Here is a 57,671-nt window from a genome sequence, read left to right as displayed (position 1 = left end):
CGCGTGCCTGTCGCAGCAGGGCGTACCCATCGACATCGGCGTCGAGGTCCATCGACTTGATGCGCGCGGCGTAGGCGCTGCGGATCGCGCGGGCGTCGCCCGTCGCGTCGATGCCAAGCGCGGACCACGGAAAGTCGCTCACGGGCGCGGGCTCACAGCGGGCTGGCGCTGTCGATTTCGTCGAGGCGGGCGTTGAGGAAGCCGCGCGCGTCGGCGATGCGGCGCGGGTCCTGCGTGTCCAGCGCGCCGACGAACTCGGTGATCCAGTGGCCGATCGCCTGCCGCACTTCGCCGATGTGGTCCTCGTAGGCGCGTTCGGCGCGCGCCATCAGGGCGACGTGGCCGGCTTCCTCGCGCGGGTGGTGCTTGAGCCCGGCGAGCGCGGCGCGGCGCTTCTCGATGTCCTTCCTGTCCGGCCGGTCCTCCTCGTCAACGATGACGAGGTTGTGGCTCTGGCCGCTGGCGGGGACGTGGACGTCGACTTCCAGCAGGCCCGAACTGTCGTAGGAGAAGCGCACTTCCGCGCTGACTTCGCCCGCCGGACGCGGCGGCACCGGGACGACCAGCTGGCCCAGCTTGACGTTGCCCGAAACCTCGCGCGCCTCGCCTTGGTAGATGCCGAATTCGATCTGCTTCTGCCCGTCGCCCATGGTCGAGTAGCTGTTGACGCGGCTGACGGGTACGGGGGTGTTGCGCTCGATGATCGGCGAGAACAGCCCGCGCTGGAGGCCGCCGAAACGGTCCTGCTCGGCGATTTCGATGCCGAGCGTGAAGGGGCAGACGTCGGTGATGCGGATCTCGTCGAGCGCGGCATCGCGGCCGACGAGTCCGGCCTGGATCGACGCGCCCAGAGCGACCGCGTGGTCGGGATGGACCGAGGAATTGGGAAAGCGGCCGAACAGGCGGGTGATAGCCTTGCGCACCACCGGCATGCGCGTAGCTCCGCCGACCAGCACCACGTCGGACAATTCCGCCGCCTCGATCGCGCTGTCCCGCAGGGCGCGCACCACCGGCTCGCGCAGGCGGCGGACGAGCGGTTCGGCGGCGGCCTCGAACTCGGCCTCGGTGACCATGGTGGAGAGGCGGACCTCCTCCACCGTCAGCGCGAATTCCGCCTCGCTCGCGGTGCTGAGCGCACGGCGGCAGGTTTCGGCAGCGCGCTTGAGCACCGCGTCGCGGCGCTCGTCGGGCAGCTTCGCCAGCAGGCCCTCGGGATCGAGGCGCGGCTTTACGAAAGCAGCGAGCGCATCGTCGAAATCGTCGCCGCCGAGGCGATTGTCGCCCGCCGAGGCGCGGACTTCGACGATGCCGTCGAACATCTCGACCACCGACACGTCGAAGGTGCCGCCGCCGAGGTCGAACACCAGGAACGGCTCGCGGTCGCCCTTGTCCTGGAGGCCGAAGGCAAGCGCGGCGGCGGTCGGCTCGTTGATGAGGCGGCGCACGGTGAGGCCCGCCAGTTCGCCGGCGCGGCGGGTGGCCTTGCGCTGGCGGTCGTTGAAATAGGCCGGGACGGTGATGACCGCCTCGGTCGGCTTCTCGCCGGTCAAAGCCTCGACGTCGCGGACGAGCGCGCCCAGCACGATGGCGGAGACGTCCTCGGGCTTGTATTCCTTGCCGCCGAGGCGCGCGGTTCGCTGGGTGCCGATCAGGCGCTTGAAGCTGGTGGCGGTGTCCTGCGGGTGGACGGTCATGCGGTCGAGCGCGGGAGTGCCGATCCAGGTCTGCCCGTCCCTGGCGATGCTGACGGCGGAGGGGGTAAGCAGTTCGCCCAGCGCATTGGGCACCAGCTCCGCCTCGCCGCCGCGCCAGATGGCGACCGCGCTGTTGGTCGTGCCGAGGTCGATCCCGATCAGCATGGGGCCTGCGCCGAAATACCTGGAATCACGCTCGTCCTCGACTGTACTGGGCCTGGGCGCTGGAGTAGCGGGCGGACGGGTGCTTTGGGAAGCCCCGTCGTCCGCCGCGGGTTATGCCCGCGTGGTGCGGCGGACGATCAGGCTTGGAGGCATCGCGAGGCTGTCGGTGCTCTCGCCCTCGATGCGCGCCTTCAGGTTCTCGACCATGACACGGGCGCCCCCGGCGATCTCTTGGCGGATCGTGGTGAGCGGCGGCATGGTCTGCGCGGCCATCGGCAGGTCGTCGAAGCCGACCACCTGCGCGTCGTCGGGAACGGCGCGGCCGGTTTCGTAGAGCACACGCAGCGCCGACATGGCGATCAGGTCCGAGGCACAGACGAAGCCGTCGTAGTCGATGTCGGGCATGGCCAGCGCGGCCTTGATCTGGGGCCCCATCTCGGTCGTGGCGAGGTTGATGGGAATGTGGGCGAGCGGCAGCCCCGCCGCTTTCGCCGCGGAGGCCGCGCCGCGGTGGCGCATGTCGATCTCGATGCCGGTGGTGTCGCCCAGGAACGCGAGGCGTTTGGCGCCCGACGCGATCAGGTGCTCGGCGGCCAGGCGCCCGCCCATCTCGTTGTCGGTGCCGACCACGCAGTGGACCTGTCCCTCGCGGTAGTTGCCCCAGACGACCAGCGGGCGGTAGTTGGCCGCGACCTGGTCGATGATGCCGGACTGGTCCGACTGGCCGATCACCAGCACGCCGTCGACCATGCCCGAGCCGGTGATGCGCTCCAGCCAGTCCGAAGTTCCGTCGGGGATCGCGCGGCTGAGCATGAGGTCGTAGCCGCTCTCGGTCAGCTGGTCCGCCAGATGGCCGAGCAGGGTGAGGAAGAACGGGTCTGAGATGCTCTGGCGCTTCTCGTGGCCGAGCGGGATGACCACGCCGATGACTCCGGTGCGTCGCGAGCGTAGCTTGCTGGCCATCTGGTTGGGGCGAAAGCCGTAGTGCCGGGCAAGCGTCTGGATGCGCTCGCGCGTCTCGGCATTGACCAGCGCCTTGCCCGCCAGCGCGCGCGATACCGTACCCGCCGAGACCCCGGCGACGCGCGCCAGATCCGCCAGCGTGCGCACTTCCACGGCGGGCGTGGACGCGTCCGTGCCGCCGATAACCTCGTTGCTGTCGCCCGCCCCTGTCTCCATAAGGCGGGACCCTTAACACCCGGATCGCGCTGCCGGAAGTAACTTGTTCAGTTAGCTGCCGGGGCCCTGGAAGCCGGTCCACCGGCGCCGACGAACAGCGTCGCTGCGGCGCCCAGCAGCATCAGGATGCCCGCCAACACGAGCGCATTGCGCGGGTCGCCGCCGAGGATGGGGCCGTAGATCAGCGGCATCGTCAGGCTCTCCACCAGCATCGGGATGACGATGAACATGTTGAAGATGCCCATGTAGATGCCGTTACGCGCAGGCGGGATCGAATCGGCGAGCATCACGTAGGTGTTTCCCATCATGCCAGCCCAGCCCAGACCGATGCCGACCATCAGCATCGCGAGGTGCGGCAACGAGGTGGTCCAGGGGACCATCAGCATCGCCAGCCCCGCAGCCGCGAGACAGCCGACGTGGACATCGCGCGCTCCCAGTCGCCGCACGACCGGGATCAGCGCCAGCGCCGCCACGAAGGCGACCGCGTTGTAGACCGCGCCCAGTTGCTGCGCAGTCAGGGCGGCATCCCGGAAAGCCTCTGTCTTCACGTCTGCCGTGCCGCGGAGCGAGCGCGACAGGGCGAAGGCGATGTACTGCCAATAGACCATCATCGCGTACCACTGGCACAGCATGGCGAGCGCCAGCCTGCGCATCGGGCGAGGCATTTCGGCGATGGCGGAGCGAATGTCGCTCAAGGTCGCGCGCGGGGTGAGCGGGTCGGCGGCGATGGCTGCGCGCTCCTCGGGCGAGAGGGGCAGTTCGGGCACGCGGGTGATCGAATAGAGGATCGTCGAGATCGACAGCACCGCGCCGATGATGAAGGCCCAGCGCACGATCTCGGGGATGCCGCTCGGCCCCAGCAGATGCCGGTCGACCATGCTCGCCATCAGCGAGGGCGCGAGGTACGACAGGGTGTGCGCAAGGCCGGTGAAGGCGCTCTGCGTCAGGAAACCGACCGGGCGCTGGTCGGGCGCCAGTCGGTCGGCGACGTATGCCCGGTAGGGCTCCATGGTCACGTTGTTGCCCGCGTCGAGCAGCCACAGCAGGCTCGCCGCCATCCACAGCGCCGAGGAATTGGGCATCAGCAGCAGTGCCGCAGAACACAGCAGCGCTCCCACGAGGAAGTAGGGCGTGCGCCGCCCCATCCGCGCCAAGGTGCGATCACTCATCGCCCCGACCAGCGGCTGGATCAGCAATCCAGTCACCGGACCCGCCAGCCAGAGCAGAGGCATCACCGCCTCGCTCGCGCCTAGATAGGCGTAGATCGGTCCCATGTTCGCTTGCTGCAGCCCGAAGCTGAACTGCAAGCCGAAGAACCCGATGTTCATCTCGACGATGCGCAGCAATGAAAGTCTCGGCCGGGTGCCTTCGGGCATGGGCGTCTTTCGGATGGCTCAGGCGCTCACCGTTACCGACAAATTAAGTGAGTTGACAGGCCGGTATCCAAGATAATCGATTGCAGGCCCGCTACTTAGGAGGTGTCCTAAGGAGCTATCCTTAGGCTCCGACGGCGAGGTGATGTCTCGAGCCACGGGTCTTCAAAGGGTTGCGTGTTTTTCATTTACAACGATTTTCAAACGATTGTACGCCGTCGCTCGATGAACCCCGCCTTCGCGCTCTCCGAGTCTCCGCTTTCCCTGATCTGGTCGTCGGCGGACCTCGCCGGGTTGGCCGCCGGGGGCCTGCCGCGCGCGCCCGTTTTCGCGGCGGGAGACGTGCGGCCCGTCGCGCCCGATCTCGACGTCTGGGACGCCTGGCCGCTCGCCTGCGGGCGGGGCATGCCGGTGCGCTGGCGCGGCGGCGAATTGTGGTTCGCGCTCGCCGCGCCCGCGCTCGATGATCCCGAGGGCCGGCACGACCTTGCGCGTATTCATCATTTCCATCGCATCGAGGGCGACTTCGTCCACCTCGGACCGACGTTTGACGACGGATTCACGCCGGGCAGCCGCGAATGGTCCGGTTCAGCCCTTTACGAGGACGGACTGGTCACGCTTTACTTCACCGCTGCGGGCGCGCGCGGGGAGCCGGTCCCGACATTCCAGCAGCGCCTCTTGGCCGTGACCACGCTTCTCGCCGCCGACGAGGGCGCCGTGTTCACCGGCTGGTCCGAGCCGGTCGAACTGGCCGTACCGGCCGACGTCATCTACATGAGCCGCCACGATGCCAGTGGCCAGGTCGGCGAGATCAAGGCGTTCCGCGATCCCGCCACCTGGCGCACCGGGGAGGGCGGGCAATACCTGCTGTTCACCGCCTCCTCCGCCCGCCATCTGGGGCGCCACAACGGCGTCATCGGCTGCGCGCGGCGCAGGCTTGACGGGACCTTCGAGAAGCTCCCGCCGCTGGTGGATGCATCGGGCCTCAACAACGAGCTGGAGCGCCCGCACATCGTTGCGCACGGTGGGCTGCTCTACCTGTTCTGGTCCACCCAGGCGCGGGTATTCGCACCGGGCGTGGGTGCGCCGACCGGGCTCTACGGCGCCGTCGCCGAGCGGATCGAGGGACCGTGGGCCCTGCTCAACGGCCACGGCCTCGTCTTCGCCAATCCCGAGGCGGAGCCGTTCCAGGCCTACAGCTGGTGGGTGCTGCCCGACCTTTCGGTGACCAGCTTCATCGATTATTGGGGGATCGACGACGCGAAGGCGAGCGAGAAACCGGCCGGGCGGATGCATTTCGGCGGAACCTTCGCCCCCTTCCTGCAGTTGCGTCTCGATGGCGAGACCGCCACGCTGAAGGACGGGTGAGCGACATGCACAAGCTGGCGGGCATCGAACTGGGCGGCACCAAGACGGTGGTCGTGCTCGGGGCACCGGGCCGCATCGACGAGCGTCTCGAATTTCCCACCACCGAGCCGACCGAAACGCTCGACCGCGCGATCGACGCGATCCAGGGCTGGCGCGACGACAAGCCGGTCGACGCGGTGGGCATCGCCAGCTTCGGGCCGGTGCGCGTCTCCCGCGAAGCGTCGGACCACGGCTTCATGCTCGACACGCCCAAGCCCGGCTGGAGCGGGGCGGCGGTGTCCGGGCCGATTACGGCGGCCCTCGGCTGCCCGGTGGCGATCGACACCGACGTCAACGGCGCCGCACTTGCCGAGCATCGCTTCGGCGCCGGTCAGGGCTGCGAGAGCCTCGTCTACCTCACCATCGGAACCGGGGTGGGCGGCGGCGTGCTGATCGGCGGCGAGCCCGCGCACGGGTTGCTGCACCCCGAGATCGGCCACGTCCGCCTGCGCCGCGCGGCGGGGGACGAGTTCGACGGCGCCTGCCCCTTTCACGCGGACTGCATCGAGGGCCTCATCGCCGGTCCCGCGCTCGCCGCGCGGTTGGGCACGCATCCTTCGCGCGCCGAGGCCGACGACCCGGTGTGGGAGATGGCCGCGCACGACCTGGCAGAACTGTTCGCGATGCTGGTGCTGACCGTCTCGCCGCAGCGGATCATCGTGGGCGGCGGGGTTTCAGCGGGCCAGCCGCAGCTTCTGCCGATGGCTATCGCGCGCGTGCCGGCGCTCCTCGGCGGCTACCTGCGGGACTGCACCCGCGAGAAGCTGGCGGGCATGATCGTTCCGCCGCTGCTGGGCGACGACGCCGGGCCGATGGGCGCGCTCGTGCTCGCCGCCCGCGCGCTCGAGGATCGCACTGCTGCCGTCAGGATTGCCGCCGGCGTCTGAGCGCTTTACGCTCCTGCCACGCGGAGCAGACGCGGGGGAGAGCGAGCGATGACCAAGGCCGAAGCGGCGATCGACCCGGCGCGTCCGATCGTCGATCCGCATCTTCATTTCTGGCACATCCACTCTGGCCCCAACCCCGAGCCTCAGCGCTTCCTGTTCGACGAGGCGCTGGCGGCGATCGCGGCCAGCGGCCACGCGGTGACACATAGCGTCTACGTGGAATGCGGCCAGATGTACCGCGCCGACGGCCCGCCGGAACTGCGGTCGCTGGGCGAGACGGAGTTCGTGAACGGCATTGCCGCGATGAGCGCCAGCGGCGGCTACGGCCCCGCCCGCCTCGGCCACCGCATCGTCGGCAACGCGGACCTGTCGCTCGGCGCGCGGGTGCGCGATGTTCTCGAAGCTCACCTTGCCGTGGCAGGGACGCGTTTTCGCGGCGTCCGCATGGAAACCGCGTGGAGCGCGCAGCGCCTGTTCGGCTACCCCTGCGATCCCGCGCATAGGGGCGTCATGACGCGCCCGGCCTTCGTCGAGGGGGCGCAGGCCCTAGCGGCGCTGGATCTCAGTCTCGACGTCTGGTGCCTCCACACCCAGCTGGGAGAACTCGCCGCGCTGGCCGACGCGGTGCCCGGACTGACGATCGTGCTCGACCATCTCGGCACACCCGAGTGCGGCGGGACGTGGGCGGGGCGGCCGGACGAGGCGTTCGCGCAGTGGTCCGAGGCCATCCGCGACCTCGCGCTGCGCCCCAACGTCCGGGTGAAGCTGGGGGGCATGGGCATGAACGTGGCCGGCACGCTCACCGCCGATGACGGGCCGGGGACGAGCGAGGAGCTTGCACACGAATGGCGAGCGCGGGTGGAAACGGCGATCGCGGCCTTCACCCCGGCGCGTGCGATGTTCGAAAGCAACTTTCCGCCCGACCGCTGCGCGGCCAGCTACGGCGCGACATGGAATGCCTTCAAACGGCTCGCCGCCGGTTACTCCGAGGACGAGAAGGACCGCCTGTTCCGGGGCACTGCCGCGCAGGTTTATCGCATTTAAGCTCCCCAATCCGTTGGGGGGAGTGCGCTGTTAACGCCCGCTGTCCTGCGCGGCCTGCGCAGCCTCCGCCATGTCGGGCAGGGCGCAGGCCGCCAAATACTCGGCGCGCAAGGTGCGCACGAGGTCCGCCACCGGCGGCGCGTCGTGGATGAGCCCGATGCCCTGACCCCCGCTCCAGATGTCGCGCCAGGGTGTGCGGTCCGGTGGGAGGTGGTCGGTCGAGCGGCCCTCGGGGATGAACAGCGCATCCGGGTCGAGCCCCGCCTCCCGCAGCGAGGTCTTGAGCCACATCGCCGGTAGTCCGTTGACCCCGCGCGTGTAGATCACGTCCTCGACCCCGCCGGCCACCAGCATCGCCTTGTAGGCATCGGGAGCCCCGGCCTCGCGCGTGGCGATGAAGCGGGTACCCATGTAGGCGAGGTCGGCGCCCAGCAGCTCGGCCGCGCGGATCCCCGCGCCGGTGGTCACCGCCCCGGCCATGACGACGGTGCCGTCGAAGATGGCGCGGATCTGGGGGATGAAGGCGAGGTGGCTGATCGTCCCCGAGTGTCCGCCGCCGCCCGCGCCGATGGCGATCATGCCGTCGACGCCGGCCTGCGCGGCCTTCTCGGCGAAGCGCAGGTTAGTGACGTCGTGGAAGTGCAGCAGGCCATGGTCGCGGATCATCGGCCCGACCGCCACCGGATTGCCCACCGAGGTCACGACGATCCGTGCCCCGTGCGCTTTGGCGGCGGCGAGGTGTTCGCGGAACAGGGCGGTGTCCATGCTGGGTGCGAGATTGACGGCTAGCGGGCCGGGCAAGGCAGCGTGTCCTTCGCCCGCCCACGCGGCGAGCGCCTCGCCGACCTCCCTGAGCTGTGCGACGAAGCCCTCGAGATCGCGGCAGTGGTTGGCGGTGAGCGAGCCCACGATGCCAGCCTTGCAGCAGGCGGCCGCCAGCGCGGGCGTGGAACAGAGGAACATCGGCGCGCAGAATGCGGGCAGGGTGAGCCTGTCGCGGATCGATGCGGCGAGCGCCATGGCGGTCCTTTCCCCTCGCGGCGGATCTGCATCCGCTTGTCATCGGGGATAGTCACCTCGCATCGTTCAGTGCAATCATCCGATAGAGAACATCGCCGAGGCGAGTGCGCCAAAACAACTTGCGCGACCTTGAACTAATGTTGCGTGTCAAGGGTGTTGTGTTACAAGCGCGGCGAATCGATTTGACGAAGGCGCTGCCCTTCGGGTCGCACCAGCGGGCGCAGCATGAATATGACGGTCCCGTCCGATACCGGGTAAATTCCTCGGACGGATGGGTGCATATCGTTAGCGTGGGCCTATATGGTCACAGCGCCGCAGTCCCGACGCAGAAGCGGGATACGACCGAAAACATAAATCGACGATCGCGGAGAATGTATGAGCGCAGGCGAACTGTCCGTCCCCGGCAAGGCCCGGACCTCCAAGAAGCGGGGGGCGCAGGCGGCCACCGTGTTGCACGAGGCGATCGTCGAGCACCTGAAGGGGGCGCTGCTCCCCGGGGAGAGCGTCGTCTCCGGTGACAATGCCGATGCCTGGACCGACGAGGCCGCGCGCTTCCTGCTATCCGCCGCCCAGACCCGCACCGTGGGTGAGCCCACGGTCGAACTGGCCTCCGCCAGCGAGGAACGGCGCCTGCTGCGCATCGCGCTCGTCAACGACGACATGCCGTTCCTGGTCGACTCGGTCGCGGCGGCGGTGGCCGATGCGGGCCTCGTCATCGACCGGCTGGTCCACCCCGTCGTCCCTGTCCAGCGCGACGCCAAGGGCAAGCTGACCGGCCTGCCGGAAGATGCCGCCGAAGCTACGGGCCGCGAATCGATGATCTACATCGAGACCGCGCGCGTCGATGCCCGACAGCGCCGCGAACTGCTGCGCTCGCTCGAAACCACGCTGGCAGACGTGCGCGCGGCCGTCGCCGACTGGCCGCGCATGGTCGAGGCGATGCGCGCCGACGCCGAGCGGGTCGAGGACAAGGAAGGCGCCGAACTCCTGCGCTGGTTCGCGGGCGGAATGCTCACGCAGCTGGGGCACGTCACGCGCGGACGCGACGGCAGCCGGACCGACTGTCTCGGCGTCTGCCGGCTCGACAAGAACGACGTGCTTTCCGACGCCAGCTACGAGCGCGCCTTCGCGGCCTTCGACGCGCAGCTGGCGGCTGGTCCGGTCCATGCGCCGATGGCGATCAAGGCCAACCGCATCGCCACCGTCCACCGCCGCGTCCCGCTCGACCTGTTCCTGGTGCCGGTGATCGAGGGCGGCAAGGTGGCGGCGCTGTCGGTCCACGCGGGCATGTGGACCAGCGCCGCGCTCGCCGCCACGCCGGACCGCGTGCCGCGCCTGCGCGGGCAGCTTACCGCGTTCTCGCAGCGGCTGGAACTCGACCCCACCGGCCACACCGGAAAGGCGCTGGCGCATGCGCTGACCAGCCTGCCGCATGACCTCGTGATCGGGCTCGGCGAGGCCGACGTCGAGCGGCTGGCGATGACCATGACCGGCCTCGTCGACCGGCCGCGCCCGCGTGTGCTGATCGCGCGTTCGCCGCTGATGCGGCACATCTTCGCCTTCGTGTGGCTGCCGCGCGACATGCTCTCAACCCAGGTCCAGCGCCGTATCCAGGCGATGATCGAGGACGCGGCCGACGCTCCGACGCTCGACTGGAGCCTGCAGGTGGAGGCGGGCAACCTCGCCATGCTGCGCTACACGCTCGACGTGCGCGAGGGGAACCACGAGCCGTCCGAGGCCGATCTCGACCACGAATTGCAGGTCATGCTGCGCGGCTGGACCGAGGCGGTCGAGGTGGCGCTGGCGACCACGCTGGAGCCGGGGCGCGCCGCCGCCGTCGCCGGGCGCTACGCCGAGGCGTTCCCCATGGGCTACCGCAGCGACTACGGCGCCGCCGAAGCCGCGCTCGACATCACCCACATGCGCCGCATCGCCGTGGGCGAAGCCGCCGAAGCCGGCGCCAACCACCGCGACGTGCGCCTCTACTCGCGCGAGGGTGACGCGGCGGGCCAGCTGCGGCTCAAGGTCTATCAGGCCGAGGGCGGGTTGCCATTGTCCGATGCCGTCCCGGGGCTGGAGAACTTCGGTTTCCGCGTCCTCGCCGAAATCCCGACTCCGTTGGAGAAGGGGAAGCTGGGCACGATCCACGACTTCACGCTCGAGCTGGGCGCGGGCCGTCCCGCCCACGACGTGCTCGAACTGGCGCCGATGATCGAGGACGCCATGCGCTGCGTCCTCAACGGTGCGGCCGAGAACGACGCCTTCAACCGCCTCGTCCCGGGGCTGGGCCTCACCAGCACGCAGGCCAACTGGCTGCGCGCCTGGTATCGCTACTTGCGGCAGGCCGGCACGCACCTGGGCATTCCCACCGTGGTCGATGCCCTGCAGGGTGCGCCGGCAGTGACACGCGCGATCGTCGATCTGTTCCGCGCCATCCACGATCCCGCATTCGAGGGCGACCGTGCCGCCGCCCGCAAGGACGCCGAGGAGGCGATCCGCACCGGCCTCGCCGGCGTGAGCGCGCTCAACGACGACCGCCTGCTGCGCGGCTTCCGCGACATCGTGCTCGCCATGCTGCGCACCAATGCCTTCGCTCCGGCGGGCGCTGTGGCATTGGCCTTCAAGTTCGATTCCGCACTGGTTCCGGGCCTGCCCAAGCCGGTGCCGTGGCGTGAGATCTTCGTCTATTCGCCGCGCGTCGAGGGCATCCACCTGCGCGCCGGCCCGATCGCACGCGGCGGGCTTCGCTGGTCCGACCGCCGCGACGACTTCCGCGTCGAGATCCTCGGCCTGATGAAGGCGCAGCGCGTCAAGAACGCGGTGATCGTGCCGACCGGCGCCAAGGGCGGCTTCTATCCCAAGCAGCTTCCCGACCCCGCCCGAGACCGCGCCGCCTGGGCGGCCGAGGGCCAGGCCAGCTACGAGGTCTTCGTCGACACGCTGCTGTCGATCACCGACAACATCGTCGCCGACAAGGTGGTCCACCCCGAGGGCGTGACCGTGCTCGACGGCGAGGACCCGTACTTCGTCGTCGCCGCCGACAAGGGTACAGCCAAGTTCTCCGACGTCGCCAACGGCATCGCCGAACGCCGCCAGTTCTGGCTCGACGACGCCTTCGCCAGCGGCGGCTCGAACGGCTACGACCACAAGGCGATGGGCATCACGGCGAAGGGCGCGTGGCTGTCGGTGCAGCGCCACTTCCTCGAACTCGGCGTCGACGTGCAGGTCGATCCGGTGCGCGTCGTCGGCTGCGGCGACATGTCGGGCGACGTGTTCGGCAACGGCATGCTGCTGTCGAAGTCGCTCAAACTGGTAGCCGCCTTCGACCACCGCCACATCTTCCTCGACCCCGATCCGGACCAGGCGAAGAGCTGGGAGGAACGCCAGCGGCTGGTCGACCTGCCGGTCTCCAGCTGGGACGACTACGACAAGGCACTGATTTCCAAGGGCGGCGGCGTGTTCCCGCGCAAGCTCAAGTCGATCCCGCTGAGCGATGAGATCCGCGCGGCGCTCGGCATCGACGCGAAGGAGATCGACCCGGACTCGCTCATCACCGCGATCCTCAGCGCGCCGGTCGACCTGCTGTGGTTCGGCGGCATCGGCACCTACGTCAAGGCCTCGGCCGAGAACAACGTCCAGGTCGGCGATCCCACCAACGACGCGCTGCGCATCAGCGGTAACGAAGTGCGCGCGCGCGTCATCGGCGAAGGTGCGAACCTTGGCGTCACGCAGGCCGGGCGCATCGAGTTTGCCGAAAAAGGCAGTGACGGACGCGGCGGGCGCATCAACGCCGACTTCATCGACAATTCGGCGGGCGTCGACTGCTCGGACAACGAGGTCAACATCAAGATCGCGCTCGCCGCCGCCCGGCGCGCAGGCAAGCTGACCGAGCCGGGCCGCGTCGAACTGCTGCGCTCGATGACCGACGACGTCGCCGCGCTGGTGCTCGAGGACAACCGGCTCCAGGCGCTCGCGCTTTCGATCGCCGAGCGCGGGGGGGCGCAGGTCATGCCCTCGCAGATCCGCCTGATCGAGACGATGGAGGAGGGCGGCCACCTTGACCGCCGGACCGAGGGACTGGCCGACAACGACGTGCTGGCGCGCCGCGCGCAGGACGGGCGGGGGCTGACCCGGCCCGAACTGGCGGTGCTGCTTTCCAGCGGCAAGCTGGTGCTGCAGGCGGCGATCGAGGACAGCGACCTGCCCTCCGATCCCAGCCTCACCGACATGCTCATCGATGCCTTCCCCGAGGCGATGCAGAAGAAATACGCGCGCTTCATCAAGGGCCACCGCCTGGCGCGCGAGATCATCGCCACCAAGCTCGCCAACCGCATCGTCAACCGCCTCGGCATCGTCACGCCGTTCGAACTGGCCGAGGAGGAAGGCGCGCATCTCGCGCAGATCGCTGCCGCCTTCGCGCTGGCGGACCGGCTGTTCGGGCTCGACGCGCTTTGGGAGCGGCTCGAGGTCGCGCCCATGGCCGAGCCCGCGCGCGTGGCGCTGTTCGACATGGTCGCAAATGCCGTGCGCGGCCACATGGCCGACCTGCTGCGCGCCGGCGCGGGCCGCATCGCCCCGTCCGAACTCGCCGCGAAGCTGGAGAAGGGCATCGCCGCGCTCTCGACCGATACGGTCGAACTGCTGGGCGAGCGGACCCTGGCGCACTCGCGCAAGCTGCGCGCCGGTCTCACCGAACTCGGTGCTCCCGATGACGTCGCGGCCGAAGTGGGCAACCTGTTCGACCTCGACGGCGCTGTGGGCATCGCCGCGCTGGCGGCCGAGACGGGCATCGCCCCGCGCCGGCTGGTCAATGCCTTCACCCGCGTCGGGGCTGGCCTCGGCCTCGACTGGGCGCAGGCGAGCGCGGCGATGATGAGCCCGTCGGACCCGTGGGAGCGCCTGCTCGTCGCCGGCCTCGCGCGCGATTTCCAGCAGATGCGCCTCGACTTCCTGCGCGGCATCGCCCGCACCAAGGCCGGCAAGAACGATCCGCTCGCGGCGACCGAGGCATGGGGCCGCGAACACATGAGCGCGATCAACGCCTTCCGCGCCATCGTCCACCGCGCCGAGCACGCGGTTGCGGTGACCCCGGCGATGCTGGCGCAGATCGCCAGTCAGGCGCGCAACCTGCTGGGGCGGTGACGTGACGTGCCGTCCCCGGCCCGGCCGGGGACGGCGCCTCAATCCAGTGGCACTGCGCGTTGTTCCTTCACCGTCTCCAGCACGATGATCGACTTCACATCGCGCACCCCGGGGATGCGCAGCAGCGTCCGCAGCGTGATCTGCGAGAGGTGCTCGACGTTGCGCGCCATCACCCGCACCAGATAGTCCATGTCGCCGGTCACCGCATGGCAGGCGATGACGTGCGGGTTATCGGCGATGGCCTGCTCGAAGCGCGCGATGTTCTCGTCGATATGCGCGACGAGGTTGATGAGCACGTAGGCTTCCAGCTCGAAGCCGAGCTTGCGGGGGTCAAGCACCGGCGCGTAGCCCCGGATCACGCCTTCGTCCTCCAGCCGCTTGATCCGGCGGCTGACCGGCGTGGCCGACAGCGCGACGCGCTCGGCCACCTGCGCGACGGGCATGCGCGCGTCCTCCTGCAGAGCGGCGATGATCCCGCGGTCAAATTCGTCCAGCTGCACGGATTGCCTCATTCGGGTCGGTGAATTGGTGAATTCCGCCAATAGCAGCTTTCACACCTGCCACAATCGCACGGAACTGACGATCCGGCTGTGGTATTCTCCTCCCATGAAGAAGCCTGCCACGCAGACCTCCAGCAGCGACCTCAGGGGCGAGTACGAAGGCGCAGCCGACGACTACACCGTCGCGCAGGACTGGCACGCCTACACCCCCGAAATGCACGACCGCTGGCGCCGCCTCTTCGCGCGCCAGTCCGCGCTGGTCCGCACCCACGCCTGCGCCTCGTTCCGCGAAGGGCTCGCCCGGCTCGACTGTGCCGACGGCATCCCCCGCTTCGAGGACGCCAATGTCATTCTAGGTGCGGCCACGGGATGGCAGCTGGTCACGGTGCCCGGCTTCATTCCCGACGCGGTGTTCTTCGACCACCTCGCCCACCGCCGCTTCCCGGTGACCCGCTGGCTGCGCGAGGAGCACGAGCTGGACTACCTCGTCGAGCCCGACGTGTTCCACGACTTCTTCGGCCACGTTCCGATGCTGCTCGACCCCGCGATCGCTGATTTCCTAGAGCTTTACGGCAAGGCCGGGGAACGGGCGATGGCCATGGACGCGCTCGACATGCTGGCGCGCATCTACTGGTACACGATCGAGTTCGGGCTGGTGCGCGAGGGCGGCGAGCTCAAGGTGTTCGGCGCCGGCATCATCTCCTCCGCGGGCGAGACGCGTTATTCGATAGAGGACGGCGAGGTCCTGCGCCTGCCGTTCGACCCGGTGCGCGTCATGCGCACGGGTTACATGATCGACAGTTTCCAGAAGACTTACTTCGTCCTCGAAAGCCTGCCGCAGCTGATCGAGGCGCTCGTCGGGCTCGATTTCGGGCCCGTCTACCAAACCTGGCGCAACCATGCGCCGCTGCCCGCCGGCCAGACACTGCCGGGCGAGATACCTATGACCGGAGCACGCGCATGACCGACCTTTTCGACAATCCCATCGGCCTCGACGGTTTCGAGTTCGTGGAATTTTCCGCCCCGGAAAAGGGCGTGCTCGAGCCGGTCTTCACCGCCATGGGCTTTACCCTGATCGCTCGCCACCGCTCCAAGGACGTGGAACTGTGGCGTCAGGGCTCGATCAACTTCATCACCAACTACGAGCCCGGCAGTCCGGCGTGGTTCTTCAGCCGCGAGCATGGCCCCTCGGCCTGCGGCATGGGTTTCCGCGTCCGTGACGCGCGCGCTGCCTATGCCGAACTGCTCGCCCGCTCGGCCGAGCCGGTGCAGGTCGCGACCGGCCCGATGGAACTGCACCTCCCGGGTATCCGCGGCATCGGCAACTCGATCATCTATTTGATCGACCGCTACGAGCGAGACGGCGACGGAGCGCTGTCGATCTACGACATCGACTTCGAATACCTGCCGGGCGTCGATCGCCACCCCGTCGGCGCCGGCTTCGAACTGATCGACCACCTGACCCACAACGTCTACGGCGGCCGCATGGCCTACTGGGCGGACTACTACGAGAAGCTCTTCAACTTCCGCGAGATCCGCTACTTCGACATCAAGGGCGAATACACCGGCCTCACCTCCAAGGCGCTGACCGCGCCGGACGGCAAGATCCGCATCCCGCTCAACGAGGAAGCCGACGGCGGCAAGGGCCAGATCGACGAGTTCCTGCGCGCCTTCAACGGTGAGGGGATCCAGCACATCGCCCTCATCTGCGACGACCTCGTTGCCGCCTGGGACCGGCTGAAAGCGCTGGGCGTGCCGTTCATGACCGCGCCGCCCGAGACTTACTACGAGATGCTGGACGAGCGCCTGCCGGGCCACGGCGAGCCCGCCGATGAGCTCAAGGCTCGCGGCATCCTGCTCGACGGGACGACGGGTGAGGGGCAGCCGCGCCTCCTCCTCCAGATCTTCGCCGAAGCCAAGGTCGGACCGGTGTTCTTCGAATTCATCCAGCGCAAGGGCGACGACGGCTTCGGCAACGGCAACTTCAAGGCGCTGTTCGAGAGCATGGAGCGCGACCAGGTCCGCCGCGGCGTGCTCAAGGTCGAGCCGAAAGAGTCCGAACCGGCGGAGTGAGGGCCCGGGTCCGGTCGGGACGCGGCACACGCGCCTTGATCAGGAGACCGGCCTGTCCGAACTCCAGCCGTCGAGGGCGACGCGCCACTTGCCGTCCTTGCCCTTGCGGAACACGTTGATGCCCTTGCCGACGTCGGTGATGACCGTGCCGGTGACCTTGTCGGTGTCGGCGACCTTGTAGGTGTAGCGTTCGAAGGCCCAGTCGCCCGCGACGGTGAAGCCCAGCGACGTCTTCTCCCACTTCGTCCGGTAAGTGGCGAGATAGCTCCTGACCCACTCGCCCACCGCCGCCTTGCCGACCACCTCCGGGGCGCCGGGTGCCTGATAAACCACGTCGTCGGTGAGGTCTGCCAGCAGCGTGTCGGCGTCGTTGCTGTTGATGGCGGCGACGTATGTGTCGTGGGCGAGTCTCTCGATCGCCTCGGTCGCGGAAGGGGCGGCGCTGCAGCTTCCGGTCAGGGCCAGGAGCGCGGCCAGCGCGGCGCGGCGGATCAGGCGCATCGTCGATATCCCCTCGTTGTCGCTAACGAGGGTTTCACGAAGCGGGGAGGGCTACAATTCTGAGTTTTCGGTCCGTGCCAACAGCAGGTCACGCAGGTCCGAGAGACTGGGCAGGACCTTGGCGGCAACCAGCGTCTGCTCCTCGGTCGCGGGAAGCAGGTCGGGTACCATGACGGTGGCGATGCCCGCCGCCACGGACGAGCGCACGCCCGCGTAGCTGTCCTCCACCGCCACGCAGTCGGCCGGATCGACGCCGAGGCGCTTGGCGGCGAGCAGGTAGGGTTCGGGATGCGGCTTGGCGTGGGTCACGTCGCTGCGGGTCACCACCACGTCGAAGTAATCGAGCAGTCCCGCCTGCGCGAGCCGGGCCTGCGCCTTGCCGCCCTGGGTCGAGGTGCAGAGCGCGAGGCTCACGCCGGTATCGCGGAAGTGGTCGAGGATGAGCCGGGCGCCGGGACGCAGCGGCAGTCCGGCATCGACCGCCGCTTCGAACAATACGTCTGAATCAGCGTAGAACTGTGCGAGCGGGAAGTCGGGCCCAAGCCGGTTGGCCAGCATGACCTGGTTCAGGTCGCGGGATATTCCCACCATGCTGTCGAGGATTTCGTGCGAAAGCGGCCATCCCAGCGCGGCGCCGGTTGCCTCGAAGGCACGGTGCTGCGCGGCCTCGGTCTCCAGCAGAGTGCCGTCCATGTCGAAGATGACCGCGCGGATCGGGTCGGGAAGGACGGGCGTGCGGAGGGGAGGAGCAATGGTGGCCATGGTTTCCATATGACGACTGGTTGTGGAGGAACCATTGCAAAAAAACGAACCGCCGTCCGGTTTCGCGCATGTGGCTCAGAATTCCGCGCGGTTCAGTTCCGAAAGTCCGAGTTCCACGCAGAGCTCGGCGCGTGCTTCCACGCAGGTACGCCAGAGCGCGGGATCGGCGAGGCCCTCCACCGCGATGCGCTCGGGCCAAAGGCGCGTTACCAGCGCTTCGATGAGGTCCAGCTTGTCGGGCGTGGCCATGAACCGCGGGTCGATGGTGGCGGGATCGGCGACTACCCGCAGGCGCAGGCAGGCCGGGCCGCCGCCGTTCGCCATGGACTCGCGCAGGTCGTGGACGAACAGGTGGCGGATCGGGCCATTTCCGCCGACGTGGGCCTCCAGCCACTGCCACACTGAGGGCGTTTCGCGCGCTTCCTGTGGCAGGACCAATGCCATCTCGCCCGAAGGCAGCGTGACCAGCTGGGCGTTGAAAAGGTACGACGAGATCGCGTCTGCAAGGCTGACGGCGGCGGCGGGGACCTCGACGATCTCGACCTCGGGCAGCTTGGCGCGAAGCTCGGCATAGAAACCCTCGCGGTCGGCGAAGGCGAGTTCGTGGGTGAACAGCACGCGTTCGTTGGCGACGGCCACGACATCGTTATGGAACGCGCCCGCGGCGATCGCCTCGTCGGACTGGCGCGCGAAGACGGTGCGGTCCGGCGACAAGCCGTGGATGCGGGCGACGGCCTCGCTGGCTTCGCGGTGCTGGCGGGCGGGGAAGGGGCCGCCGGCCTGTCCGTAGACGAAGACCTCGATGCCCGGCGCGGCGTGGCCCGCGCACAGGCGCATGTGATTGGCCGCACCCTCGTCGCCGAAGGGGGCGGGGACCGGCGCGTGGAGGGCGAAGTGCTGGGCGGAGGCGAAGGCGATCTGCAACTGCGCCAGCGTCTCGCGCCATTCGTGGCTGCGGTGGGGCATCGTCACGAGGTTGGCGGCGGTCAGGTGGCAGCGTCCGTCGGCGGTGTCGGGCGCGGGCGAGACGGTGGCGGCATTGGCGGCCCACATCGACGAGGCGGACGTGGCATTGGCGCGCAGCGTCGGGCTTGCGGCCTCGGGCGTGGTACCAAGCTGCCGGAGCCAGCCTTCATCGGGGCGACGCTGGGGTAGGAGGAACCCCTGCGCCAGCCCGCGATCGAGGTTGGCGCGCATCTTGGCGAGACCCTGCAGCGCGGCCGCGCGCGGAGCCGACACCTTGCCGAAGTTCCGGGCCGAGGCGAGGTTGCCCAGGCTCAGCCCGGCGTAGTTGTGGCTGGGGCCGACGATCCCGTCGAAGTTGATCTCGGTGAGCATGGGGTGAGCCTATGACAGTGAGGTGATTGCGGCAATTCGGCCGGGCTTAGGCCGGGGCGTAAGTGATGGCATCGCCCGCGCCGATGCCCAGCAGCCCGGCGGCCGCTTCGTCGATCGTGCCGTCCTCTCTCACGCTGCCGAGGCAGGCGCGAAAGTCCGCCAGCCGTCCGGTCGCGATGAGGTGCGTGGCCTCGGCCGGCCCCGGCGCCACCGCTGAAACCGTCGCCGTCCGCGCGTCCTGTATGGTGCGGATTTGATCGGTGCGGGCGATCATGGTGGGGCCGCCGTCGAAGATGTCGACGTAGTTCTGGAAGGCGAAGCCCTCGCTCTCCAGCATCCGCATCGCCGGGCGGCCCGAGTAGTGCGGCTGCCCCATCACCTGCCGCGCGGCTTCGGAAAGTAGTGCGGTATAGATGGGATGCTTGGGCATGAGGTCGGCGATGAACTGGTTGCCGTGGGTGCCGTTGAACTCGTCGGCGTCGCGGAAGCTCATGTCGAAGAAGCGGCCCGCGAGGCCGTCCCAGAACGGCGAGTTGCCGGCATCGTCGATGGCGCCGCGCAGTTCGGCGAGGGTCATCTCGCCAAAGCGCTGGCGGTGCATGGCGATGAACAGGTAGCGACTGCGGGCGAGCAGCTTGCCCACGCCCGCGGACCGTTCGGTGGCGTCGAGATACAGGCCGCCGACCTCGCTGGCGCCGTCGAGGTCAGTGCAGAGGGTCAGCATCTCGGCGCGGAAGGTGCGGTCGAGCTCCTTGGAATGCTGGGTGATGCGCCCGATCCGGTAGGAGTAGAACGGCAGTTCGGTGCCTACCTGCGAGAACGCCTGGCAGGTGCCGCGGACCTTGCCGTCGGTAGTGTCCTCGAGGATGAAGACGAACAGGTCGTTCGTGATCTGGCCGTCGTCGCGGGCGAAGCTCTTGGCGGCGCGCTCCAGCTTGGCCTGCAGCGTCGGGCGGTCTGGCGGCAGGTTGGTGAAGCCGCCGCCGGTGCCCTTGGCCATGCGGTAGAGCGATTCGAGGTCCTTCTCGCGCGCGGTTCGGAGCAGGAAGGTCATGCGGCGGGCACTCCATGCCGGTCGATGCGGTGCATCACGAGAGCTGTGAGGCGGGCGCGGGCGTCGAGGGAATGGGCGATCAGGAACTCCTGCGGCGAATGGATCGAACCGCCCAGCGCGCCCATCGTGTCGAGCACCGGGACCCCGCAGGCGGCGATGTTGTTGCCGTCGCACACCCCACCGGTGTCCTGCCAGCGCATCGGCTGGTCGAGGTCGGCGGCGGCCTGGCTGACGAGGCCGAACAGCGCCTCCGTGCGAGGCGTGATCGGCTTGGGAGGGCGCGAGACGTGGCCGTGGACGTGGACCTGCACGTCGTGCGCGGCGCTCACTTCGGCGACGGCGTTGTCGATGAGGGCGCGCGCGGCCTCGGCCTGTTCCGGCGTGCGTGGTCGCAGGTTGAAGTGCAGGATCGCGAGGTCAGGCACGGTGTTGTTCGGCGCGCCGCCCTCGATCCGGGCGGGATTGATGGTGAGGCCCTCGCGCACCCCGGCGGCGAGCCGCATCGCAAGGTCGCTCGCGGCGACGAGGGCGTTGCGGCCGTCCTGCGGGTTACGCCCGGCGTGGGCGGAGCGGCCGGTCACCACGGCGGCATAGTTGCCCGAGCCGGGCCGGGCGCGGGCCATCGAGCCATCGGGCAGCGCGGGTTCGTAAGTCAGTGCCGCCAGTTTGCCCTGGGCCAGTTCGGCGATCAGCGCGGCGGAGGAGAGCGAGCCGGTCTCTTCATCGCTGTTGATGAGCACGTCGTAGCCGAGCGTCGGCCCGCTCGCCTCGTAGGCGGCAAGGCCTGCCAGCATCAGCGCGAGACCGCCCTTCATGTCGGCGGTGCCGGGACCGTTCAGCGTGTCCTCGCCCAGCCATTCGCAGCGTTGGAACGGGTGCTCGCGGGAATACACGGTGTCCATGTGCCCGGTCAGGATCACGCGGCGCGCCGCCTGCGGGCGCACCGACACGACGAGATGGCGGCCGTGGCCGACCTCGCGCAGCTGGCCCTGCGCGTCGACTTTCTCGACCGGGGCGGGCTCGACCAGCCGCACTTCACCGGGCAGCTGCGCGAAGGCATCGGCGAGGTATCCGGCCATCGCGGCAAGGCCATCGAGGTTGCCGGTGCCGCTGTTGATCGAGGCCCATTCGAGCGTGCGCGACAGGATCGGCGCGCGCTCGACGGGGGCGAGGATGTCCTGTTCTTCGCCGGTGAGGCTCATGCCCGCAGCTTGCCGGCGAGCGCGCCGCTATTGCCGCCGGCGTCCGCTGCCTCGAAGCTGGCGACCGGATAGGCGCAGTAATCGGCGGCGTAGTAGGCGCTGGGCCGGTGGTTGCCGCTTTCGCCTAGCCCGCCGAAGGGCATCGAGCCCGCCGCGCCGGTGGTCGGGCGGTTGCGGTTGACGACGCCCGCACGGCCCTCGACGAGGAAGCGCTGCCACAGCGCGTCGTTGGCGCTGATGAGGCCGGCGGAGAGGCCGAAGCGGGTGTTGTTTGCGGCCTCGATCGCGGCGTCGAAGTCCGGCACGCGGCTGACCTGGAGGACGGGGGCGAAGATCTCTTCATCGGGGACGAAGGTGCCGGTCACGTCGAGCATCGCCGGGGTTACGAAGGCGCCGGATCGGCCTTCGACCCCGGAAAACGGGCGAATTACGCGGGCGCCGCTATCGACGAGGGCGGCGAAACTGGCCTTGGCACTTTCGGCGGCAGCGCCGGAAATCAGCGGTCCGAACCACGGTTCGGGGGTCTCGTTCCAAGCGCCGATCACGATGCGGTCGGCGATCTGGGCCACCGCATCGACCAGGGCGCTGCCGAAGGCGTTGTCCGGCACGATCAGGCGCCGGGCGCAGGAACAGCGCTGGCCGGTGGTGATGAAGGCGGACTGGACGACGACCGAGGCGGCTTCCTCCAGATCCTCGGAATCCCATGCAATCAAGGGGTTGTTGCCGCCAAGTTCCAGCGCCAGGATGACGTCGGGGCGGTCGGCGAAGGTGCGGCGGAAGTGCGCGCCCGCGCCTGCCGAGCCGGTGAACAGCAGTCCGTCGATGTGGCCGGCCAGCAGCGCCTCGCCGGTCTGGCGCGCACCCTGAATGACCTGAAACACACCTAGGGGTACATTGGCGTCCTCTAGCGCCTCGGCCCAGCACTCGGCCATGGCGGCGCCGGTCGCGGGGGTCATTTCGGAGGGTTTGAACACGACCGTATTGCCCGCGAGGAGGGCGGGGACGATGTGGCCGTTGGGCAGGTGGCCGGGGAAGTTGAACGGCCCCAGCACCGCCATGACGCCGTGCGGGCGGTGGCGCAGGACGGCCTGACCGAACGGCATGTCGCTGCGCTTCTCGCCCGCGCGCTCGGCCTGCGCGGCGATCGAGAGGCCGACCTTGCCGATCATCGAGGCGAGTTCGGTGCGCGTCTCCCACAAGGGCTTGCCGGTTTCCCGCGCTATGATCTCGGCGATCGCTTCCTTGCGGCTTTCGAGCGCTGCCCGGTAGCGTTCGGCCACGGCGACGCGCGCCTTTACCGGCAGCGCGGCCCAGGCGGGGAACGCCTTGCGGGCGCGCAGGAGGGTGGCGGAGACGGCCTCGGGTCCGGCGATTTCGCCTTCCCAGACGAGTTCGCCGCTGGCGGGATCATAGGAGCGCAGCATGGTCACATGTCTCTCGTCACGGCGAAGATGCCGGTCGCGTTGCCGCTGTCGAAGGTGAGGTCCAGCGTGCCGGTCTCGGGGTCGATATCGCGGCTGATGAATTCGTAGAACGAGCCCGGCACGTCCATCGCAGTCTCGCTGCCGCCTGCCAGGCGGAACGGGCGGGCCACCTTGTCGGCGAGGATCGCGGTCTGGCGAACGCGGCCATTGCGCGAAATCTCGACCGAGGGCTTGAGCGGGTAACCGGCGGCCTTCAGTTCCTCGGCATGGCTCTCAACGTCGGGGACGCGGGTGGTCGCGTGGTTGAAGGCGTTGCCCTCGGTGGCGATCCAGGCGCCTTCCTTGCTGTGCGCGAGCAGGTCCTGGTAATCGTCCAGCGCCGGGACCGGGTGCTGGCGGTCGAACGCACGCAGGGCGCCCCTGAGGATGACGGTGCCTTCCTCGATCGTGCAGTCGCCGTGGCGGCCGATCGAGCCCAGGGCCAGCCATTCCGCATCACCCAGCGGGTCGGTCGAGGCGCCGAACACCTTCGCGGCTGCGGCCTGCGAGGGCTGCGCAAGCTGGTCGATGTGCAGCTCGGAGACGAAGAATTGCGGCACCGTCTCGGGCAGGTCCACCTGCACGAAGGCGCGGCCGGTCATCGTCAGCGCAGGCAGCGGGTAGAGCCCGCGCACTTCGTAGCCGAGCGGCGCGAGGAAGCGCAGGAACGCGGCGTGGCCGGAGGGGAGGGCGCCCGTCTCGCCGTCGATCGTGCGCAGGGCGCCGTGATCGAAGACGATGGGCTCGCCCCTGGCGCGCATCTCCGAGACATAGCGCGCGGCGGTCGGCACCCGGTCCAGCAGGTCGAGGAACAGTGCGGCGTTGAGCGCCATCGCCACTTGCGCACGGCTGGCGCGGTCGGCGTCGCCGCCCAGTGCCGGGTCGATGGAGAGCGTGGCCAGCACCCATTCGGCGCGCTCCTCGCCAACGATCGGCGTGAGCAGTTCGTGTAGCGTTTTTAGGCTTTCCGCAGCGTCGCTGGAGGCCGAGGCCATTGCACCCTCGTTGTAAAATTATTGCGTGAGCAGGAAACATAGGAAAGCGGGACCGGGAAGTCCATCGTAGCGAACCCGGCGGTTTTGGCGTGGGCGCGTCGCCCCGACGATGGTGAACAGCCTCCCGCTGGACTCGCGCATCGCCCCGCGCTTTGCATGCCGCAAAGGGACTGAGGAGAGACACGCATGACCGCCATTCGCACAGGCTTCATCGGCATCGGCAGCCAGGGCGGCCCGATGGCGCACCGCATGCTTGCGCGCTTCCCGCTGACCGTGTGGGCGCGCAGGCCCGAGGCTGCGGCGGCGTTCGCCGAAGCGGGCGCCGAAGTCGCCGGGAGTGTAGAGGAACTGGGCGCGGCCTGCGATCATGTCGGCCTTTGCGTGGTCAACGATGCGGACGTGCTGGATATCTGCGCGAAGCTGGTCCCGGCGATGAAGTCCGGCAGCCTGCTGGCGCTCCACTCCACGGTCCTGCCCGAGACGGCGGAGGCGGTGGAGCGGCTCTGCGCCGCGCGGGGCGTCGCCATGGTCGATGCGCCGGTGAGCGGCGGTTCGCCCGGCGCGCAGGCGGGGACGATGACGGTGATGTGCGGCGGTTCCGCCGAGGCGTTCGAGCAGGCGCAGCCGGTTTTCGAGAGCTTCGGCAAGCTGATCGTGCTGCTTGGCCCGGTCGGTGCGGGGCAGAAGGCCAAGATCGTCAACAACGCGCTGATGGCCGCCAACATGGGGCTCGCGCAGGCGGCGCTGCAGGCGGGCGAGGCGCTGGGCGTGGAACGCCGAGCGCTAGCCGAACTGGTCAACGCCAGTTCGGGCCGCAGCTTTGGCTTCGAAGTCTATGCCCGCGTACCCGAACCCCGTGCTTTCGAGCATGGCGCGAGGATGCTGCTCAAGGACACCGATCTCCTTGCTGCGATCCTGCCGGGCTCGCCCGACACGCAGTTGCTGGAAACGTCGGCGAAGTCTTTCCTGCTGCTGGCGACAGGCTGACGAAAGCCCGGATGTCGTCTTTTGGCACACGAATACAGGTCAAAAGTGAGCGCAATTTCGCTCGTTCCCGCACGATATCGATCTCGGAAACCGGCTGGCCCGTTTTTTGCAGTGCAGCGTGAAACTGAATCGGTGGTAGGGACTTAAGCAGGAGATACTTTCATCTCTCGTTAACGGGGTGCGCATGGCCCATCTGCCTCTATCCCACGACTTCCAGAATGGCCGGGAAACGGCGGATGTCCACTCGATCTTCGATGGACTTCCGCCGCTGACCAGCGAGCCGATGCGCCTTGCGCTGATCGGCAACTTCGCGCCGCGCAAATGCGGCATTGCGACATTCACGACGGATATCTTCGAAAAGCTGCGGGACCATCACCCCGAGATCGAGGTGGATGTCCACGCCCTCGACGATCCGACCGCACCGCTGGAATACGCCGGCGTCGCCGGAACGATCGCCTGGAACGACCCTGAGGCCTATGCCGCCGCCGCCCGCCGGATCAACGAATCGGGCGTCGATGCGGTCTGGCTTCAGCACGAATACGGCATCTTCGGCGGCGCCGACGGCCAGATGGTGCTGGACTTCGTGGACAGGCTGGCCGCGCCGCTCGTGCTCACGCTCCACACCGTGCTGAGCGAGCCTTCGGAGCGTCAGAGCAACATCCTGCGCCACCTGGTCACCCGCGCGTCGCGGATCATGGTGATGTCGCGCCATTCGCAGGGCCTGCTCGAGCAGATCTACGGCGCGCCCGCGCGTATCATCGAAGTGATCGATCACGGCGCCCCCGACCGCCCGTTCGGCCGTCAGGAGGAATTCAAGGCGCGACTCGGCCTGACGGGGCGCAAGGTGCTGATGACCTTCGGCCTGCTGGGCCCGGGCAAGGGTCTTGAGCACGCCATCCGCGCGTTGCCCGCGATCGTCGAGCGTCATCCCGAGGCGCTCTACCGCATCGTCGGCGCCACGCACCCCAACCTCGTCGCGCGAGACGGCGAAGCGTACCGCGACAAGCTGGCCGGCCTCGCGCAGGAACTGGGCGTCGCGCGGCACATCGCCTGGGACAACCGCTTCCTCGACACGCCCGAACTGCTCGACCAGTTGGAAGCCTGCGACATCTACCTCACGCCCTATCCCGGGTTGCAGCAGTCCACCTCCGGCACGCTGAGCTATGCCGTGGCGCTGGGCAAGGCGGTCGTATCGACGCCTTACGTCCACGCCCGCGAATTGCTGGCGCAGGACGTCGGCAGCCTGATCGAGCCGAACTCCAGCGAGGCGATCGCCGGCGCCGTCAACGCCCTGCTCGACGCGCCGTCCGAGATGGCGGCCATGCAGCGCCGCGCCTATGCCCGGGGCCGCGAGACCATCTGGCCGCGCTTCGCCGACGCCACCGCGCGCCTCGCCGCCGCCGCGCTCCCCGCCGAGCCGGAAGCACCGCCGCTGACCGCGACACCCGGTCTCTCCGCCGTGCTCGCCATGAGCGACGGCACCGGGATGCTCCAGCATTCGATCGGCGTCGTGCCCGATCGCCGCCATGGCTACTGCCTCGACGACAATGCCCGCGCGCTGATGCTGCTGAACGTGGCGCATGGCCTTCCCGCTGCCGAGCGGATGAAGTGGAGCCTTGCCTACGCGGCCTTCGTGCAGTCGGCATGGAACCCGGACCTCAAGCGCTTCCGCAACTTCATGCGCTTCGACCGCAGCTGGTGCGAGGACGAGGGCTCCGAGGACTCCAACGGCCGGGCCGTCTGGGCGCTGGGCCAGACCTACGAGCGCGCGCCCGACGACGGCCTCGCGCAGTGGGGCCTCCATCTTTACGAGGAAGTCCTCAAGACCATCGTCCCGCTGGGTTCGCCCCGCGCCATCGCCTTCACCATGCTCGGCGCCTGCGCGGTGCTGCGCCGCGACCCCGGGCATGCCTTGTCGCGCAAGCTCGTCGAGAACGGCGGCGACTTCCTCATGCGCCTGCTCGGCGAGGGGCGCCGTCCCGACTGGGCGTGGTTCGAGACCGTGCTGGGCTATGACAACCCGCGCCTGTCGCAGGCCCTGATCGAGGCGGGCATGGCGCTCGGCCGCGAGGACTGGACCGGCGCCGGGCTCGAAACGCTGCAGTGGATCTGCGAGCAGCAACTGTCCGCCAAGGGCCAGTTCCGCCCCATCGGCTCCGAGAGCTTCCACCGCGAACACGGCTATCTGCCGTTCGACCAGCAGCCGCTGGAGGCCCAGGCCGCCATCGAGGCCGCGCAGTCCGCCTGGAACGCCACCAGCGGTGCGTTCTGGCGCGAACACGCGCTCGTCGCCTGGCGCTGGTTCTTCGGCGACAACGATCGCGGCGCGGTCCTCGCCGAAGTGGCGACGGGCCGTTGCCGGGACGGGGTGACCCCGCGCGGAGGCAATGCGAATTGCGGTGCGGAATCCATACTGGCCTTCCAGTTGTCGCATTATGCGCTTATGAAGCTGGTCCACGAGCCGTCCACGACTGCTCCACTCTCCCGGGAAGGAGACCTTCTTGAACCGGCCCGAGAACGCCTGGTCTGAACCGCTTCGTATCTTCGAAACCCGCCTGCATGCCGATCCGGCAAGGGTGGTCCTGCGCCCGTTCCATCTGGGCTGGCAGGCGAAGAACGCACCGGGAGGACGGGCCCTGCGACTCGTCGAGGACGTCGCCGCGCTCACCGAGGAGCGTGCCGCGCTCGAGTACGAGCGCGTGCTTCGAGACTTCAAGGAACGCCACTGGCAGACCGAGCGCATCTTCGCCGACCGCTTCGACGAAGTGGCGGCGAACATGGAACTCAACCACGCGGATTATTCCGAGACCAAGCAGCGGCTGATCGGCTCGTACTTCTGCCACGAGTACACGTTCGCCGCCGCCGCGCTGATGAACCCTTCGATCGTCCCGTCGCCCGACCAGTCGGGCATGCAGGACGGCTGTGTGCGCTTTATCATGTCCCTGCGCGCCGTGGGGGAGGGGCACATCAGCTCGGTCGCCTTCCGCGAAGGCATCGCCGAGCCCGACGGCGAGTTCTGCCTCTGGCCGCAGGCTGCTTTCGCCACATCCGTGGAGCTCGACGAGGAAGACCAGGTCGATGCCGACGGCACCGTCTCGGTCCATCGTCACGCCGAGTCCAGCCTGTCCAACACCGTCATCTTCCCGATCACCGAGCAGCAGCGCGGCGGGCTCGAAGACCTTCGCCTCGTGCGCTTCGACCATGGCGGCGGAGACTACGAGTGGGTCGGCACCTATACCGCTTATTCGGGCAGCTCGATCCGCTCCGAACTGCTGCGCACGCGCGACTTCCGCAACTTCGACCTCGAGCCGATCCGCGGCGCCGCCGGGCGCAACAAGGGCATGGCGCTGTTCCCGCAGAAGATCGATGGGCGCTTCGCCATGGTCGGGCGGCAGGATGGCAAGAACCTGTTTCTCCTCAAGTCCGACACGATCGACCACTGGGAGGACGAGGGCGTCCTGCTGATGGAGCCCAAGTACCCTTGGGAATTCATCCAGATCGGCAACTGCGGCAGCCCCATCCCGACAGAGGAAGGGTGGCTGATGTTCACCCACGGCGTCGGCGCCATGCGCAAGTACGCGCTGGGCTGCGCCCTGCTCGACCTCAAGGACCCGAGCAAGGTCCTTGCCCGCACGCCCGAGCCCGTGCTCACCGCCGAGAACGCCGACCGTTCGGGCTACGTGCCCAACGTGGTCTACACCTGCGGCGCGCTCAAGGTGGGCGAGCAACTGCTCATTCCTTACGGCATATCCGACAGCACCGTCGGCTTCGCGACCTGCAACATCCAGACCCTGCTGGGAATGATGGAGTAGCGAGGCCCGGGGCCGTTCGTCCGTCTCTGGGACCGATGCATGTCGATTGCCCGTGAGCTTCGGTCCTCGCCATGAAGAGGGGGCTTGGAGACATAGATCATGAGCCTTCTTGAACGCCTGGGCATGAGCATCCCCCTCGTCCAGGCGCCCATGGCGGGGACCAGTACGCCGTTGCTCGCCGCCGAGGTATCCAACGCCGGCGGGCTTGGCTCGATCGGGCTGGGCGCGACGGATGCGGCGGGCGCGCGCGCCATGATCGACGAGGTTCGCGCGCGCACGTCCCGGCCGTTCAACGTCAACCTCTTCGTGCATGCCACCCCGGTCGCGGATGCCGAGCGCGAGGCGGGCTGGATCGACTGGCTGCGCTCGCTGTTCGTCGAGTTCGGCGCCGAGCCGCCCGAAGCGCTGCAATCGGGCTACACCAGCTTTACCGACGACGCGGACATGCTGGCCCTCATCATCGAGCAGGCACCGCCGGTGGTCAGCTTCCACTTCGGGCTGCCCTCGGCCGACGTGATCGCGGCCCTGCACGAGCGCGGTGTCCTGCTGCTTGCCACCGCCACCAGCGCCGAGGAAGCGCGCCTCGTCGCAGGCGCGGGCATCGACGGCATCGTCGCGCAGGGGATCGAGGCCGGCGGGCACCGAGGCGTGTTCGACCCCGCCGCGCCCGACGACGCGCTCGGCACAATGGCGCTGACCCGGCTGCTGGTGCGCGAGGGGCTGGCCCCCGTCATCGCGGCGGGCGGCATCATGGACGGCGCCGGGATCGCCGCCGCGCTCGACCTCGGCGCGGTCGCGGCGCAGATGGGGACAGCTTTCATCGGCTGCCCCGAGTCCGCCGCCGACGAGGCTTACCGCGCCGCGCTGGCCGGGCCGGGGGCGTGGCACACGACCCTTACGCGGCTGGTCTCCGGCCGCCCGGCGCGCTCTCTGGCCAACCGCTTCACGGCGCTGTCGGCGCAGGTGGGAGACCGCCCGGTGCCCGACTATCCCATCGCCTATCACGCCGGGAAGGCGCTCAACGCGGCCGCCAAGGCGCGCGGCGAGCACGGCTTCGGCGCGCAGTGGGCCGGGCAGGGCGCTCCGCTGGCCCGCGCGATGCCGGCGGCCAAGTTGGTCGCGGCGCTGAGGGCCGAGCTGGAGGCTTGCCGGGCGTAAGGCCCAGCGGAAATCCTCCCCGTCGCGCCGCGACAGGGAGGTTTCGCATCAACCGTGGGCGCCGAACTCGTTCGCCAGCGCCGTGGTGATCCGCAGGGACAGCGCATAGGACCGTGCGATCGGGTCGATGTAGTCCTTGTGGATGCCCGCATAGCCGGTGGCGCTGGAGTCGGGGTAGTCGCTCGGCTCGTCCACCGCGAAGTCGCTGATGGACGGGAAGTGGACCGGGAAGGCGCGGCGCAGCTGGGCGAGGCCGTCCTCTACGCGCAGGGTGAAGAACATCTCCAGCACGTCGTCGCGGCTGATATCGTTGGCGCGGCTGAACTGCGGCACCATCACCGCGCGCAGGAACATGTGCTGGAACAGCGCGATGCGCAGGCTCTGCAGCACGCCGAGGCTGCGGCGGGTATGCTCGCGGTCCTTGAGCGGGGCCTCGTCCGGGATCAGTTCGAGCAGGCGGTGCAGCTTCAGCGCATCGACCCGAAGGCGCGAGGCAAGGCGGCGGTAGACACCGGTGCGGTCGTCCTTGGTGAGGTATTCCGCGAGCTTGAGGCAGGCATCGGCGATGTGCTGCTCGTCGCCGCGATAGGGGCGGCTGGCCCAGTAGGCGGAGTTGAACAGCTCGCCGTAGGCCGAGACGGTCTTGATCGAGGCGAGCGCATTGGCGGCGCGCGCCAGCCGGACGATCTGCCGCCCGCGCGCGCTCTCGCGCAGGAGCCCGGCGATCTCTTCGCGGTTTCCGTCCGCCGCCGTGCCGATGCCGGCGATCACGTTCACCGGATAGCCCAGCTGCTGCAGGATCGCGTTGTGCGGGATGGCGCGGATCTGGCGCAGGCTCATCGTCCGGTCCGAGGCGAGGTCGGACTGACGGCGCGCCTTGCGGCTGCCGGTGTCGTTGAGCAGGCCGAGCCCGAAAGCGGTGATCGCGCGGCTGTAGGTCGTCGATTCGAGGTGGTCGTGCTGGACGCCCCGGATCGCCCGGTAGAAGTCGAGGCTGAGGTCGGTGCGGCGGTAGAACGGGTCGGTCGGCGCGTTGACGTCGGCGGCCCAGAGCGGGCGCTCGGTCATGCGAGTGAGAGTGGCGAGCGCCAGTTCGTCCGAGCCGAACCAGAGGTAGCCGTCACCGCCCTGGAAAGACACTTCGGGCTCAAGCCGGATCGCGGCGCGCAGGAAGCGGCGGCGCGCCCAGGGGGACATCTGCCAGTCGAAGCGGTCGTCGATGCTGGAGGGATGGCAGCCGCGGCCCATCGATTCGCCGCCGGTGTTGAACACCAGCGCGGAGACGTCGGAAAGGCCGTTGGCGGCCATGGCCTCGGCAAGCCGGCCCTGCAGACGCTCGATCGCCAGCGCGGCGGGGACCTGTCCGACGAAACGCCCGGCGTCCGAGAAGCCGGTCTGGATCGCGACGCGGCCGCGCTTGCGGGCATAGTCGCGGTAGGCGGGCTCGGCGAGAACGGCGTCGAGGAACCGGCCGCCGTGTTCCAGCGCGGTTTCGGTCTCGAACAGCGGCGAGACGTCGACCTTGTCGTCGATGCCGAACATGCGCGCGAAGTAGAGCGCGGCGAGAACCGTGGTCGGCTCCTCGCACTCGGCGACCAGCATGCGGATCGGCGCGTCGGCGTCGATGTGGCCGAGGATCTGCGCCATGGCGAGGAACTGGCGGACGGCGGTGGAATTCTCGATGGCCAGCGCCGCAAAGTTGGAGCGCAGCGGCTTAACCTCCGCGAGCAGCTCGCGCATGCGCACCAGCGCCGCCTGGCTGGCGAGGCTGAGCTTGCCCTCGGGGTCGAGGCGGCGGCGGATCGCGTTCTGGAGCTGCGAGGCATTCACGCGGAAGTGGATGCCGCCCATGCCGAGCCCGTCCGCGCGCATGGCGGCGGCGGTGACGAGCAGGCTGCGGGCCTGCGCCTGGTCGGCGTGGCGGGCGTCTTCCTCGAGCCGGGTGATGACGCTTTCGAGGCTGACGAGCTTGTCGGGATGCTCGGCAGTGAGGCCGTTGGCGGCGGAGGACAGGGCCTCGGGGGCGGTGAGGTCCTGCTTGAAGGCGCTCGCCACTTCGGCGGTGTGGGCGTGGGCGCGGCTCAGCTGCGCCGCGATTTCGGGCGCGACCTTTTCGAGGCTCTGCGCATAGGCGGCGAGGCGCTGGGCCTTTTCCTCCAGCCGGTAACGGATCGAGGTGGACCACGAGATGTCGGTGCGCCCGTCCATGTCGTAACCGACCCAGTGGGCGAAGCGCACCGGCATGGGCGAGAGGCCCTTCCAGCGCTTGGGCCACCGGGCGGCGGCGAGATCGAGCAGGCGGCCGACGATGCGGTCGCGCGCCTTCTGGCCGCGCGCGATGGCGGCCATGGCGGCGTCGTGCTCGTAGTCGAGGGTGATGGTGTCGCGCTCGGGCGAGGCGGCGCAGACGGACGCCTCGCTGAAGTCGCCGTTGGAGGCCGAGGTCGTCACCGCCTCGGTCTGGGCGGCGGTGAGCAGGAAGGTCGGGTGCGCGGTGAAGACGACGTGCGCGGCCGGGCGCTGCCAGCGCACCGCGAAGGCGCTGAAGTCGTCGTCGGCCGCGGTCGTCTCGGCGGCCGCGTCGAGCAGCGCGTCGTTCTCCGCGATCGGCACGGTTTCGAGGATGCGGTCGAGGCGGGCGGCGCGGGCGCGCAGGCCCTCGCAGTCCATCTCGGCGACGAGGGACTCGATATGATCGAGGCTCATCTCGCCCGTTTCCAGCATCCGCGAGAGTTCGAGGCCGAGCTGGAACACGGGGTTGAACAGCGGGGTCTGCGCCGTGAGCTTGTGCAGTTCCTGCAGGCGGGCATCGAGCGCGTCGACGGTGCGCAGGCTCTGCGCAGACCCGGCGCTCATCGACCGAGCCCCGCAGCGACGCGCGCGGCCGCTTCGATCTTGGCGGGGTCGGGCTTGCCCTTGGGCACCATCCAGCTGCCGCCGACGCAGAGCACGGCGTCGAGGGCGAGCCACTCGGCCGCGTTCTCGGGTGTGACGCCGCCGGTCGGGCAGAAGCGGGCGGCGAGCAGCGGGGCGGAGATCGCCTTCAGGGCGGGCGGGCCGCCGGCGGCCATCGCAGGGAAGAACTTCAGGCGGTTGAAGCCCATCTCCAACGCCAGCATCACGTCGCTGGCGTTGGCGGTGCCGGGCAGGAACGGGATGCCGGCGTCGAGCGCGGCCTGGCCCAGCGTGGGGGTGAGGCCGGGCGAGACGATGAACTCGGCGCCTGCGTCGATCGAGCGGGCGAGGTCGTCCGGGGTCAGCACGGTGCCCGCGCCGACGACGGCGCCGGGGACCTGCTTCATGATCCTGATCGCCTCGATCGCGCATTCGGTGCGCAGGGTCACTTCGAGCGCGGGCAACCCGCCGGCGACGAGCGCTTCGGCGATGGGCAGGGCGTGCTCGATGTCCTCGATCACCAGCACCGGGATGACGGGTGCGAGGCGCATGACCTTTTCGACTGCTGCGGACATGGTGGTCATTACTGAAGGTGCTCCCTTGCGAAGGCTGCCGCCGCGCCGAACAGGCCGGGCTGCGGATGGGTGATGAGCTTGACCGGGATCTTCGCCATCATGCCGGCGAAGCGGCCCTTGGCGTTGAAGCGCTCGTTGAAGCCCGACTTGAGGATTGTTTCGCGGATCCGGTAGCCCAGCCCCCCGGCGATGACGACGCCGCCCGCGCCATGCGCCAGCGCATAGTCGCCCGCCGCCGCGCCGAGCGCAAGGCAGAAGCGGTCCACGGCGGCCTCGGCGAGGGCGTCCTCGCCGGACGTGCCGGAGGTCCAGATCTCGACGTCGCTCTTTTCGAGGACGGCCTTGCCCTCCATCGCCGCGAGGGCATGGTAGATGTCGACGATGGCCGGGCCGGAGACCACGCGCTCGACCGAGACGCGGTTGTGGCGCTTTCTCAGGCGGGCGAGGATGGCATCCTCGATCAGGTCGAGCGGGGCGTAGTCGATGTGGCCGCCCTCTGTCGCCTGGACGTGATAGGTCCTCCCGTCGCGCAGGAGATAGGCGACGCCGAGGCCGGTGCCCGGGCCGAGCACGCTGATCGCGCCGACTTCGGGCAAGGGCGCTTCCTGCGGCCCGGCAAGGTGCAGGAACTCGCTCGCATCGGCCCGCGCGACGGCGTGGGCGACGGCGGCGAAGTCGTTGACGATGGTCTGGCGCTTGGGGCCCAGCATCTCCTCGATCCGCGCGGGGCGCAGGATCCAGGGGTTGTTGGTGAACTTGATGACGTCACCCCCGACCGGCCCCGCGACCGACATGGCGACGGCATCGGGCAGGGTGCCGCCGTTCATGTCGCGGAACGCCTGCCAGGCAAGCTGGAAGCTGCCGTGGTCCTTGGTGTGGAGCGTGGCCGGCTCGCCCAGGGTGATCGCGCCGTCCTCGGCGATGGAGGCGAGGGCGAAGCGCGCGTGGGTGCCGCCGATGTCGACGGCGACGAGTTCGGTCACGCTCACAGTCCGGCCAGTTCCAGCATCGAGGAGCCGCCCTGTTCGGCGCCGCCCGCGTTCATGCGGAACATCGCGAACAGCTCGCGCCCCATGCCCATCGGCGCAACCGGGGTCGGCGCGGCTTCACGGGCAGCGAGGTCGGCGGTGGTCGAGAGGGTGCCGTCCACGGCGGAGAGGCGCACGATGTCGCCGTCGCGCAGGTGGGCGAGCGGTCCGCCCCCCAGCGCCTCGGGAGTGACGTGGATCGCGGCCGGGACCTTGCCCGAGGCGCCCGACATGCGGCCATCGGTGACGAGCGCGACCTTGAAGCCCTTGTCCTGCAGGACGCCGAGCGGCGGGGTCAGCTTGTGCAGTTCGGGCATGCCGTTGGCGCGCGGGCCCTGGAAGCGGACGACGACGACGACGTCGCGGTCCAGCTCGCCCGCCTTGAACGCTTGGCTGACGCCTTCCTGGGTGTCGAACACGCGGCACGGCGCTTCGATGGTCCAGCGCTGCTCGTCCACGGCGCTGGTCTTGAAGGTGCCGCGACCGAGATTGCCTTCCACGAGGCGCATCCCGCCGTCGGGCAGGAAGGGCTCGGCGACGGTGCGGAGCATGGCGTCGTCGCCGCTCTTGGCGGGGGCCGGGGTCCAGGCGAGGGCGTCATCCACCAGCACCGGCTCGGAGGCATAGGCATCCATGCCGCCTTCGGAGATCGTCAGGATATCCGAGTGGGCAAGGCCGGCGCCGAGCAGTTCGCGCACCACCCAGGCCATGCCGCCCGCGTGGTGGAAGTGGTTCACGTCGCCCGAACCGTTGGGATAGACGCGGGTGATGAGCGGGACCACGGAGGAGAGTTCGTCGAAGTCCTCCCAGTCGATCAGGATGCCCGCCGCGCGCGCCATGGCGGGCAGGTGGATCGCGTGGTTGGTCGATCCGCCGGTCGCCAGCAGGCCGGCGATGGCGTTGATGATCGCCTTCTCGTCCACGACATGCGCCATCGGGCGGTAGTCGTCACCCTTGCGGGTGATCGCGGCCAGGCGATGGGTGGCGGCGCGGGTCAGCGCCTGGCGCAGAGGCGTGTTCGGCGGCACGAAGGCGGAGCCCGGAATGTGCAGGCCCATCATCTCCATCATCATCTGGTTGGAGTTGGCGGTGCCGTAGAAAGTGCAGGTGCCCGGCGCGTGGTAGCTGGCGCTCTCGCTTTCGAGCAGTTCCTCGCGGCCGGCCTTGCCCTCGGCGTAGAGCTGGCGGACCTGCTGCTTCTGCTTGTTCGAGATGCCGCTGGGCATCGGGCCGGACGGCACGAAGACGGCGGGCAGGTGCCCGAAGCGCAGCGCGCCCATGACGAGGCCGGGGACGATCTTGTCGCAGATGCCGAGCAGCGCCATGCCGTCGAACATCGCGTGGCTGAGCGCGATCGCGGTGGAGAGGGCGATGGCGTCGCGGCTGAACAGCGACAGCTCCATGCCGTCGAAGCCCTGCGTCACGCCGTCGCACATGGCGGGCACGCCGCCCGCGACCTGCGCCGTCGCGCCGAGTTCACGGGCGTAGAGCTTCATCTGGTCGGGATAGCGGCCATAAGGCTGATGGGCGCTGAGCATGTCGTTGTAGGCGGTGACGATGCCGAGGTTGATCGACTTGCCCGCCGCGATCGTCGCCTTGTCCTCGCCCGAGGCGGCGAAGCCGTGCGCGAGGTTGGAGCAGGACAGGAAGCTGCGGTCGGAATGACGGTCGGCCTCGAAGGCGACGAGGTCGAGGTAGCGCTGCCGGCTCGGGCGGGAGCGCTCGATGACGCGCTGGGTCACACGCTCGACCACCGGATCGAGCCGGGGCGGGTTGAGATTGCTCATGGTGTTACTCCTGGTCGTTTTCCGGTCCGGCCGGTGTCCATGGCGCACCCTTGCCTGCGCGCACACGGAACCGGTCGGCCGTTCTTACTCGAAAGTGAAAGCCCCGAAGGACCTCATTCGTGCCAAGTGACGCCGTCACGCTCGGCAAGCGCGATGGCGGCGGATGGTCCCCAGCTTCCGGAAGTGTAAGTCTTCGGCTCCTGCCCCTGTTCCTCCCAGCCGGCACGGATCGCGTCGATCCAGTCCCACTGGGCCTCCACTTCGTCGCGGCGGACGAACAGCGTCTGGTCGCCTTCGATCAGGTCGAGCAGCAGACGTTCATACGCGATGCGGCGCTGCCGGTCGGCAAAGGCGTCGGGCATGGTGATGGCGAGCGGCACCGAGCGCAGGCCGAAGCCGTTGCGGTCGAGCCCCGGCACCTTGGCCATGAGCGAGAGCGTGATGTTCTCTTCGGGCTGGATGCCGATGACGAGCCGGTTCGGCACCGTCTTGGCGCCCCGGCCGGTGAAGATCGAGTGCGGCACGTCCCGGAACTGGACGACGATCTCGGTCGTGCGCTTGGGCAGGCGCTTGCCGGTGCGCAGGTAGAAGGGCACGCCCTGCCAGCGCCAGTTGTCGATATGCGCCTTGATCGCGACGAAAGTCTCGGTGTCGGAATCCTTGCCGAGTTCCTCGTCGTAGCCGGGCACGGCCTGGCCGCCGATGGCGCCTGCGCGGTACTGGCCGGTGACGGTCTGCGCGGCCATGACCTTGCGAAGCGAGCGCAGGACCTTGACCTTCTCGTCGCGCACATTGGTGGCGTCGTAGGAAACCGGCGGCTCCATCGCCACGAGCGCGAGGAGCTGGAGCATGTGGTTCTGCACCATGTCGCGCAGCGCGCCGCTGTCGTCGTAATAAGCGACGCGCGATTCGAGGCCTACCGTCTCGGCCACGGTGATCTGCACGTGGTCGATGTGCGCGGCGTTCCACAGCGGCTCGAACATCAGGTTGGCGAAGCGCAGCGCCAGCAGGTTCTGGACCGTTTCCTTGCCGAGGTAATGGTCGATCCGGTAGATCCGGTCCTCCGGGAAGGCGTGGGCGACGGCGTCGTTGATGACCTTGCTCGAGGCGAGGTCGATGCCGAGCGGCTTTTCGAGGCCGATGCGCACCTTGTCGCCCGCCAGCCCGCTCTTTTCGAGGCCGTGGATGGTGGCTTCGAACAGGCTGGGGGCGGTGGACAGGAAGATCGACAGGCCCTCCTGCGGCGTCCCGACCTTTTCGGCGAGGGCGTGGAAGTGGTCGATGTCGTTGGCGTCGAGCGGCTGGTAGGTCAGCCGGTTGAGGAACTGCGCCATGCCGCCGCGCCGGGTGGCGGGGAGGAACTGTTCCAGCGCCTCACGCGCGAAGTTGCGGAAGCCCTGGTCGTCCATCTCGGACCGGGCGGTGCCGATGATCTGGATGCGCGGGTCCAGCAAGCCTTCCGCGTCGAGCGCGCAAAGCGAGGGCAGCAGCATCCTGCGGGAGAGATCGCCTGTGGCGCCGAAGAGGAGCAGGCGATCGGAAGTGAATTGCGTCACGGATACCTTTCCACCGAACGGTCGCGCTCCTCCTCGCTTCCGTGATGTACCATTTTATGGTTTCCCTCTTGCGAGGGGCTGCTGGGGCCGGCGTCCGTTCATCGACGCATGGCCACGCATATGCAGCATAGCAAGGTTTCCCGCAGGCGCTAGGCCGGATGGCCTGCGCAAGCACGTTTTCCAAAGGTACCGCGTGTCGAACAGCCATGGAAATGTCATTTCCCGGGCGTCTGAATACGAATGTTGCAACAAGACTGTAGTGAAACCATGTCACGCGCGCTGGATTACACCGTCGTTCCCATGCATGGGCCAATGCATCGAACGCCGGCATTGGGAGCATACCGCGCATGAGCATCGAGGGCGTCCACCTCCTCGAACACCTCCAGACCCCGGCGATGATGGTGTCGCGCGGGCAGGTGCGGTTCGCCAATACGGCGGCGAAGGCCCTGCTCGGCGCGCATATCGTCGGGCAGGACGTGCGCATCGCCATCCGCGATCCCCGCGCGGTCGCCGCGATCCTGAGTGAAAACGGCGGCTCGGCGCGGATCAAGGGGCTCTCCACCGGAGGCTCGATGTGGGAGGTGGACTGCAAGGTCGCCGGTCCCCAGGACAAGATCGTCAGTCTCTACGATCTTTCGGAGCGGGTCAGCGTCGCCAAGGCCCACGCCGACTTCGTCGCCAATGCCAGCCATGAACTGCGCACCCCGCTCGCCAACGTGATCGGGTACTGCGAGACGCTGATGAATCCCAAGGCGGGCGGCGACGAGGCCCTGCGCGGCCGGTTTCTGGGCACCATCCGCCACGAGGCGCAGCGGATGCAGGCACTGATCTCGGACCTCATGTCGCTCTCGCGGATCGAGGCGGTGAAGCACGAGGCGCCGTCCGAAAGCATCGACATGGTCGCGCTTGCCCACGAGGTCGCGGGCGAATTCCGGGGCGGCGCGCCGGTCACGGTGCGCGCCAACTGCACCGAGGCGGTGATCGCGGGGGACCGCGGCCAGATGTCGCAGGTGCTGCGCAACCTCATCGACAACTCGCGCAAGTACGCGAAGGCGGACGGCCCGGTCGAAGTCTCGGTCGAGGCGGCGAGCACCGGCTGGGTGCTGGCCACCGTGCGCGACGAGGGCGAGGGCATCTCGCCCGAGCACCTGCCGCGCGTGACGGAGCGCTTCTACCGCGCCGACACCAGCCGCAGCCGCGCGGCGGGCGGCACCGGCCTTGGCCTCTCGATCGTCAAGCACATCGTCGAACGCCACCGCGGCCGCTTCGACATCGAAAGCAGGCCGGGGGCGGGCACCACGGCCTCGCTGATGCTGCCGCTGCGGGCCGAGTGAGTCCCTATCAGAAGTCGAATTCGAAGCGGGTGGCGATGACGTTGGCGTTGTAGTTGGTGTCGCCCGAGGCGGTGGCCGTCGCGCCGGTGTACTGCAGCAGCGCATAGTTCACGTTGAAGCGCAGGTACTGGATGGGGCTCCATACCAGGGCGGCGATATAGCCGTTCTGGGTGCCGCCGCGGATGTCGCGGTCGTCGAGGTCGAGCCAGTCGTAGCGCACGGTCACCTGTACCGAGCCGATGCCGCCGTCCTCGCCCAGCGCGCGCTCGGGGGCGTTGTTGGTGAAGATGCCGCCCTTGTAGCCGCGCGTGTCGCCCTTGGTCAGGAAGTACCCTACCTCGGCATAGGCGCCGTGGAAGGCGACGGTCGGGGTGTCGAGACGATCGGCGCGAAGGGTGTAGTATTCGGCCGCGCCGTACCAGGGGCCCGACAGTGCCGCCAGCTCCGCTCCGTACATCGTCTCTTCCTCGACGTTCATCGAAGGGGTGCCGATCAGGCGGGTATTGGTGGCGTGGATGAAGGGGCGCTGGCGGTAGCGGGTGCTCGAATCGACCAGCCGGCCGAGGCGGCGCCAGTGCGCCGAAGCGCCCAGGTGGAGCTGCACGTCGCCCAGCTTCGGCGCGTAGACCAGTCTTCCATCGACGCTGTAGCTGTTGTCCTCGTCGCCGCCGTTGACGCCGTCGCTGCTGTTGGACAGCGCAGTGATGTCGTCGGTGAAGACGCCGAGCTGCGCGATCAGCGGCCCGTGCGAATACTGCGCGCCGAGGCCCATCCGGCGCTCGAAGTTGAAGGCGTCCGTGAAGGCGGCGCGTTCCATCACGCTGCCCGCGGTGTCGCCGGTCAGTTCGTCCAGCGACTGGAACGAGTTCTGGTTGCCCAGTTGCAGCTGCCAGTCGCCGTCCTTGAAGGTGAGGAACGTATCGACCAGGTCGACCGCGTTGTCGGACAGCTCCAGCTCGAGCTTGTAGGAGAGGTGCTCCGAGAAGCTGCCTTCGCCGCCGAGGCGGATGCGGCGCATCTCGTTGACGAAGCCCAGCCCCCGGTCGCCAAGCCCCTTGGGCGCCCCGACGTAGCCGGCGTCGGCCTGGATGCGCCCCTTGACCTTGAACGACTGGCCGCCCTCGACGATCTGGGGGGAGCCCTTCCACTTGATCTCCGCTTCGTCGGCAGGCTTTTTCGTCGAGTTCGAGGCGACGACAGCGGGCTGGCCGTCCACCGGCGGCGAAGACGGAGCGGCAGCCGCCTGCGCGGGTGCGGGCGCTCCAAGCCGGCTCTCCAGCGATTCCAGCCTGGCCCGCAATTCGCGGATTTCGGCGCGCATGGCCTCGGCCTGCTGGGCATCGACGGCCTGTGCGGACGCGGTCTCGGCGAGGCCGATGCCTGTCATGACCGCAGCGCCGAGAAGAAGAGTACGCATGGGCATCGGTGTCTTTCGCAAGAGGTCCGGGGGTGGAGCGGCTGCTATGACTTCAACGTGACGATTAAATGACACTTCAGGGACAATGCCGTCCTCTGCTTCTACCTGAGGGATATGGCATATTCGTGCCGCCCGCCTCCGGTTGCGCCGAAGCGGGTATTTCGCACGATACTGCAGCGAAGCGAAGAGGACACAACCGGGCAACAACCCCGAAATAATCACAGGGCACTGCGGAACTGTCATGGGCGGCGGCTATCTGCGGCAGGCTTGCCATCGCGGGTGCCGGATCCTAGACCGGGGCCACGACGCATGTATCGACGGGGCGGTATCGAACACCGACCCATGGGACAGGGGTTTCGCCGGTGACCTTCCCGTCCTCGCCCAATCGGGAGCCGGCCTGTCAATGACACGTTTTCGTCATGGAAGTGTCATCGTAGCCCAATAGGGGCATCCCACAGTAGAGCCCAAGGGGGTATCCAATGCGTTCGACCAAGACCATCATCTTCGCAGCCGCTTCCGTCCTCGCGCTGAGCGCCTGCGGCGGCTCGGGCAGTTCCGGCGGCGGCGCGCGCGATTTCGTGCGCGGCGTCGGTTCCTCCACCGTCTATCCCTTTGCGACCGCCGTCGCCGAGGCTTACGCCAAGTCCAGCGGTTCCAAGTCGCCGGTGATCGAATCGACCGGCACGGGCGCGGGCATGAAGCTGTTCTGCGCCGGCGTCGGCGCCCAGCATCCCGACATCGAGGACGCCTCGCGCCGGATCAAGAAGTCCGAGTACGAGGAGTGCCAGAAGAACGGCGTCAAGGAGATCGTCGAGATCCAGGTCGGCATCGACGGCATCGCCTTCGCCGAATCGAAGAGCGGTCCCGGCTTCCAGCTGACCCCGGCCGACATCTACAAGGCGCTCGCCGCCAACCCGTTCGGCAAGCCCAACACCGCCAAGACCTGGAAGGACGTCAACCCGTCCCTCCCGGCCGAGCCCATCCTCGTCTACGGCCCGCCCTCGACCTCGGGCACGCGCGACGCGCTCAAGGAACTGATCCTCGAGGCCGGCTGCAAGACCGATGCGGCCACCGCCGCGCTCAAGGACAGCGACAAGGACAAGTACGAGGCGACCTGCCACGACATCCGTGAAGACGGTCCCTACGTCGATGCCGGCGAGAACGACAACCTGATCGTCCAGAAGATTTCGCAGAACTCCAAGGCGATCGGCATCTTCGGCTACTCGTTCCTAGAAGAGAACCCCGACAGCCTCAAGGGCATCCCGATGTCGGGCATCACGCCGACTTACGCGACGATCTCGGACTACACCTATCCGGGCGCCCGTCCGCTCTACATCTACGTCAAGAAGCAGCACCTCGCGCCGATCAAGAGCCTCCAGGGCTACGTCGCGGAGTGGGTGAAGTCGTGGGGCAAGGACGGCCTGCTTCAGAAGAAGGGCATGGTCATCGCGCCCGAGGACGTGCGCGCCAAGAGCGCGGACATCGCCGCCAAGATGACCCCGCTCGATCCGGCTGGTCTGAAGTAAGAACGTAAAGAAAGGGCCGGGCGGCCAGTCATGATACTCACGGGAGTTCTCCTGGCCGTCTTCGGTCTGGGCCTGGTCGGCTGGTTCGCCGCCCGGGGCCGGGCCCGGCTGCTCTACAAGGGGCGGGGGTCGATGCATTCGATGCCCGCCTACCACGGCTGGCACATGGCCCTGTGGATACTCGTCCCCGCGCTGATCGCGTGGGGCGTATGGTCGGCGATCATGCCGGGACTGGTCGAGGGGGCGCTGTTCGCGGACCCCGTCGTCGCCACGCTGCCGACCGATCCGATGACTTTGGGCTCGATCGTCGCCGAGGCGCACGACCTTGCCAGCGATCCCTCCGCCACCGCCTTCAATCCCCAGGCGCAGGCACTGGTCGAGCCGATCCGCGCTGCGCAGTTCCGCTTCGGGCTGATCGGCGGGCTCCTCATCCTGATCGTGGCCTTCGCGGGCGGCGCCTACGGCTTCACCCGCATCCGTCCCGACTTCCGCGCCCGCACCCAGGTCGAGCGCGCGGTGCTGGCGCTGCTGCTCGCCGCCTCGCTGATGGCGATCCTCACCACCTTCGGCATCGTCGGCTCGCTGGTGTTCGAAGCCGGGATGTTCTTCAAGGACGTCTCGCCGATCGCCTTCCTCACCGGCACGCACTGGTCCCCGGCGAGCACGTCGGGCGCGAACATCTCCGACAACTTCGGCGCGGTGCCGCTGTTCTGGGGCACGATCTACATCGGCGCGATCATCGCCATGGTCGTCGCCATCCCGCTCGGCCTGATGAGCGCGATCTACCTGACCCAGTACGCCGCGCCCGCCGCGCGCAAGTGGCTGAAACCCATGCTCGAGATCCTCGCGGGCATCCCCACGGTGGTCTACGGCTACTTCGCCGCCCTGACAGTGGCGCCGCTGATCCGCGACTTCGCCGCCTCGATCGGCATGCAGAACCCCTCGACCGAGAGCGCGCTCGCCGCCGGCCTCGTCATGGGCGTGATGATCATCCCGTTCGTCTCCTCGATGGCCGACGACGCGCTCGCCGCCGTGCCGCGCGCGATGAGCGACGGCAGCCTCGCGCTGGGCTCGACCCGCTCCGAAACCATCAAGCGCGTGCTGCTTCCCGCGGCGCTGCCCGGCATCGTCGCCGGCGTGATGCTGGCGATCAGCCGCGCCATCGGCGAGACCATGATCGTCGTCATGGCCGCCGGCGCCGCCGCGCGCCTTTCGGCCAACCCGTTCGACACGATGACCACGGTCACCTACCAGATCGTCCAGATGCTGACCGGCGACCAGGAGTTCAACAGCCCCAAGACGCTGTCGGCCTTCGCGCTGGGACTGGTGCTCTTCATCGTCACCCTCATCCTCAACATCGTCGCCCTGCGCGTCGTGAAGCGGTTCCGCGAAGCTTATGAGTAATCTCGACTGGAGTTCGCCCGAAGCGCGGCGGCGCCTTGCGAAGCGGCACGCGGCGGAGCGCCGCTTCAAGGCGGTCGGCCTGGGCGCCATCGTGCTCAGCCTCGCCTTCCTGGCGCTGCTGCTGGTCATCATGCTCAAGAACGGCGTCGCCGGCCTCGACTGGAGCTTCCTGTCGGGTTCGGACTCGACCGACGCCACCGTCGCCGGCGTCTGGGGCGCCACCAAGGGTTCGCTGCTGACGATGGCGGTGACGCTGCTGCTCAGCTTCCCGATGGGCGTGCTGGCCGCGATCTACCTCGAGGAATTCGCGCCGCGCAAACGCTGGATCGAATGGATCGAAGTCTCGATCAACAACCTTGCCGCCGTGCCTTCGATCATCTTCGGCTTGCTGGGCCTCGCGGTGTTCATCAACACGCTGGGCATGCCGCGTTCCTCGCCGCTGGTCGGGGGCCTGACGCTGGCGCTGATGACGATGCCGGTGATCGTGATCTCGGGCCGCAACGCCATCAAGGCCGTGCCCCCCTCGATCCGCGAGGCCGCCTACGGTGTCGGCGCGAGCAAGGTGCAGACGACGTTCCACCACGTCCTGCCGCTTGCCCTGCCGGGCATCCTCACGGGCACGATCATCGGCATGGCCCGTGCCCTCGGCGAAACCGCGCCGCTGCTGATGATCGGCATGCGCGCCTTCGTCGCCACCCCGCCCGACAGCCTCAATGCGCCGTCGAGCGTGCTGCCGATGCAGATATTCCTGTGGTCCGACGAAATCGACAAAGGCTTCGTCCAGAACACTTCCGCCGCCATCATCGTGCTGCTGGTCTTCCTGCTCGCCATGAATGGTATTGCGATCTACCTTCGCAACAAGTTCGAAGTCCGCTGGTAGGGACATGACAGAAACAAAGCTCACAGCCCGCAACGTCGACGTCTTCTACGGACAGAAGAAGGCGATCAACGACGTCTCCATCGACATCGACAACGGCATCGTCACCGCTTTCATCGGCCCTTCGGGCTGCGGCAAGTCGACGTTCCTGCGTACCCTCAACCGGATGAACGACACCATCGCCGGCGCCCGCGTCGAGGGTGAGATCCTGCTCGACGGCGAGGACATCTACGCCGCCAGCATGGACCCCGTCGCCCTGCGCGCCCGCGTCGGCATGGTGTTCCAGAAGCCCAACCCGTTCCCCAAGTCGATCTTCGAGAACGTCGCCTACGGCCCGCGCATCCACGGCCTCGGCACGTCGAAGTCTGAACTGGAGGGCATCGTCGAGCGCGCGCTGACCAAGGCGGGCCTCTGGGAAGAGGTCAAGGACCGGCTGACCGATGCCGGCACCGCGCTTTCGGGTGGGCAGCAGCAGCGCCTGTGCATCGCGCGCGCCATCGCCGTCAGCCCCGAAGTCATCCTGATGGACGAGCCGTGCTCCGCGCTCGACCCGATCGCCACCGCGCGCATCGAGGAACTGATCGACGAACTGAAGGAAAGCTTCGCGATCGTCATCGTCACCCACTCGATGCAGCAGGCCGCGCGCGTGTCGCAGCGCACCGCCTTCTTCCACCTGGGCAGCCTCGTCGAATATGGCGAGACCGACCAGATCTTCACCAATCCGCGCGAAACGCGCACCAAGGACTACATCACCGGCCGTTACGGCTGAGTGATGCTCTGACAGGAACACGCCATGGTCGACCATACCGTCAAGGCCTTTGACTCCGAGATCGGGCAGCTTCGCGGCCTCGTCGCCGAGATGGGCGGGCTCGCCGAAGTCGCCATCCGCGACGCCATTACCGCGCTCGTCCACCACGACGAGGAACTCGCCGCGCAGGTCGTGGCCGCAGACGCCCGCCTCGACGCTCTCGAAGCCGAGGTGGACCGCCTCGCGGTGCGCACCATCGCCCTGCGTGCCCCGATGGCCGACGACCTGCGCGACGTGATCGCCGCGCTCAAGATCTCGGGCGTGGTCGAGCGCATCGGCGACTACGCCAAGAACATCGCCAAGCGCGTCAACGCGCTCGAAGGCCGTACCAAGATCGACCCGGTCACTCTCGTGCCGACCATGGCCGAGATCGCCGAGAGCATGGTCCGCGATGTCCTCAACGCCTACGGCTCGCGCGATGCCGCACTGGCGGTCGAGGTGATCCGCCGCGACCAGAAGCTCGACCAGTTCTACAACACGCTGTTCCGCTCGCTGCTCACCCACATGATGGAGAACCCGGCGACGATCACCAGCGCCGCGCAGCTGCTCTTCATCGCCCGCAACCTCGAGCGCATCGGCGACCACGCCACCAACGTGGCGGAAATGGTCTACTACGCCGCCACGGGCGAGTACTGCACCGAGCGCGATTCCCTCACCGACGACACGTCAGGACCTCTCGCATGATGGCATCGGTCCTGGTCGTCGAGGACGACGTCGCACTGTGCGAACTGCTCACCTGGAACCTCAGCGCCGAAGGCTATGAAGTGCGCTCCACCGGCGACGGGGAGGAAGCGCTGGTCATGGTGCGCGAGCAGGCGCCCGACGCCATCGTACTCGACTGGATGATCGAGCAGGTGCCCGGCATCGAAGTCTGCCGCCAGCTGCGCAAGGACAAGGAAACCGCCTCGATCCCGATCATCATGGTCACCGCGCGCGGCGAGGAGGAGGATATGATCCGCGGCCTCAAGACCGGCGCGGACGACTATGTCACCAAGCCGTTCTCCCCGCGCGAGTTGATGGCCCGCATCGAGGCGCTGCTGCGCCGCTCGCGCCCGTCGCTGGCGGGAACCGTGCTGTCGTGGGGCGACATCGAGCTCGACGCCACCAGCCACCGCGTCCGCCGCTCGGGCGAGGCGCTGCACCTGGGCCCCACCGAGTTCCGCCTGCTGCGCTACTTCATGGAGCGCCCGAACCGCGTCGTCTCGCGCCAGCAGATCCTCGACGGGGTGTGGGGCATGGACTCCGACATCGACGAGCGCACCGTCGACGTCCACATCCGCCGCCTGCGCAAGGCCATCAACCGCGACGGCGACACCGACCCCATCCGCACCGTCCGCGCGGCGGGCTACGCGATGGACGTGGCGTAGCGCTGTTCCCTCTCCGGCTTCGTCCGGGGAGTATCTGAGCGGCGGTCAATCATCGCCCCAGCGCCTTGCCGCTCCGTCGTCCGCGCCTAAACCTCTCCCAAACATAAGAGGGGAAAGGCGCGCATGACCGGCAGACTGAGCTTCGGCTACCTCTACGACTTCCGCAATCCCGCGCCCTGGCACCGCCCGCCCGAGACGCTCTATGCCGAAACCCTCGACGTCATCGCCGAGACCGAGGCGCTGGGCTTCGAAGGCGCATGGGTTCCCGAACACCACCTCGCCGATGACGGCTACATGCCCTCGCCGCTGGTGACGCTGGGCGCCGTCGCCGCGCGGACCCGCCGCATGACGATCGGCACCGGCATCGCGCTCGGCCCGCTGTACGAGCCGCTGCGCTTCGCCGAGGACTGCGCGGTGCTCGACATCCTTTCCGGCGGGCGCCTGCAGCTTGGCCTCGCGATCGGCTACCGGGCGCGTGAGTACGCTGCCCACGGCCTCGACTTCACAAAACGCGGTGCCCGTTTCGACGAGTTCCTGCACCTCGTCCGCCGGCTCTGGGACGGCGAGACGGTGGATCACGAGGGCAAGTTCTTCACTCTCAGGGGCGCGCAGGTCCGCCCCTTGTCGAGCCGGGGACAGATCCCCCTCTACATCGGCGGCTTCGCGCCCAAGGCGATGGAGCGCGTGGCCAGATACGGCGACGGCTACTTCGGCAATACCGAGATCTGGCCGCTCTACCGCCAGAAGCTGGAGGAGCAGGGTAAGGACCCGGCAGCCGCGAAGATCTGGATCCAGGGCCTGATGCTGGTCGTCGTCGAGGACAAGGCGGCGGCGATGGAGGAACTTGCCCCCTACTTCCACCACGTCAACAACGGCTACGGCGCCTGGATGGCGGAGGACGTCATCGAGGGCAAGGGGGCGATCGGCCTCGACAATGCGGCGATCGCGCCGATGGACCTCGACGCCTTCAAGGCCAGCGGCATCCTCCAGATACTCACCCCGGACGAGGCGATCGCCCACTTTCGGCGCCTTCTGGACAAGGCGCCGGTGGAGCATTTCACCATGATGATGCCGCCCGGGCTTCCGGCGGAACGCTTCCTCGCATATGCGAAGACTTTCGCCGGCCAAGTGCTTCCGGCATTCCAGTGAGGCCAGATTGATCGAGGAAGAGCAGAAGACCGAGGATCGCCGCGGCGGATCGCCGCAGTCGGTCACCCGCGTCATCCGCCTGCTCGAGGCGCTCTGTGCCAGCAACGAACCGGTCTCGCTCGCCGATCTCAGCCGCCGTCTCGCCACGCCGAAGAGCAGCCTTGCGGCGCTGCTGCGCGGGCTTGCCGACGAGGATCTCGTCACCGCCACCGAAGGTGCATGGCGGCTCGGCCCGGGTGCGTTCGGCCTCGGCAGCGCGCTGACCGAAGCGCGGCGCCGCCTGCACAGCTCCGACCTCGTGCGCGAGGGCATGCGCCGCCTGTCCGAGCGCAGCGGCGAGACGGTGCTGCTGGCGGTGGGCGACCACGAGGGCGACTGGGTAACTTACGTAGACCTGATCGAGAGCCGCAACGTCGTGCGCTATTCGGTCTCGATCGGGGACCGGCGCCCGTTCTACGCGACCGCCGGGGGCCGCGCGCTGCTGTCGACCTGCTCGCCCGCCGCCATCGACGCCTACCTCAAGCGCGTTGCCCCGCAGCGCATGGCCCGCACCACCGAGATCGACCCCGCCGCGCTGTCCGAAGCGATCGAGCGGGCGCGTGTCGATGGGTATGCCCAGACCGTCGATCAGGCCGCCGAGGGCGTCACCGGCACGGCGGGCGTCATCCGCGACGCGGCGGGCCGCGTGGTCGGCGCGCTGGTGATCGCCGCGCCCAGCGCCCGCTCGCAAGGCCGGCTGGATGAGCTGGCGGGGCTTGTGCTCGACGAAGCGGCCGCGATCTCGCGCAGCCTAGGTTTCCGCTGACGCGGCGAGGTCGGCCAGCCTTTCTCCGAACCGGCGCTTCGCCCAGAGGTTCAGGAAATTGGTGGAAACCAGCAGGAAGCCCTCGACCACCCGGTCGCGGCCTAGCAGCGGGTCCAGCGGGCCGGTGGCGCGGTCAATGTCGGGCATGCGCGCGGCGATGAGCGAGGGCAGGTCCATCATCAACGCGAGGCCGGTGATCGCCAGCGACAGGTCGAAGTGACGCGCCAGCACATCGGCCGGGATCGACGGCCCGCCGTGCACGGCAAGTTCGGTGCGGTAGCGATCCAGCAGGCCGTCCAGCTCGGCGTCGAGGAAGGCGGTGGTCCCCGCCGACAGCCCGCCCCACAGGCCGGTCGTCACGTTCATGGGGCGCACCATGCCCCAGTCGAGCAGCCCGCAGTGGAGAGCGCCGGCCCCGTCCCGCCAGAACCAGGCGTTGTCGATGTTGGTGTTCCAGTGACACACCGCGACGAGGCGCGGATCGGACTGGAGGAAGCGGCGCACATCCGCCTCGCGCTCGAGGATCGCCAGCGCCTCGCGCTCGAGCCGGGCGGGGAAGGCGGGGTCGGTGACGCTCGCCGGGAACAGCTGCGGGTGCCGTCCGATGAAGGCCGCGAGCGCCGCGACCTTGGCACGCAGGGCGCCTGCGCCGTAGCCGATCGGCAGGTCCGCTTCGGCGGCGACGCGGTCGTAGGGGAACAGGGCCTCCAGCTGCGGGGACAGGTCGCCGCGGTGCTGGGCGGCAGCTAGCCGGGCCTGCGCGGAAACCAGCGCGCGGTAGTGTTCCAGCGGCTCGGGCAGGAGGTGGTCGCGGCATTTCTCGTGGAGCGGTTCGATGCGCCCTTCGCCGAAGGCGATGCGTTCGGTGACGAGCATGCCGGTGCCGCTCGCCATCTCGAAATCGGCGAAGACGGGGCGCGGCACCGCGACCGGGAAGGCGGGCAGGCGCGAGAGCGCGGCGAGGCGGACTTCGCCTTCCAGTTCATGGCGGCGGCGGTCGCGGAAGGGGTCGGCGAAATCGCGCGAGAACTTGGCGAAGAGGTGGCGGGGAAGACCGGCCTCATCTCGGACGTAGGTCACGTTGATCAGCGCCTTCTGGCCGGAATTGCCGCCCGCGAAGACTTCCAGCCGGTCGACCGAGGTCACCGCATTGTCCGGTGCCAGCGAGCCGTAGGCGTGCATCGCGCGCGTCAGGAACGCCGCTGCTGCGTCCCCCAGCGCCTCGGCGGTGGCGGGCATGAGCACGCCGGTTGCGTCGCCCCGCGCGAGGTCTGTCATCTGGCCTCGAACACCAGCAAGGCGTTGCCCGGTATCTTCGACACGAAGCCGTAGCCCGACGAGACGATGACCTGTCCGCCCTCGACGATCGGCGCCGCGCCGCCGCTCATGGCGCCGCCGCGCGTGGGCACGCCGTTGACGGCGGCGAAGTCCTGCACGGTGTCGAACTGCCACAGCACTTCGCCGGTGGCCGCGTCGTGAATGCGCACGAAGCCGTCGTCGCCGCCCGCCAGCACGAAATCGGGCGTCACCGTGATCGCGCCGCTGTTGCCGGGAATGCAGAGCGGACGGCCCTCGCAGACCTTGTCCGGCGGCGCGGCGGTCCACAACTCCTTGCCGGTCGCGACATCGAGTGCGTGGATGCCGGGCGCGGCGGGGAAGGGGCGCTCGACCCCGTCGGGCATGTCGCTGATGGCGACGTAGACGCGGCCGCTGTCCGCCGCGATGCCGAAGTGGATGCCGCCCGCCATGCCGCCGCGTCCGACCTGCCGGTGCCAGGCGAGCTTGCCGGTCGCGGCATCAACGGCCCAGGCAATGCCCGACTTCTGCCCGGCGAGCACGTAATCGCGCCCGTCCTTGCCTTTCGCAAGCACCGGGATGGCGCCGAAATCGTAGTCCGGCCCGGCGTCTTCGGGGCAGTTGTCGGGGTCGGGGGTGACGCAGTCGACGTTCCAGGCGTCCCCCTCGGTTGCCTGGAAGTGCCAGCGGATCGCGCCGGTCCCGAGGTCCAGCGCGACGATCGCGTCGGACAGCTCGGTGGCGGGGCGGGTGTAGTTGTCGCCGGTCGCGACGATCAGGTTGCCGCGCTTCTCGTCCACGGCGATGCCCGCCCAGACGGGTACGCCCGAGGGGCCGAGCGTCTTGCCGTCCTTTGACGGCTTGGGTTCGTCCACAAGCCAGGTGCGCCACTTCTCGCGGCCGGTGCGGGGGTCGAGCGCGAGGATCGAGCCGCGGAAGCTGCAACACACGTAGCCGGGGTTCGCCGCCGACGCTTCCTCGAGCGAGGAGACGGGCACGTAGAGGGTGTCGCCGTGAAGCGCGGGGCTGGCGGTGATGACGGCGGCGGGGTGCTCGTCGGCGCGCAGTTTCCAGACGAGTTTGCCGGTGAAGGCCTCCACCGCATAGGCATTGCCCGACCAGTCGCCGAAGAAGGCGAGTGGTACCGCCTGCGCATCGCCGGCCTGCCACGGGGAAAGGACGATGGCGGTACGCACCTCGGAGGCGGCGGCATAGCTCCAGCGTACGCATCCGGTCTCGCGGTCCAGCGCGTAGACGGTGCCGCCGTGGCTGCCCACGAAGATCGCCCCGCCGCCCAGCGCCGGCTGCGAGCGGGCGCGGTTGGCGAGCGGGAAGCCGAACGCCCACTTGAGCTTGAGCCTGCCGACCTCGGCCTTGGCGAGGCCAGCCTGCGACGAGGTGACGGAATGGGTCGCCGCCTGGTCGAGTCCGGCGCCGGCGAAGGCGGGGACCTGGCTGCGGTCGAACTGCGCGTGCTCGGGCGAGCAGGGCGTCGGCTTGGGCGCGCTGGCCTGCGCGGCCCCGAACGCCTGGCCGGACAGGTGCTGGGCCACGTCGACCTTCTGCTGCCGGCTCAGCGCGGAGCCCTGCGCCTGCATCGGACCGGTGGTGAGCGCGGCGACGATGGCGTCGGGGGTCATGTAGGCGAGGATCACCCGCGCCGGCGCGCGCGCCGCCCCGGTATCGTGGCACGATGCGCATTGCTCGCGGTAGATCTGCGCGCCTTCGGGATATTTCTCCACCGCGCGGGCCACTCCCGGCGTGTTCTCGACAGCGCGCAGGGGAGAGCCGGGAAGGACGAAGGCCGCTGCCAGCGTGAGGAACGCGAGGGCAATCCATGCGCCGGGGCGCGGCGTTCTTGTCCGATGCATGGTGGTTCCCTCTCCCGAACTCTTATCCGGGACAGGGAACAGCAATTGCGCCTTCGGGTAAACTCAGGCGGCGGTGCGCAAGCCTTCGTCGGCCTCACTCAGCGCACCGGCGATGGCGGCGAGGAACTGGTCGGTCGCGCGTTCCCACGAATAGAGGCTGCCCAGCGCCGCCGCGTCGGTGCGCTCGGCCGTCAGCGCGCTCTCGATGGCACGGGCCAGCGAGGTGTCGAGCATGCCGGCGGGGTAGCCGACGCGGTGGTCGACGCCGCGGCCGTCGAGGCCGAGGATGTCGATCGGGCCGGTGACCGGGAAGGCCGCGACGGGCGTACCGCAGGCCAGCGCCTCGATGATGACGAGGCCGAAGGTGTCCGTCAGGCTGGGGAAGACGAAGCAGTCGGCGGCGCGATAGGCGCTCGCCAGTTCCTCGCCCGAGAGCGCGCCGAGGAACAGCACTTGCGGATAGCGGCGGCGCAGCGTTTCCAGCGCCGGACCGTCGCCGACGACGACCTTGCTGCCCGGGGTGTCGAGGGCGAGGAAGGCCTCGAGGTTCTTGTCCGGCGCGACGCGGCCGACGTTGAGCAGGACCGGGCCGGGCAGGGCGGCCATCTGCGCGTGGCGGGGCCCCTCGGGACGGAACAGCGCGTGGTCGATGCCCCGGCTCCAGGCCCGCGTCGGGCCGATGCCCCGGCCTTCCAGCTCGGCGGCAAGCGTGCGGGTGGAGACCATCACGGCACGGCTCTGCGCGTGGAAGCGCTGGAGGATCGGCCAGAAGTACTCGGCCGACAGCCCGGTGCGCACGGCGGCGTATTCGGGGAAGCGGGTGTGGAAGGCCGAGGTGAAAGGCACCCCGCGCGACAGGCACCAGCCGCGCGCGGCCCAGCCGATCGGGCCTTCGGTGGCGATGTGGACGATGTCGGGCGCGGCGTCGTCGAGCATGCGGCGCAGGCCGAAGCGCGGCGCCATCGCCAGCCGGATAGAGGCATAGCCGGGCATCGGCACGGTCAGGAAGCGGTCGGGCGTGATCGTCTCGACCGTGTGGCCGCGCTTGACCAGCTGCTCGACGGTGGAGGTCAGCGAACGGACCACGCCGTTGACCTGCGGCAACCAGGCGTCGGTCGCCAGGGCCAGCTTCACGCTGATGCCTCCGCCGCGACCTCGGGTTTGACGGTGTGGCCGCCGGTCTCGGCGATCCAGTCGATGATCGCGAGGTTGCCGGTCAGGTCTTCGGCCAGCGCCGTGCAGCTTTCGACCCAGTCGCCGTCGTTGTAGTAGGTGATGCCTGAGAACTCGCGGATTTCGGCGCAGTGGATGTGGCCGCAGACGACGCCGTCGAAACCTCGGCTGATCGCCTCGTTGGCCACCGCTTCCTCGTAGCTGCCGATGTACTGGACGGCGTTCTTGACCTTCTTCTTCATGTAGGCCGAGAGCGACCAGTACGGCAGGTGGAACCGGCGGCGCACGGCATTGAAGACGATGTTGGCGCGCAGCAGCAGGCCGTAGGCCTTGTCGCCCAGGAACGCGAGCCAGCGGGCGTAGAGCACCACGCCGTCGAAGGCGTCGCCGTGGGTGACCAGCAGGCGGCGGCCGTCGAGCGTGGTATGGACCGCCTCCAGCGCCAGTTCGACGCCGCCGAAGCTGAGGCCCGCGTAGTCACGCAGCATCTCGTCGTGGTTGCCGGCGATGAAGATCACGCGGGTGCCGCGATGCGCCATCTTGAGGATGCGGCGCACGACTTCGTTGTGGGCGTCGGGCCAGTACCAGCCCTTGCGCAGCCGCCAGCCGTCGACGACGTCGCCGACGAGGTAGAGCGTCTCGCATTCGACGGAGCTGAGGAAGTCCACCAGCATGCCGGCATTGCAGCCGCGCGTGCCGAGGTGGATGTCGGAAATCCAGATCGTGCGGTATTTGCGCTTGGGCCTGAAGCCCTTGGGCTCGGGAATGTCGAGCCAGGCGGGAATACGGCCCCGAAGTTCGGTCTGGCGTTCGAGAAGCGTGTCCACGTGATCGCGCATAGTCGGTCTCCCCGGCTTCCTGCTGGGTTTCCTTTGCCATCAGGGCGTTGCGTGGGCGTGACGTTTGCGGGTCAGTTCGATGACACGGGAAGGCTCGATCGAACGCCAAAGCGCGCCGTCTTCGGTCTTTCACCGCCATGTCACCGATATGTCACTCACTCGTCACACTCGGATGCAAAAGCCCGCGCGTACTTAGGGGCAGACGGCGGGCGATGCGGCGGATCGACATATTGCTGGCGAGCGAACTTCTGGGGGGACTGGCTCCTTTCCGGCACGACCAGTTCGACGTGGCCTTGCACCGCTGGACGGACTTTTCGGAGCTGCCGCTCATCGAGGGCGCGCTCTGGATCTTCATCGACTGGGTGCTGCCCGAGATGTCGGGGCTGGAGCTGTGCCGCCGCCTGCGCGCGGACACGCTGACGGCGCATGCCCACGTCACCATGGTGCTCGAGGAAGACAACCAGGAAGACCGCAAGCGCGCGCTGCGGATGGGCGCGGACGATTATCTCGTCGGCCCGCTGACGCGCAACGCGCTGCTCGACCGCGTGCTGGGCGCCAACCTCGGCGAACAGGACAGCGCGGGCATCCGCATGGTCACGCAGGGCGACCTGATGGTCGATGTCGCCGCGTTCCAGGCGCGCTGGCAGGGCAAGCCGATCGCGCTCATGCCCAACGAGCTGCGGCTGCTGCGCTACTTCATCGAGCATCCGGGCAGGGTGTTCAGCCGGACGCAGCTTATCGCCGCGCTCGGCAAGCAGGAGCCGCCGGTGGACGAGCGCACGGTGGACGTGTGGATCGGCCGCCTGCGCCGCGCGCTCAAGGGCGTCGGCGCGGGCAACCCGCTGCGCACGGTGCGCTCGCTGGGGTATGTGTTCGACACCGCCTGAGGCGATTTTCCTACATCGAAAGAGCCTGCTACTTTCGCGCAGGTTCTTTCAAACGTGGAAAACAGATCACCCGCCGCGCCCGCGAGGAACACGGCGCGCGCATGCATTTCATCAACTAAACCCTCAGCCCAGCCAGCCGGCCGTCTGCGCCAACAGCCACAGGCCGATCGCCAAAAATAAAAGTGCGGCGACGGTGCGCACCACGTTGAGCGGCACCCGCTTGATGAGCGCATTGCCCAGGAACACCGCCGGCACGTTGGCGATCATCATGCCGATGGTCGTGCCCATCATCACGGGCACCACGCTCTGGAAGCGGGCACCGAGCGCGATGGTGGCGATCTGGGTCTTGTCGCCCATCTCGACGATGAAGAACGCGATCGCGGTGGCGAGGAACGGGCCGAACCGGCTGGGCCTGGCTTCCTCGTCCTCGTCGAACTTGTCGGGGATCAGCGTCCAGGCGGCCATCACGATGAAGCTGGCGGCGACGAGGTAGCGGAACCACAGGCCGTCGAGGAACGCTGCCGCCTGCTCGCCCACCAATGCGGCGAGGAAGTGGTTGGCGATGGTCGCGACGAAGATGCCCGCGACGATCGGCCAGGGCTTCTTGAAGCGCGTGGCGAGGACGATGGCGAGCAACTGGGTCTTGTCGCCGATCTCGGCGAGCGCGACCACGGCGGTGGAGGTGAGCAGGGCTTCCAAGGCGTGTACTCCGGGGCCGGGCGAAAAAGCGGACGCAACGACGCATGCGGAACCCGCCCGGCCGAGCGGAACCGCGATGCGTCATTGGTCTCGCCCGAACGGTCCTTGCACCGTCCTCCTGCGCGCCATGGCCTCTCGGCCAAGTATGTTGACGGCAGGTCCCGCTGGAGGCGGGTGGCTACTCCCCAGATGACCCGGGCGCCTTACGCTTCGGCGGACGGCTTGGGAAGGTCAAAAAAAAGCCCGGCCGCATTGCTGCGACCGGGCCGTTCGAGTTTTCGCCGGAAGGGCAGGAACCCTCCGGCTGAGAAATCAGAAGTTGAGCTGGGCCGAGAAAGCGACGACCGTGCCCACGTCGTAGGTGTTGAACTCAAGCACGTTGTCGCCGCTCTGCTGGTACTCGCGGTGACGGGTGCCCAGGATGTTGCGGGCCTCGAACTTCAGCTCGACGTCCTGGCCCATGAAGTCCACGCCCTCGCGCGCCACGAAGTCGAGCTGGACGCCCGGCTTCTCGATGATGTCGGGCTGGGGCGTCGAACCGTTCAGGCCGCGGCTGACGGCGCGGTTGCTGGCGTAGCTGAGGAGAAGCGTCTGCTGCGAAAGGCGCTCGGTGTTCTCAAGGCCGATCTGCAGGTTCGCCAGGTGATCGGACTGGCCGGTCATCGGTGCGCCATCGCGGAAGTAGTCGGTCGCGATGCTGGACGAAGCTGCGTAGACCGCCGTCGTGTCGCCGGCGCCGACCTTCAGCTTGGAGTTGCTGTAGGTGTAGTTGGCGACCAGCACCACGCGGCGCTCGGAGAGCCAGCCACCGATGTCGGACAGGTCGAAGTACTTCGTCGCCTCGAACTCGGCGCCGTAAAGCTGCGCTTCCGGAGCGTTGGCATAGCTGGTGACGAGGTTGTCCGAGAGCAGCGAGATGAAGCTCTCGATCGGCTTGTCGATCTTCTTGTAGAAGGCCGAGATCGAGACGCGCTGCTCGGGCGCGAAGTAGTATTCCAGGCGGGCTTCGGCGTTGTAGAGCTGGCTGTCCGTCAGCAGCGGGTTGCCCAGGTACTGGCGGTTGCTCTCCGGATCGAAAAACGGTTGGTAGATCAGTTCGCGGAACTGCGGGCGGGCGATCGTCTTCGAACCGCTGAGGCGCGCCTGCAGCTCGGGCTGGATCTGCCAGGTCAGCGTCGCCGCCGGCAGCCAGTATTCCTTGTTGAGCGCAGGCGTGGGCGTGTAGTTCGGCGCGGTGTTGAACACCTGCACTGCGGTCACTTCCTGGCGCGCCTTCTCGAAGCGGACGCCCGCATCGAGGCTGATCTCGTCGGTGAACTGCACGTTCGCCTTGGCATAGCCCGCCCAGTTGCGCAGCTTGCCGCGGAACGCCGGGGTCGCTTCGTCGGGCTCGATCAGGTCGATGCCGCCAACGGTGGTGCCGCCGCTGGTGGTGCCGGTGATCAGGCCGGGCGAGAGCAGCAGGTCCGGCCGCAGCACGGAGGCTTCGGTCGGGAAAGTGCTCGAGGCGCGGAACAGGAACTGGCGGCGCGAGCTAAAGCGGTTGGTGTCGCTAAAGGCACCGCCAACCGTCGCGGTGATCGACGGCGTCAGCGTGTAGGCCACGTCGAGGCCGGCCGACCACAGGTCTTCGTTGAGGTCCGAGAAGGTCACGCTGGCTTCACCCGCGTTGCCGTTCAGGCGATTGACGAAGAGATCGCCGTAGGGGTCCGCTTCGGTATTGGTGCGCACATATTCGAAGGCGTACTCGTAGGGGGCCTCGCGCTGCGAGTTGGCATAGCCGCCGCGCAGGTCGACCGACAGGCCCGGCGCCGGCTTGAACTCGCCGGTGAACTGGGTGTCGATCAGCTGGCGTTCGTACCAGCCGTTGTTCTGCTGCATATAGTCGGCAGTGGTCTGGTTGCGCTGCCCGATGCCGAGACGGCCCTGCTTGATGGTGTCGCGGATGTAGAGGTTGGTCCAGCGGATCTTGTTCTCGCCGAACTCAAGGCCCAAACCGACGAGGCCGTTGGCGACGATCCGGTTGTCGGTGGTGACGCGGTTGAAGTCGGTCTGCAGCGTCGAGAGATCGGCGCTGAACGAAGTCTGCTGGATCGCCTGGCGATCGAGCCACTTGTTGCTGTAGCCGGCAGCGGCGATGATGCCGAGGTCCGCGCCGCCCAGATCCCACGAGGTGCCGCCGGTGATCGAAGCGGAGAAGTTGACCGGCAGGTCGCCGACCTTCTGCATCGTCGCGCGGCTGAAGCGGACCAGCTCGGAGCCGATCGCGCGGGTGTCGACGGTGCCCGAGTTCATCGATGCGCCGCTGTCGAAGAACGACTGCAGCGCGGGGGGAACGTCGCGGCTGCCGTTGTCGAAGCCCGTCCAGTCGCTTTTGGCGCCGTAGTAGCTGTAGCCGAATTCGCCGGTGGTTTCGGTATCCACCTGGAAGCCGCCGCCGATGGTGAGGAACGATTCCTTGGGAACGGCCTTGGTCGTCAGGTTGATGACGCCGCCGCCGAATTCACCGGGGAAGTTCGCGGAATAGCTCTTCTGCACCAGCGAGGAGGCGATTACGCCGCTGGGGAAAATGTCGAGGGGGACGACGCGGCGCAGCGGCTCGGGGCTCGGCAGCGGCGAGCC

At 68.5% G+C, this 57,671-nt stretch carries 45 protein-coding genes and 1 riboswitch (1 of these 46 running past the window's edge); of the genes, 20 read left to right on the top strand and 25 right to left on the bottom strand.

Features of this window, described 5'->3' with window-relative positions:
- From PMI02_RS08705 to PMI02_RS08690, 4 genes are all read right to left on the bottom strand, one after another.
- Nucleotides 1-142: the 5' end (the start) of a hypothetical protein gene (locus PMI02_RS08705; RefSeq protein WP_007681623.1), read on the bottom strand. 1,556 nt of this gene lie to the left of the window's left edge; the window shows 142 of its 1,698 coding nt (coding positions 1-142); the start codon lies at nt 140-142; the stop codon falls past the left edge of the window.
- Nucleotides 143-152: 10 nt separating this feature from the next.
- Nucleotides 153-1,859, bottom strand: coding sequence for an Hsp70 family protein (locus PMI02_RS08700; protein WP_007681621.1), 1,707 nt, complete (start codon nt 1,857-1,859; stop codon nt 153-155).
- A 111-nt stretch (nt 1,860-1,970) separates the two neighbouring features.
- The gene (locus tag PMI02_RS08695) at nt 1,971-3,038 is read right to left on the bottom strand and encodes a LacI family DNA-binding transcriptional regulator (protein WP_007681620.1); all 1,068 of its coding nucleotides are present in this window, start codon (nt 3,036-3,038) and stop codon (nt 1,971-1,973) included.
- Between the two features lie 47 nt (nt 3,039-3,085).
- Entirely contained in the window at nt 3,086-4,414 is a 1,329-nt protein-coding gene (locus PMI02_RS08690) for an MFS transporter (RefSeq protein ID WP_007681618.1), read from the bottom strand.
- 222 nt (nt 4,415-4,636) lie between these two features.
- On the opposite strand from PMI02_RS08690, the gene PMI02_RS08685 reads away from it, so the two are divergent.
- From PMI02_RS08685 to PMI02_RS08675, 3 genes are read left to right on the top strand one after another with little or no spacing between them, the layout of a single operon-like run.
- Entirely contained in the window at nt 4,637-5,779 is a 1,143-nt protein-coding gene (locus tag PMI02_RS08685) for a glycoside hydrolase family 68 protein (protein ID WP_007681615.1), read from the top strand.
- 5 nt (nt 5,780-5,784) lie between these two features.
- Nucleotides 5,785-6,705, top strand: coding sequence for an ROK family protein (locus PMI02_RS08680; protein ID WP_007681614.1), 921 nt, complete (start codon nt 5,785-5,787; stop codon nt 6,703-6,705).
- A 48-nt stretch (nt 6,706-6,753) separates the two neighbouring features.
- Complete coding sequence (locus PMI02_RS08675; protein WP_007681613.1) at nt 6,754-7,749, top strand: amidohydrolase; 996 nt, start codon at nt 6,754-6,756, stop codon at nt 7,747-7,749.
- A 30-nt stretch (nt 7,750-7,779) separates the two neighbouring features.
- Here PMI02_RS08675 and PMI02_RS08670 read toward each other — a convergent pair whose 3' ends face one another.
- Nucleotides 7,780-8,769, bottom strand: coding sequence for a nitronate monooxygenase family protein (locus PMI02_RS08670; RefSeq protein WP_007681612.1), 990 nt, complete (start codon nt 8,767-8,769; stop codon nt 7,780-7,782).
- 375 nt (nt 8,770-9,144) lie between these two features.
- Between PMI02_RS08670 and PMI02_RS08665 the strand changes: the two genes are divergently transcribed.
- A complete protein-coding gene (locus PMI02_RS08665; protein WP_007681611.1) occupies nt 9,145-13,911 on the top strand; it encodes an NAD-glutamate dehydrogenase domain-containing protein in 4,767 nt (1,588 codons plus the stop codon).
- A 38-nt stretch (nt 13,912-13,949) separates the two neighbouring features.
- On the opposite strand, the gene PMI02_RS08660 is transcribed toward PMI02_RS08665, so the two are convergent.
- Nucleotides 13,950-14,411, bottom strand: a complete 462-nt coding sequence (locus tag PMI02_RS08660; protein ID WP_007681610.1) for an Lrp/AsnC family transcriptional regulator — start codon at nt 14,409-14,411, stop codon at nt 13,950-13,952.
- A gap of 106 nt (nt 14,412-14,517) precedes the next feature.
- Here PMI02_RS08660 and phhA point away from each other — a divergent pair, with 106 nt between their 5' ends.
- A complete protein-coding gene (gene phhA, locus PMI02_RS08655; RefSeq protein WP_036503016.1) occupies nt 14,518-15,375 on the top strand; it encodes a phenylalanine 4-monooxygenase in 858 nt (285 codons plus the stop codon).
- Nucleotides 15,372-16,484 carry a 4-hydroxyphenylpyruvate dioxygenase gene (gene hppD, locus PMI02_RS08650; protein ID WP_007681598.1) on the top strand — a complete coding sequence of 371 codons (1,113 nt, stop codon included), beginning with the start codon at nt 15,372-15,374 and terminating at the stop codon, nt 16,482-16,484. The genes phhA and hppD overlap by 4 nt, the downstream gene beginning before the upstream one ends.
- A gap of 39 nt (nt 16,485-16,523) precedes the next feature.
- Here hppD and PMI02_RS08645 read toward each other — a convergent pair whose 3' ends face one another.
- The 7 genes from PMI02_RS08645 to PMI02_RS08615 all read right to left on the bottom strand — a co-directional run bounded on the left by PMI02_RS08645 (nt 16,524) and on the right by PMI02_RS08615 (nt 23,799).
- Nucleotides 16,524-16,985 (bottom strand): nuclear transport factor 2 family protein, encoded by a 462-nt coding sequence (locus PMI02_RS08645; protein ID WP_007681595.1) that lies wholly within the window; start codon nt 16,983-16,985, stop codon nt 16,524-16,526.
- A 51-nt stretch (nt 16,986-17,036) separates the two neighbouring features.
- Complete coding sequence (locus PMI02_RS08640; RefSeq protein ID WP_238539036.1) at nt 17,037-17,756, bottom strand: HAD family phosphatase; 720 nt, start codon at nt 17,754-17,756, stop codon at nt 17,037-17,039.
- A gap of 66 nt (nt 17,757-17,822) precedes the next feature.
- Nucleotides 17,823-19,085: an N-succinylarginine dihydrolase gene (locus PMI02_RS08635; RefSeq protein WP_007681591.1), complete on the bottom strand. Its 1,263-nt coding sequence runs from the start codon at nt 19,083-19,085 to the stop codon at nt 17,823-17,825.
- Between the two features lie 46 nt (nt 19,086-19,131).
- Nucleotides 19,132-20,139, bottom strand: coding sequence for an arginine N-succinyltransferase (locus tag PMI02_RS08630; protein WP_007681588.1), 1,008 nt, complete (start codon nt 20,137-20,139; stop codon nt 19,132-19,134).
- Complete coding sequence (locus tag PMI02_RS08625) at nt 20,136-21,341, bottom strand: hydrolase (protein WP_007681586.1); 1,206 nt, start codon at nt 21,339-21,341, stop codon at nt 20,136-20,138. The genes PMI02_RS08630 and PMI02_RS08625 overlap by 4 nt, the downstream gene beginning before the upstream one ends.
- Nucleotides 21,338-22,765: a succinylglutamate-semialdehyde dehydrogenase gene (gene astD / locus PMI02_RS08620; protein ID WP_007681584.1), complete on the bottom strand. Its 1,428-nt coding sequence runs from the start codon at nt 22,763-22,765 to the stop codon at nt 21,338-21,340. The genes PMI02_RS08625 and astD overlap by 4 nt, the downstream gene beginning before the upstream one ends.
- 2 nt (nt 22,766-22,767) lie before the next feature.
- Nucleotides 22,768-23,799, bottom strand: coding sequence for a 2-oxoadipate dioxygenase/decarboxylase family protein (locus PMI02_RS08615; protein WP_007681582.1), 1,032 nt, complete (start codon nt 23,797-23,799; stop codon nt 22,768-22,770).
- 186 nt (nt 23,800-23,985) lie between these two features.
- Here PMI02_RS08615 and PMI02_RS08610 point away from each other — a divergent pair, with 186 nt between their 5' ends.
- From PMI02_RS08610 to PMI02_RS08595, 4 genes are all read left to right on the top strand, one after another.
- Nucleotides 23,986-24,786: an NAD(P)-dependent oxidoreductase gene (locus PMI02_RS08610; RefSeq protein WP_007681580.1), complete on the top strand. Its 801-nt coding sequence runs from the start codon at nt 23,986-23,988 to the stop codon at nt 24,784-24,786.
- Between the two features lie 184 nt (nt 24,787-24,970).
- Nucleotides 24,971-27,316, top strand: a complete 2,346-nt coding sequence (locus PMI02_RS08605; RefSeq protein WP_007681571.1) for a glycosyltransferase family 4 protein — start codon at nt 24,971-24,973, stop codon at nt 27,314-27,316.
- Nucleotides 27,288-28,598: a glycoside hydrolase family 130 protein gene (locus PMI02_RS08600; RefSeq protein WP_007681568.1), complete on the top strand. Its 1,311-nt coding sequence runs from the start codon at nt 27,288-27,290 to the stop codon at nt 28,596-28,598. The genes PMI02_RS08605 and PMI02_RS08600 overlap by 29 nt, the downstream gene beginning before the upstream one ends.
- Before the next feature lie 99 nt (nt 28,599-28,697).
- The gene (locus PMI02_RS08595) at nt 28,698-29,756 is read left to right on the top strand and encodes a nitronate monooxygenase family protein (protein ID WP_007681566.1); all 1,059 of its coding nucleotides are present in this window, start codon (nt 28,698-28,700) and stop codon (nt 29,754-29,756) included.
- 48 nt (nt 29,757-29,804) lie between these two features.
- On the opposite strand, the gene PMI02_RS08590 is transcribed toward PMI02_RS08595, so the two are convergent.
- The 5 genes from PMI02_RS08590 to zwf form a co-directional block, all read right to left on the bottom strand.
- On the bottom strand, nt 29,805-32,612 hold the full coding sequence (locus tag PMI02_RS08590) for a phosphoenolpyruvate carboxylase (protein WP_007681564.1): 2,808 nt from the start codon (nt 32,610-32,612) through the stop codon (nt 29,805-29,807).
- A complete protein-coding gene (gene eda / locus PMI02_RS08585; RefSeq protein ID WP_007681562.1) occupies nt 32,609-33,235 on the bottom strand; it encodes a bifunctional 4-hydroxy-2-oxoglutarate aldolase/2-dehydro-3-deoxy-phosphogluconate aldolase in 627 nt (208 codons plus the stop codon). The genes PMI02_RS08590 and eda overlap by 4 nt, the downstream gene beginning before the upstream one ends.
- The gene (glk, locus tag PMI02_RS08580) at nt 33,235-34,209 is read right to left on the bottom strand and encodes a glucokinase (protein ID WP_007681560.1); all 975 of its coding nucleotides are present in this window, start codon (nt 34,207-34,209) and stop codon (nt 33,235-33,237) included. Before glk ends, eda begins: the two co-directional genes overlap by 1 nt.
- Nucleotides 34,210-34,211: 2 nt before the next feature.
- Nucleotides 34,212-36,041, bottom strand: a complete 1,830-nt coding sequence (gene edd, locus PMI02_RS08575) for a phosphogluconate dehydratase (RefSeq protein ID WP_007681547.1) — start codon at nt 36,039-36,041, stop codon at nt 34,212-34,214.
- 113 nt (nt 36,042-36,154) lie between these two features.
- Nucleotides 36,155-37,597, bottom strand: a complete 1,443-nt coding sequence (gene zwf, locus PMI02_RS08570; RefSeq protein WP_007681539.1) for a glucose-6-phosphate dehydrogenase — start codon at nt 37,595-37,597, stop codon at nt 36,155-36,157.
- A gap of 347 nt (nt 37,598-37,944) precedes the next feature.
- On the opposite strand from zwf, the gene PMI02_RS08565 reads away from it, so the two are divergent.
- Nucleotides 37,945-38,931 (top strand): cell wall metabolism sensor histidine kinase WalK, encoded by a 987-nt coding sequence (locus PMI02_RS08565; RefSeq protein ID WP_007681536.1) that lies wholly within the window; start codon nt 37,945-37,947, stop codon nt 38,929-38,931.
- Between the two features lie 7 nt (nt 38,932-38,938).
- On the opposite strand, the gene PMI02_RS08560 is transcribed toward PMI02_RS08565, so the two are convergent.
- On the bottom strand, nt 38,939-40,348 hold the full coding sequence (locus tag PMI02_RS08560; RefSeq protein ID WP_157222447.1) for an OprO/OprP family phosphate-selective porin: 1,410 nt from the start codon (nt 40,346-40,348) through the stop codon (nt 38,939-38,941).
- 479 nt (nt 40,349-40,827) lie between these two features.
- On the opposite strand from PMI02_RS08560, the gene PMI02_RS08555 reads away from it, so the two are divergent.
- The 8 genes from PMI02_RS08555 (at nt 40,828) to PMI02_RS08520 (ending at nt 48,284) form a co-directional block, all read left to right on the top strand.
- Nucleotides 40,828-41,874, top strand: a complete 1,047-nt coding sequence (locus PMI02_RS08555) for a substrate-binding domain-containing protein (RefSeq protein ID WP_007681531.1) — start codon at nt 40,828-40,830, stop codon at nt 41,872-41,874.
- A gap of 30 nt (nt 41,875-41,904) precedes the next feature.
- Nucleotides 41,905-43,278: a phosphate ABC transporter permease subunit PstC gene (gene pstC, locus PMI02_RS08550; RefSeq protein ID WP_007681528.1), complete on the top strand. Its 1,374-nt coding sequence runs from the start codon at nt 41,905-41,907 to the stop codon at nt 43,276-43,278.
- Entirely contained in the window at nt 43,271-44,158 is an 888-nt protein-coding gene (pstA, locus tag PMI02_RS08545) for a phosphate ABC transporter permease PstA (RefSeq protein WP_007681527.1), read from the top strand. Before pstC ends, pstA begins: the two co-directional genes overlap by 8 nt.
- A 4-nt stretch (nt 44,159-44,162) precedes the next feature.
- A complete protein-coding gene (gene pstB / locus PMI02_RS08540) occupies nt 44,163-44,924 on the top strand; it encodes a phosphate ABC transporter ATP-binding protein PstB (RefSeq protein ID WP_007681524.1) in 762 nt (253 codons plus the stop codon).
- 24 nt (nt 44,925-44,948) lie between these two features.
- Nucleotides 44,949-45,647: a phosphate signaling complex protein PhoU gene (gene phoU / locus PMI02_RS08535; protein ID WP_007681522.1), complete on the top strand. Its 699-nt coding sequence runs from the start codon at nt 44,949-44,951 to the stop codon at nt 45,645-45,647.
- Nucleotides 45,644-46,330, top strand: coding sequence for a phosphate regulon transcriptional regulator PhoB (phoB, locus tag PMI02_RS08530; protein WP_007681520.1), 687 nt, complete (start codon nt 45,644-45,646; stop codon nt 46,328-46,330). Before phoU ends, phoB begins: the two co-directional genes overlap by 4 nt.
- 123 nt (nt 46,331-46,453) lie before the next feature.
- Entirely contained in the window at nt 46,454-47,479 is a 1,026-nt protein-coding gene (locus PMI02_RS08525; protein ID WP_007681518.1) for an LLM class flavin-dependent oxidoreductase, read from the top strand.
- A gap of 7 nt (nt 47,480-47,486) precedes the next feature.
- Entirely contained in the window at nt 47,487-48,284 is a 798-nt protein-coding gene (locus PMI02_RS08520) for an IclR family transcriptional regulator (RefSeq protein ID WP_007681516.1), read from the top strand.
- Here the strand turns inward: PMI02_RS08520 and PMI02_RS08515 are convergent.
- The 4 genes from PMI02_RS08515 to PMI02_RS08500 form a co-directional block, all read right to left on the bottom strand.
- Nucleotides 48,270-49,562 (bottom strand): hypothetical protein, encoded by a 1,293-nt coding sequence (locus tag PMI02_RS08515; protein ID WP_007681514.1) that lies wholly within the window; start codon nt 49,560-49,562, stop codon nt 48,270-48,272. The genes PMI02_RS08520 and PMI02_RS08515 overlap by 15 nt on opposite strands.
- On the bottom strand, nt 49,559-51,451 hold the full coding sequence (locus tag PMI02_RS08510) for a PQQ-binding-like beta-propeller repeat protein (protein WP_007681513.1): 1,893 nt from the start codon (nt 51,449-51,451) through the stop codon (nt 49,559-49,561). The genes PMI02_RS08515 and PMI02_RS08510 overlap by 4 nt, the downstream gene beginning before the upstream one ends.
- A gap of 63 nt (nt 51,452-51,514) precedes the next feature.
- Nucleotides 51,515-52,585 (bottom strand): glycosyltransferase family 1 protein, encoded by a 1,071-nt coding sequence (locus PMI02_RS08505; RefSeq protein ID WP_007681511.1) that lies wholly within the window; start codon nt 52,583-52,585, stop codon nt 51,515-51,517.
- Complete coding sequence (locus tag PMI02_RS08500; protein WP_007681508.1) at nt 52,582-53,463, bottom strand: UDP-2,3-diacylglucosamine diphosphatase; 882 nt, start codon at nt 53,461-53,463, stop codon at nt 52,582-52,584. Before PMI02_RS08500 ends, PMI02_RS08505 begins: the two co-directional genes overlap by 4 nt.
- Nucleotides 53,464-53,675: 212 nt before the next feature.
- Between PMI02_RS08500 and PMI02_RS08495 the strand changes: the two genes are divergently transcribed.
- A complete protein-coding gene (locus tag PMI02_RS08495; protein ID WP_007681506.1) occupies nt 53,676-54,350 on the top strand; it encodes a response regulator transcription factor in 675 nt (224 codons plus the stop codon).
- A 123-nt stretch (nt 54,351-54,473) separates the two neighbouring features.
- Here PMI02_RS08495 and PMI02_RS08490 read toward each other — a convergent pair whose 3' ends face one another.
- Both PMI02_RS08490 and PMI02_RS08485 read right to left on the bottom strand, forming a co-directional pair.
- Nucleotides 54,474-55,049: a TMEM165/GDT1 family protein gene (locus PMI02_RS08490; protein WP_007681503.1), complete on the bottom strand. Its 576-nt coding sequence runs from the start codon at nt 55,047-55,049 to the stop codon at nt 54,474-54,476.
- Nucleotides 55,050-55,145: 96 nt separating this feature from the next.
- A riboswitch (yybP-ykoY riboswitch) is annotated at nt 55,146-55,249 on the bottom strand.
- 112 nt (nt 55,250-55,361) lie between these two features.
- A partial coding sequence (locus PMI02_RS08485; RefSeq protein ID WP_007681502.1) for a TonB-dependent receptor domain-containing protein occupies nt 55,362-57,671 on the bottom strand: 2,310 nt, incomplete at its 5' end.

It is taken from the genome of Novosphingobium sp. AP12, assembly GCF_000281975.1.
In the GTDB taxonomy this organism is placed as follows: domain Bacteria; phylum Pseudomonadota; class Alphaproteobacteria; order Sphingomonadales; family Sphingomonadaceae; genus Novosphingobium.
Note: the sequence above shows the minus strand (reverse complement) of the source record. Positions and strands in the feature narration are given on the sequence as shown.

Bases quoted from the DNA above. Each gene is read 5' to 3' on its own strand.
- PMI02_RS08700 (WP_007681621.1), bottom strand. From the start codon at position 1,859: ATGCTGATCGGGATCGACCTCGGCACGACCAACAGCGCGGTCGCCATC.
- PMI02_RS08695 (WP_007681620.1), bottom strand. From the start codon at position 3,038: ATGGAGACAGGGGCGGGCGACAGCAACGAGGTTATCGGCGGCACGGAC.
- PMI02_RS08690 (WP_007681618.1), bottom strand. From the start codon at position 4,414: ATGCCCGAAGGCACCCGGCCGAGACTTTCATTGCTGCGCATCGTCGAG.
- PMI02_RS08685 (WP_007681615.1), top strand. From the start codon at position 4,637: ATGAACCCCGCCTTCGCGCTCTCCGAGTCTCCGCTTTCCCTGATCTGG.
- PMI02_RS08680 (WP_007681614.1), top strand. From the start codon at position 5,785: ATGCACAAGCTGGCGGGCATCGAACTGGGCGGCACCAAGACGGTGGTC.
- PMI02_RS08675 (WP_007681613.1), top strand. From the start codon at position 6,754: ATGACCAAGGCCGAAGCGGCGATCGACCCGGCGCGTCCGATCGTCGAT.
- PMI02_RS08670 (WP_007681612.1), bottom strand. From the start codon at position 8,769: ATGGCGCTCGCCGCATCGATCCGCGACAGGCTCACCCTGCCCGCATTC.
- PMI02_RS08665 (WP_007681611.1), top strand. From the start codon at position 9,145: ATGAGCGCAGGCGAACTGTCCGTCCCCGGCAAGGCCCGGACCTCCAAG.
- phhA (WP_036503016.1), top strand. From the start codon at position 14,518: ATGAAGAAGCCTGCCACGCAGACCTCCAGCAGCGACCTCAGGGGCGAG.
- hppD (WP_007681598.1), top strand. From the start codon at position 15,372: ATGACCGACCTTTTCGACAATCCCATCGGCCTCGACGGTTTCGAGTTC.
- PMI02_RS08645 (WP_007681595.1), bottom strand. From the start codon at position 16,985: ATGCGCCTGATCCGCCGCGCCGCGCTGGCCGCGCTCCTGGCCCTGACC.
- PMI02_RS08640 (WP_238539036.1), bottom strand. From the start codon at position 17,756: ATGGAAACCATGGCCACCATTGCTCCTCCCCTCCGCACGCCCGTCCTT.
- PMI02_RS08635 (WP_007681591.1), bottom strand. From the start codon at position 19,085: ATGCTCACCGAGATCAACTTCGACGGGATCGTCGGCCCCAGCCACAAC.
- PMI02_RS08630 (WP_007681588.1), bottom strand. From the start codon at position 20,139: ATGACCTTCCTGCTCCGAACCGCGCGCGAGAAGGACCTCGAATCGCTC.
- PMI02_RS08625 (WP_007681586.1), bottom strand. From the start codon at position 21,341: ATGAGCCTCACCGGCGAAGAACAGGACATCCTCGCCCCCGTCGAGCGC.
- astD (WP_007681584.1), bottom strand. From the start codon at position 22,765: ATGCTGCGCTCCTATGATCCCGCCAGCGGCGAACTCGTCTGGGAAGGC.
- PMI02_RS08615 (WP_007681582.1), bottom strand. From the start codon at position 23,799: ATGGCCTCGGCCTCCAGCGACGCTGCGGAAAGCCTAAAAACGCTACAC.
- PMI02_RS08610 (WP_007681580.1), top strand. From the start codon at position 23,986: ATGACCGCCATTCGCACAGGCTTCATCGGCATCGGCAGCCAGGGCGGC.
- PMI02_RS08605 (WP_007681571.1), top strand. From the start codon at position 24,971: ATGGCCCATCTGCCTCTATCCCACGACTTCCAGAATGGCCGGGAAACG.
- PMI02_RS08595 (WP_007681566.1), top strand. From the start codon at position 28,698: ATGAGCCTTCTTGAACGCCTGGGCATGAGCATCCCCCTCGTCCAGGCG.
- PMI02_RS08590 (WP_007681564.1), bottom strand. From the start codon at position 32,612: ATGAGCGCCGGGTCTGCGCAGAGCCTGCGCACCGTCGACGCGCTCGAT.
- eda (WP_007681562.1), bottom strand. From the start codon at position 33,235: ATGACCACCATGTCCGCAGCAGTCGAAAAGGTCATGCGCCTCGCACCC.
- edd (WP_007681547.1), bottom strand. From the start codon at position 36,041: ATGAGCAATCTCAACCCGCCCCGGCTCGATCCGGTGGTCGAGCGTGTG.
- PMI02_RS08565 (WP_007681536.1), top strand. From the start codon at position 37,945: ATGAGCATCGAGGGCGTCCACCTCCTCGAACACCTCCAGACCCCGGCG.
- PMI02_RS08560 (WP_157222447.1), bottom strand. From the start codon at position 40,348: ATGCGTACTCTTCTTCTCGGCGCTGCGGTCATGACAGGCATCGGCCTC.
- PMI02_RS08555 (WP_007681531.1), top strand. From the start codon at position 40,828: ATGCGTTCGACCAAGACCATCATCTTCGCAGCCGCTTCCGTCCTCGCG.
- pstC (WP_007681528.1), top strand. From the start codon at position 41,905: ATGATACTCACGGGAGTTCTCCTGGCCGTCTTCGGTCTGGGCCTGGTC.
- pstA (WP_007681527.1), top strand. From the start codon at position 43,271: ATGAGTAATCTCGACTGGAGTTCGCCCGAAGCGCGGCGGCGCCTTGCG.
- pstB (WP_007681524.1), top strand. From the start codon at position 44,163: ATGACAGAAACAAAGCTCACAGCCCGCAACGTCGACGTCTTCTACGGA.
- phoU (WP_007681522.1), top strand. From the start codon at position 44,949: ATGGTCGACCATACCGTCAAGGCCTTTGACTCCGAGATCGGGCAGCTT.
- phoB (WP_007681520.1), top strand. From the start codon at position 45,644: ATGATGGCATCGGTCCTGGTCGTCGAGGACGACGTCGCACTGTGCGAA.
- PMI02_RS08525 (WP_007681518.1), top strand. From the start codon at position 46,454: ATGACCGGCAGACTGAGCTTCGGCTACCTCTACGACTTCCGCAATCCC.
- PMI02_RS08515 (WP_007681514.1), bottom strand. From the start codon at position 49,562: ATGACAGACCTCGCGCGGGGCGACGCAACCGGCGTGCTCATGCCCGCC.
- PMI02_RS08510 (WP_007681513.1), bottom strand. From the start codon at position 51,451: ATGCATCGGACAAGAACGCCGCGCCCCGGCGCATGGATTGCCCTCGCG.
- PMI02_RS08500 (WP_007681508.1), bottom strand. From the start codon at position 53,463: ATGCGCGATCACGTGGACACGCTTCTCGAACGCCAGACCGAACTTCGG.
- PMI02_RS08495 (WP_007681506.1), top strand. From the start codon at position 53,676: ATGCGGCGGATCGACATATTGCTGGCGAGCGAACTTCTGGGGGGACTG.